This is a genomic window from Nocardia cyriacigeorgica, from assembly GCF_010858045.1.
GTDB classification, from domain to species: domain Bacteria; phylum Actinomycetota; class Actinomycetes; order Mycobacteriales; family Mycobacteriaceae; genus Nocardia; species Nocardia cyriacigeorgica_E.
In genome coordinates, this window is the sequence record NZ_JAAGVC010000015.1 from 1 (window position 1) to 57671 (window position 57671).

Consider the following 57671-nt stretch of genomic DNA (forward strand, 5'->3'; position numbering starts at 1 on the left):
CGCGGCCGACACCACCCGCCGCAGCCCACGCCCCAATTCCCGTAAACCCCGCTGGCACACGACCGCCGAGTGCCACACCGCCGCCGCGCCCGAGCCGGTGGAAGCGATGGTTCGGCGGTTGGAGAAATTCCGCAACGCCTTCTCCGAGCCACAGCCCTGCGGTGGCCTGGTCACATCCCACCCCGCCCGCGCGCCGCTTCAGCTCGGATGCTGAGGGACACTGGTATGGCGAGCAGGTCCTCGGACGAACCCGCGACGGGATGCCTGCGCCGGAATTCCGCGAGTTGTACCAATACACGGTTAATTCTTGGATCAATAATTTCCTGCGGCACCCGAATCCCTGGCAATGGCTGAACGATTTGCACCGAGACCAGCACTACTTCCAGAATCTGTCCGCACTGACCGATCCGAACAATCCACCGTCCAACGACCAGCTCCATGCCCTGGCGAATCGTCATGATTTGCAACCGGAACAGCGGAGGATTATTGAATCCATCCTGGCGTCTCCAAGCCCGAGCCGGCGGGCGAAAGAGATATGGGATAATTCCAAAGCGATCAGGCAGATGACTCACGACTTCGGTCGACCCATCACACCCGACCTTTTGAATGCACATTGTGCGGGACTCGACCGCGCGCTGACTCGGCCGCTACCCGAGCGCGTGGAGGTAGTACGCGGACTACGAGACATCAGTTTCATGACGATCGATAACCTCGGCACCGAACTGGGTAGCGGCGATGCTCGCCTCCTCATCGGGACCAGACAAACGGAGACCGGATTCATGTCGTCCAGTCTCGGAGCTAGACCTCCCGCTCACTTCGATGGCCCTATCCGCATGGAACTCGATGTCCCGGCCGGCACACACGCCGGATGGATGGGCGCGCGAAGTCGGTACCCCGATCAGCGGGAGTTGATTCTGCAACGCGGCATCCAGTATGAGATCACCGAGGTCATCGAGAACCCATCCGGCGATCGATACACGGGAGTGCGCTACTTGATCAGGGCACGGGTGATACCACCAGGGCAGTAGCGTTACCGATCGGACGACGTCGACACTCACTCAGAATCCGGTTAGGAGCATCGAATGGGCGACCACCACCAAGACCCCACACCCTTTCCACCTTCTCCACAATTCTCGAACTCATACGCGGGATGGACCCGGCAGCCAGTCGTCTATGTCCCTATCCTCCGGAGAGGTACATTGATCGGATACCTGTGGGCGGGTAAGGGAGTCGACGCCGCAGGCCATATGCGGAAAATTTCCGCCGATCCCGACAATTTCACTTGCGAGACGTTCTGGGAAGCGCGCCTGAACGAAAACTGCCGGAACAGACTCACCGCTGAACAGGCAATACAGCACTGGGTAGGGCATCCCGAAGATCCGCGATGCGGCGGCGTACCCGCGGGCACAACAGTCCTGCAGGCGAGTTCCATGCAGACCCTCTGGGGTCAGCTTAATCCTGAGGGACCACCCTTGGGAGAAGGCCCATTGATTCAGGACAACCTATTTCCTGACGGTACTTCAACAGGTCCGGACAGAATTTGGAGTGCACCACATGTCGCCAACCCTCCTACCTATGCAGGCGAGACATCGACACCCGTTCACTTTCTCGAGGTAACCAAGAACGGGGAGGTCGTAGGGTTCTTGTGGGCGTCTCCGACTGAGCAGGCAGCGGACTATCTACCCCTCCGGTACGCCGGTCTGGAAGGCATCAATGGGCGCGGTCTGTGGCTCGCCCGACTCAGCGACTGCTTCGCAGCAGGCCGCCACCCCGTCGACGCCATCCGCTACTGCCGCAGATTCCCCTACGACGAATACTCCGGCTGGATCGAACCAGACGCACCCGAAGGCGTCGCACCGTCGCTGGCTGAACTTCGTGAGGCTGCCAATGAATGAGCCATGTGCTCAACATCCACAGGTACAGCTGAAGGTGTGATGCAACCCTGGAACGAAGTCAGCTACGAGAGCTGGACCCGGAAACCAGTACGGTATCTACCCGTCACCTGCGGGGGCCGATTGATCGGCTACCTTTGGGCCGCCATCGGAAGCAATGCTGCCGGTTACGAGTGCTGCCTCGCCGCCGATTCCGACAATCTGACATGCCTCAGCTTCTGGTTCGACCGGTTGTCGAAGAGCTACCGACAAGGGCTCGACCCATTGGTCGCGATACGACAGTGGATCGGTGCGCCTGAGCACCCGCGGTGCGGCGGCATCGCGGCATCGGCCGTCGAGCGGAAGACACCCTCACTACAACACATGTGGGCGGAGCTCAATCCAGACGCGGAACCGATAGGCGACGGACCATTGATACAAGACGGCGAATTGCCCAGCGGCACACCGGTAGACCGTTCAAAGGGGTGGAGCATACCCGCCATGGCGACCCCACCGACCTATGCGAAACGAGCAACGTCGTCTGTCCAATATCTGCCGGTGATCAAGGACGGCGCCCTCATTGCCTACCTCTGGGCGTCGCCGACCGAGAACGCCGCCGACTACCTGCCGGTCGCCGGCGCCGGTCAACAGGCACGAGCTGGTGCAGGCCTCTGGCACCTACGCCTGTCCGACTTCTACGCCGCCGGACCCCCCACTGGACGCACTCCGCCAATGCCGCAACTACCCACCCGACTTCCTCTCCGGCGAAATCCCCAACGACGCCCGCGAACTCATCGCGCCGACGCTCGATGACCTGAAGGCCCTCGCGAACAGATGAATCGGAACGGCAAGAATCGGCAATGAACTCAGGACCCCAAATCACCTACGGGCCCGACGATCGTCAAGACGGCCCGCCGTTTCCACATTCTCCACATTTCGAGAATGCTTACGCGGCATGGACTCGGCGGCCGATCATCTATCTCCCTATTCTCCGGAGAGGGACATTGATGGGCCACCTGTGGGCGGGCATTGGCGTCGAGGCCGCTGGCTACATGCGCAAAATATCCGCCGACCCCGACAATCTCACCTGTGCATCGTTCTGGGAAAAGCGTCTCATCGAGAACTACCGGAACAAGCTCAGGGCCGAGCAGGCAATTCAACATTGGATCGGATGGCCGGAAGATCCGCGATGCGGTGGAATTCCAGCGGATGCCGTTGTAAAGCGATCCAACAGCAAGCAAGAACTATGGGACCAGCTCAATCCGGAAGGCCCGCCCATCGGCGAAGGACCGTGGGTTCAGGACGGCGAATTCCCTAGCGGCACACCAGTCGACCGATCCAAAGGATGGAGCACGCCATACATCGCGAACCCTCCCACATACGCTGGGGAGACATCTACGCCTGTTCACTTCATTCCGGTCACCAAGAATGGCGAAGTCGTCGCCTTCCTCTGGGCATCGACGACTGAACGGGCCGCCGGATACCTGCCGCTTCGATACGCCGGAAATCAGGGCATCGTCGGCCGCGGACGCTGGGTCATCCGGCTCAGCGAGTGCTACGCCGCAGGCCGCCACCCCGTCGACGCCATCCGCTACTGCCGCAGATTCCCCTACGACGAGTACTCCGGCTGGATCGAACCGGACGCGCCGGAAGGGGTGGCTCCCTCACTCGGAGAGCTGCGGAAGGTCGCCGAGGAATACTGACCGGCGTGTTCGGCCGTATCGAATACGCCGGCTCCCGGGCGCGGCACCATCATGCCCGGCCATGAGGGATCAGCACCGGACCAGCCGGCCGAACCAGCGACCTACTGATCGGTGACGGATTCAATCGATCAGTGCTGAGCAGCGACCTCCGGCGCGATCCCCAACCTCCACGCCAGCCCCCGCAGATTTCGCCCGCCGGCGTCACGCCGCGCAGTGCGTAGATGGTCGGCGACAGCTTCGCGGACGAAGACGTCGGCGCGAACCCGCTGCGGCGCAAGCTCTTCGGCCCTGAGCAACGTCGCCAACCCTTGCTCACGAGTCTTCGGTTCCGACAGCAGCGCGCGCCCGATTTCGCCGTAGTACTCGGCGCGGCGGACGGTGCTCGGTATGGCATCGACGTGGACATCTTTCGACTGTTCGGCGACCCGGGCGCCTTCGCCGAACTCCAGGCCGATCGTCGCACGCCAGATACCGACGTTCGCTCGGCCGAACCACATTCGGCCGAAGGTGCCGACCTCGTCGTCCATCCGGGCAGCGACTTCGCTCGCCTCGTCGAGATGGGTGTATGCGGTGTCTCGGTCTGCCTGAACCGCTGCCGCAAGGGCGGCAGACAAATGCAGCATTCCGTAGGCCTGGATCACGTTGTGGTCGTCGAGATCGCCGGTCAACCGGTCGGCCATATTGACTGCCCGGCGGTACTGCTCGGGCCGTGCGAGCGCACCGGTCGCATCGCCGCGCAGCCAGGTCGCGAATCCACACCAGGCCGGGGATTCCAAGAGTTCGGCGCACTGCTGTGCCGCCTTCGCGGCCAGCAGTGGCAGACCACGGCCGCCGGTACGCTTCGTCACCCACATGGCGGAGCTGTAGCTGGTGATCATTCCCCGCAGGACATCTTCGCGCGGAGCCGTGCCACGGCAATAGGTGATGTGCAACTCCGCCAATAGCTTTGGCACCAACGCTGCTTGTTGCGCGTAGTCACCTGCCTGAATCAGATCGTGCAGACGATCCAAGTCGGCAGCCACCAACGGCCAATCACGTGCGACTCCGCCTGGATCGTCACCGATTTCGTAGGCATCGAGCGCGGATTCGACCGCCATCAGCCCGGCATAGGCATCCGAGCCGCGCCCGTCCCCGCTCTCCCACGGCCGCCCCGTGAATTCCGACGGCGCTACCCGCAAAGCCCGCGCCAGCGCCTCCAGCGTCCCCCGATTCGACAGCGCCTGTTCCCCGCGTTCGAGCCGCCCGAGGTACCCGAAGCTGATCCCGGCCAGACCTGCCGTGACCTCGAGGCTCAAACCCCGCCAGGCGCGGATTTCCCGCAACCTGCGGCCGACTTCATTGGGTGGCATCTCGTTCACGACCGTACTCCCTCCGGACGGCGACTACCTGCGACGATACGCGCCGGATCGGCCCGCGTCCGGGGAGTAGGCATTCGATCACGGCTCTGTGTACAGAATTTCGTTGGGCAGGCGCGGCAGGCCTGCGGCGCTGCCGGGGACGATGGTTGCGGTGTCGGGATGGTGGTGGCGCCGCCAGTCGCGCAGGAATTCCGCCGCGGCGGCGGGGCGGGCGGCGAAATCCATGCGGATGCCGTGCAGATGCACGGACAGGTGCACATCGGGTGGCTCGGCATCGGACGGCACGATGAGCATTCCGCTTCCTCCTTGCGCAAATCGGTCGCGGCGCCCGCCGCAGGGGAACTCACGTCACCAGCGGCAGCTCACTGTCGTCCGGTGTGCCGTGGAGGGATCCGGCATCGACCCCGCGGCGGGGCCGAATCGAAGCTAGGAGCAGCCTCGGATGGGGTTTGTCTTGAAAGGACAACGTGGCCGGAAGCAGTCCCCGGGTCCTGAATTCGGCCGATTGCTCGGTAGCGCGATGGATCCCAACAAACCCGACGGAACCAGATGCGGTGCCCAGATTTCCAGGTAGGTAGATTCTGGTCCGGTATCGGGTGGAGGGAACTGGGGTGGATATGCAGAACTGGGACAACGGGCGGGGTGGTCCGGAAGGCGCGCGCGGAGATGGGGCCCGGCCGGAACCGGCGGTCCGATGGCTGCCGGAGGATCGGTTCGAGGAGTTCGCGAACGGGCTCGCCATCGGGGTTTCGCATCGTCCGGTGTGGCGGCTCGAGCAGGTGCTCGGGCGGAAGTTTCAGCGGCGCGATGATTCTCGGCAGGCGTTTCTGCTGCTGCGGTTGCGGTCGGGGGCAGAGGTCGGGTTGGTCGCGTCGTATTGGCCGCAGTCCGAAGGCATTGCCATTCTCGTTCCGAGCGGTGAGCGGGGTGCGGCGCAGGTGCTGGGTGAGCTGATCGAATGCACCGATCTCGAGCAGCGGCAGGTGACGCCCCTGTTGGCGCGGGTGGACGAGCACGGGCGGTACCGCACCACTCCCATCCAACCGGAGTTCGTCGGTGAACATCTGCCGGGGAATCGGCGCTGGAACGGGACTCACGTCAGCTACCTCGACGAGCAGGAGCGTCAGCCGTACCGGCTGCACGTCCGGGACGGCCGCCTCTACGACAGCCGCGGTCAACTCTTCGACACCGCGGCCGCGCGCACCCTGTGGACCCCGCAGGGTGGGCGGGCGATCTTCGTCATGGACGCCGACGGCACCATCTACTCGTCCGCGCACCACATCCTCGGACGCTTCCACCACTCCAGCTTCCTGGCCGGCGCACCATGCGCCGGGGCCGGTGAGCTGGCCGCGTCATTCGGCGTCATCCGGGTGATCTCCGATCACAGCACCCATTACCGGCCGCCGCGCCACATCACCGCGCAGGTGGTCGACAGCCTGCGGCGGCAGGGGGTTGCGGTCGACGATCAGCAGGTGGAATACCACTGGTAGCTGCCGGGGTACGCGTCCTCACCGCACCACATGCTCGCGGAGGAACGCGAGGATGTGCCCGGTCAAGGCTTCCGGCTGGTCCTCGGGAAGGAACGTGTAGGCATCGTCGACGAGCCGCAATGTCGCATTCGGCAGTTCGCGGGCCATGCGTTCGGCGAGCGGCACCGGGAACAGTTTGTCTTCGCGCGCCCAGACCAGCAGAACCGGGAAGCGCACGGACGGGAATCTGCTTGCGGCCTCCAGGGTGTGACGCGAGGTGGCGGACTTCAAGAACCGGCGGACGTCGGCGCGGATGGCCTTCGAGGTGCGGCTCGGAAGCAGGTAGGAGTCGGCGATGTCGGCGGGAACGGGATGTTTGGCGACCCAGCCGAAAGCGATCGGCAGCCGGTGCAGGGCGCGGATCCGCAGGAGTTCGGTGGCGGCGCGGATCGAACCGGGCAGATGGGCAAGGGTGGCGAGCAGGGTGAACGGCTGCGGCAGGAACTTGTCGTAGCAATCGACGGAGGCCAGCACCACGCGGCCGATGCGCTCGGGGTGACGGGTCATCAGGATCTGGGTGATGGCGCCGCCGGTGTCGTTGGCGACGATGGTGACGTCGGTGAGGTCGAGGCGGTCCAGGAACGAGGCGATGACGGCCGCCACGCCCGTCGGCGTGAGGTCGGCGCCGGGCATCGGGATGGTGTGCGAACCGAGCGGCCAATCCGGGGTCAGGCAGCGGTGACCGGCCGCGGCGACCGCGGGCACGACCTTGCGCCACAGATCGGCGTTGACCAGCAGACCGTGCACGAAGACGACGGGCGGCCCGTCGCCCGTCTCGTGGTAGCGAATGCGCCCGGCGGGCAGATCGATGTCGTGGACCGGGCCGAGCGAAGGGCTGATTCCCATGATTTCTCCCCTGGTGTACGGATACCGCCACTGTTACATACATGCCGTATGTATGTCCATGGCTCGAAGCAATTAGCTCCCGCAAGCAATCTGGACGACTGACCAGATCCGCGCTACCGTGCACAACAGAGGAACGAGGAGACGGAGCTCACATGGCGGTGCCGGACGACACGATCAACCGCGCGGGCTCGCCTGTGCGCGACCTCGGCTTGGCCGAGCTGGCCGAGGCCATCGCGAATACGACGATCAGCTCGGTGGCTGCCACCACCGAGGCGCTCGACCGCATCGAAGCCGCCCAGCCCTCGCTCAACGCGTTCCGGATCGTGCGCCGTCAGCGGGCCTTGGCCGAGGCCGCGGCGGCGGACCGGCGGATCGCGGCCGGTGAGCGGTTGCCGCTGCTCGGCGTGCCGATCGCGATCAAGGACGACACCGATATCGCGGGCGAACCGACGGCATTCGGCGTCATGGGTGATTTCGAGCCAAAGGAAGTGGACGCCGAGTCGGTGCGCCGGCTGCGGGCCGCGGGCGCGGTGATCGTCGGCAAGACCAATACCTGCGAATACGGGCAACTGCCCTTCACCAGCGGCGCCGCGTTCGGACACACCCGCAATCCGTGGGGCCGGCCGTATACGCCGGGCGGATCCTCGGGCGGGTCGGCGGCCGCGGTGGCGGCCGGACTGGTTCCGGCCGCGCTGGGCTCCGATGGTGCGGGCTCGGTGCGTATCCCGGCCGCGTGGACGAACCTGGTCGGCATCAAACCGCAGCGCGGCCGGATCTCCACCTGGCCGCTCCCGGAGGCGTTCAACGGGCTCACCGTCAACGGCCCGCTGGCGCGCACGGTCGGAGACGCGGCACTGCTGCTCGACGCGGCGGCAGGCCCGCACCCGGGCGATCTGCACACACCGCGGCCGCTCACCCTCACTGACGCGGTGGGCCGCGATCCGGGGCGGCTGCGCATCGCACTGTCGCTGAACATCCCGTTCACCGCGACCAGAACCGCACTGCATCCCGAGGTCGAGGCGGGCGTGCACCGGATCGCGAAAACCCTGCGCGGACTGGGCCATTCGGTCACGGTGCGCAACCTGCACTACGGACTACTGATGGGTGCGTCGTTCCTTCCGCGCTCGATGGCCGGTATCCGCGCGGTACACGATCGGATGCCCGGCGCCCGGGTCGATCCACGGACCATGGCCAATGTGCGCACTGGGATGCTGCTGAGCGGGCCCGCGTTGTTCGCGGCCAGGCAAGCGGAGGCCTTGCTGCACCGGCGGATCGGCGGATTCTTCGACGAATTCGATGTGGTGCTGGCCCCGACCACGGCCACTCCCCCGCCCCGGGCCGAAGAGATCGACGGCATCGGCGTGATCGCCACCAACAACCTCATCACCGCGGCCTGCCCGTACACCTGGCCGTGGAATGTGCTCGGCTGGCCGAGTGTCAACGTGCCCGCCGGGTTCACCGGCTCGGGGCTGCCGGTCGGAGCACAGTTGATGGGTACCGCCGACACCGAACCGATGCTGGTGTCGCTTGCCGCGCAACTGGAGTCGGAACTGCACTGGGAGCGGCATCGTCCCGAGCCCTGGTGGTGAACGGTTCATCGCGGTTGCCAGGCCTCGACCGGGCTGTGCGTTCCGGCCGGGCACCCATCCGGTCCGCGGCCGGAGATGTCGCCGATCGGGGTGCCGAACATGAGCAGGCACTGCGGCGCCACCTCGTCACTGCTGAGATCCTCGGCCAGCAGCACGCCGATGGTGGCGTCCTCGGCGACCCGGGAATCGGTCAGGCGCAGTACACCGGTGATGCCGGTGTAGTCGGCGCCGCGTAGCTCGAGCGCGATGGCGGTGCGACTCAGGACGATCTTGCCCGAGGATTGCTCCGGCCGGGCCCGGTTGGCCCGCACCGCTTGCAGGAACGCGCCGGCCACGTCGTAGGACAGTCCGGTCCGGTCGCCCGGCCAGGGCGTGCGATACAGGTCCAGATCCTCGATCAGCTCCGCGAGGGAGGCGCAGAGGTCTTGGAATTCGAGCCCGACGCGCTCCTTTCCGAGCACTCCGCGCCCTCGGACGCAGCCTGGGCCGGCGAGCATCACCGGAACGCCCTTGGCCACATAGCGAATGGAGAGCCCGGCCGGGATCGCCTGCCTGCCCACCGGATCGGCGATGAACCGGGTGACCGCGTCGTTGCCGAGAATCGGGGGCGATTCGGTGGCGTGACACTCCCGAGTGACGGCGTTGACGAACGCACCGAAGTCGTTGTTGCGCCCGGCGAAGAACAGTAGTTCGCCCTCGTCGGGTTCGCTGCGCGCGCACGGCGGCGGGAAGCCGTAGAGCTCCTGCTGCCGCGACCAGCTGAAGGTGGCGGCGGGAATGCCGCGGGCGCGCAACTCCTCGAGCGCATCGGCCACCAGGGTGTGGACGTAGATGTCGTCGGGATTGTCCGGGTGGAACACGGTGACCTTGTCGTAGCGGGGCCGACCCGCGCGCGGCGTGCCTTCCGGAAACCTGGCTCCGGCCACGTAGTCGGCGACGAGCCTGGCTTGCACACGGTTGCTCGGCGCCGCTTGGAAATATGTGGGCGATACCTCGTCCAGCCCGTCCGCCGACAGCGTGGTGGCGAATGTGGGCACGCCGAGATCACCCAGCCGCGCGATGGCGCGCCGCGTCTCGGCGTTGCTGCGGTCGAGCCCGATGACGCCCAACACGTCGGAATCCTCGCGGATCAGCGCGCTGAGCAGGTTGTCCACCACCCAGGGTGCCTGCCGCATCCCGGATCCGCCGTTGGCGATGATGATGCGCAGCAGTGGCTCGGCCTCGCTGCTCTGCGCGTTCGCATTGCGTTGGCGTAGCACCAGCCCGGCCAGTTCTTCCACCTGGGCATGCGGATAACGCATGTTGCGGTCCGCGTAGGTGAGGCCGGCGAAGTAGACGAGCGCCACCACCGGGCGCTTCGGGTTGCCGCGCCGGATGCGGTCGGCGATCGCGTTCTGCCGGAACACCTCTCGCTGCATCTCCGATAGTTCGGGGTCGTCGGCGAAGACCTGGCGGGCGTTGTCGCTGTAGCCGACGCATTCGCCGTCGCGCACCGCCACACCGACCCCGGACCAGAACGGCCAGGCAGTACAGCCGACCGCCGCGCGCGGGTGCACGTACACCGCGGCCGCGGCCACCAACGCGACCACGGGGACCAGGGCGAATGCCGCCACCACCGAGCGGCGGGCCGCCCAGGGTGGGGCGGGCGGCCGAGCGAGATGATTCTCGCCCAGTCCAGCGGCGTCGTCATCGACGCCCCGGTCCGGCATCCGCAGCGGGAGATACCAGGCGGTGGCCTCACGGTTGCGGCGCCTGACTTCGATCGTGTCGCGCCAGCGTCGCAGCGGGTCACGAGCCGGACCGGCGGTGCGGCCGAGATCGGCGAGGCTCGCGGGTTCCTCGTCCGACGGCGCCCGGTCGACCGAGGCGACCACCACGAGCGGGTCGAATCTGCCGGTTTCGTTGCGGATATCGTTGATCCAACGCAGCAGGTCCGCGCCTTGACCATGGGCGACACCATCGAGCAGCGCCACCGGATACGCGGTGCGCCGCCAGCTCGACGGCCGCAGCAACCGGCGGCGATAGGCATCACCGAGATCCGACAAGAAGGCGTGCACCAGGAGTTTGGCGATCTGCTCGTGGTTTTCCCGTTCGCGGCCTTGTTCGGTGAGGCGCAGCGCGAAACCCAAGAAGCTGTCGGACAGTTCCGGCGCCAGATAACGCTGACGCATGAACCAACGCGGCTCCCGCGAGACACCGGGAACGATGCCGCTGACCCACAACCACAGCCGAACGATCGGCACGATCGCCCAGATCGCCAGCGCGATCCGTTCGATGGTGGCGCCGAGCGCGCCGAAGGGCGGGGGATCGCTTTCCGGATCGCGACGGCTGATCCGCAGCAGCCGGGGCAGCCTGCCACGCAATTCGGCCGCGTCGATCGGAGCGCCCGCGGAACGCTGGCGGGTGAGCCAGTCCGCGGCGTGGTAGCGCGGAAATTCGATGGGGCCCATGGCCGTGTTGTCGGAGATGAACCGGCGGCTCAGCGCTTCGAGCACGGGCAGGCAGTTCGCGGCCGATTCCTCACCGTCGAAGCGGGTCGCCGACGCGGTGTCCGGGGTGAGCGCGGGGGCGGGCAGAGCCGCCACGTCGACATAGGCGCGCGGCGCGGCCCGGCGTGGGGAGCGGCCCAGCCATTCATAGGTCTGTTCGAGCAGCGCACCGGATTCGGCGGAGACGAGACAGACCATGGGCGGCGGCAGCGGACGACGCCGGCGCAGCAGTGTGCGCAGGATCCGTGGCCGCTCGTCGGGCACCATCAGCCCACGCAGCAACCGGAGAAACGCGACGACCTCGTCCTGGTTCGCCATCGACCCTCCCCTGGTCCGGCAGCGCCACGCACGCTCTGCGCGCGGACCTGAACTGTACCGCGCGGCACCGACATCCGACCCGCCCCGAATTCTCGGGACAGGCAGACGGGGCCGCCGCGCCCCAGCCAAGGACTGCGCTCAGACCGGGACCGACGGCCACCAGGTGTCGTACAGCTCTTGTCCGTTCGACCCACCGAGGACCAATATCTGACAGTGCTCGCGGCCAGGGCCCGCTAGGTCGAACCCGATCAGCAAGGTTCCCGCGGTACGGCCGTCGCTGACGACATCACCCCAGATCACCCGGCCGCTGCCGGAAACGCGACTCCACGGCTGATCGCCGGTGACGGTCATGTCCGAGAACGGCGCCACCGGATTCGGCGAGCGGTTGCCCAGGCAATCCACCGTGAGTCTGCGCACGGGCGCGCCGTTTCCGCTACAGCTCAACCGCGCCAGCCGACCGACCGGCGCGGCCACATCCACCGGCCGCATGTCCTGGTCGACAGCGCTACATCGCAGTCCTTGATATCCCCGCGCGTCAGGGGTGGCCGGCAGCAACTGCGGGAAGCTGCGCACCACGAAATCATGGCTACCCCACGTTGCCCCGCCGGCCGCCGCCGTGGCGGATGCGCGCACCGTGTTCGTGGACGGGGAAACCGCGGCGGCCGAGGACGTTTCATCACCCTGCGAACCGACCGCCCAGATCGTGCCCGCGATGACGGCCAGGGCCAGCGTCGAACCCAGCGCCGCGGCGACCATGCCGGCTCGGCCGATTCGCCGTCGTCGCTGGGCGGGCAGGGTTGCGCCGGGCCGGGCAGGCGGAGCGCCCGATACGTCCACAGCCCCTGCCGTGGACCTCGATCCCGGCTCGAGCAAAGCAGCCGAGACCGCCGCCGCCAGCGCACCGCAGGTCGGGAACCGCTGCCCGGGGTCTTTCGCCAACGCCCGCGCGACCACCGCGTCGATAGCGGCGGGCAGGGCCGGATTCACCACCGTTGCTCGCGGCGGTGGATCCTGGAGGTGGGCGTGCAGCACCGCGGCGGCGGTCGGCCGGGGGAACGGTTTGGCGCCGGTCAGCAGTTCGAACAGGGTGCAGCCCAGCGCGTAGACGTCGGCGCGCTGATCCACCGGCCGCGCGGCGAGTTGCTCCGGCGCGGCATACGCCAAGGTCGCCACCACCACCCCGGACTCGGTGAGCGCCGTCGCCGATCCGGCCGCCCTCGCGATGCCGAAATCGGTGACGTACACCCGCTCGTCGCCACCGGGGCGGGCCTCGATGAGCAGGTTCGCCGGTTTGACGTCGCGGTGCAGCATCCCGGCCCGATGGGCAGCATCCAGTCCGCGTGCCGCCTGCGTCACGATCCGCGCGACGCGCGATGGGGCGAGTCCGGCCGGGTGCCGCCGGATGAGTTCGGCCGCATCGGTCCCGTCGACGTACTGCATCGCGATCCACAGCAGATCCTCGGCCACCCCGCGATCGTGCACGGCGATGACGTTGGGATGGTCGAGGCGGGCAGCGAGCTCGGCCTCCCGCACGAACCTGGCGCGGAACTCGTCGTCGGAGCTGTGGTGCGGTGAGAGCACTTTCACCGCCTCCCGGCGCGGCAGCCGTGGATGCCGGGCCAGGTAGACCGTCCCCATCCCGCCGCTGCCGAGCACACCTTCGATGAGGTATCCCGCGAAAACGACGCCGGGAGTGAGTCGTCCGCTCATTCGGCGCGCACCAGCAGGGCGTACTGTGCGGCCACCCGCTGGTGGGTGCTTTCGACCGTGCGCCCCCGGAGGAAGGCCTGGTAGCGGCCGTGGAGGAGTCGGCAGGAGTAGCGGGGCCACTGCGGTCCGGCCGAAAGGTATTGCACGCAGCGGACATCGGGAATGCCCTCCGGCGTGGCGATCGGGCCGTAACCCGGCATCTCGGCCTCGCCGGCGAAGGCGTCGAAATCCCGTCGGGCCGTGGCCGCGTCGGCGAACCGGCCGAGCGAGTCGTTGCCGCCGTTGAAGCCGAGCAACTCCAGCGGCTCCCCGGCCGGTCCGTGCTCGCTGGCGCGCCCGATCCGAAGGTACGCGGCGCGCGGCCCGAAGACCACGCCCTTCGGGATGACCGCACTGTTCCAGCCCGCGGTCTCGACCGTGCTGACCGAGATCGCCGCCGGATACTGCCACTGCCCGGGCTTTTCGGGCACCATACGCGCCAGCATGCCGTCCCGGTCCAGTGGCAGACGCGCGATCTCGTCGCGCGGTGTCGGCTGAAAATCACGCAGCCGCGCCAGCTGTGCGTCGAAGGTGTCGGCGACCAGCGCGACCATGGCGTCACGGTCGGGCGAGGTGTGCCCGATGAGCAGGCTGATGACGAAGGGCCCGTCTGCCATGGTGGCGGCAAGGGTTGGCACCGCGGGGCGCCAGTGCGCGTGGGCCGACGGGTGCCGGTCGATGTCCACGCCGACGTTGTCGGGGCTCACCGCGGCGTCGATCGCATCGATCTCCTGCGCGGCCTGCCGCGCCGCGTCGGCGTCCGGTAGACGCAGCAGCAGCAGCGTCATCATGCGGCCGGAGCCGACGACCGGAATCGAGCTGACGTCGCGATCGGCCCCGCCGACGACGAAGCCGGCCACCATGCCGTAGCGCTGGAGCACCGCGCGGGCAGGCGCGGCCAGCAGACCGTTGGTCTTCACCGGCGTCGGCAGGGGTGAGGCGCGCACCGTGCCGAGCGCGTAACTCAGGTCGGGATCCACCTCGGCCGGGTCGATCACGGCCTCGCCCATCCGCACCGATTCGATCACCCGGCCGTAACGCTCGCTGCCCTCGGCCGGCTCGGCCAGGATATCGACGCCGTGGGTGCCGACGTCGAGCCCGCTGAGATCGGGCTGTTCCGGCTGTGGATGTCCGGCTACCGCACAACCGGTCGTCGCGGTCGCCACGATGACGGCGAGAGCACCAAGCGTGCGGAAGATCGCGGTGCGCAGCATCATTCGTAATCCCCTGTCACAGCGGCGCATCGAACCACCAGCGAGCCCGCAACTCGGCGGCCGCGACCTCGCCGTTGACCTGGATGGCGCAGAAATTGCGGTCGGGAGCGTCGAAGAACACCTCGAGACGGCCGAACTTCTCGCCGTGCACCGTGGTGTAGCTGCCCCAGCGCAGATAGCCCGACCCGGACTCCCGTTTCCAGTGCTCTTCGCCTTCCATCCCGGGCCAGGGCAGCGGCCCGAGCCGGCCGCGGTCGGCGGTGCAGTGCAGGAACATCATCGCGACCGGGTCCTGATCGCCGGTGCAGCGAATCACGCTCAGCGGCAAGGCGGTATCCATCGGCACCAGATCGCGCTTATCGTCGATGGCCTGGCAGACGGAGAGTTCGCGGTAGCCGTAGCCATCCGGCGAATAGGGCAACAGCTCGGCGAACGGTTCGACCATGAACGAATACGCGGCCCAGTCCGGCGAAACCCGCGGCGCCGCACCGGAGGGAGTCGGCAGCCGCACGGCCGCGGCGGATTCGACCCGATCGGGCCAGGCGACGATGGCGAGCACGACCGCGAGCACGACGACCCCCGCTGCCCCCGCCCACAACAGCGCCCGCGTGCCCGCCGTGCGGGCCGAGCCTGCCCCACCGGGTCCGGTCGCGGCGGCAGTGGGCGCGGTGAGCCGGACGGTTTCGGCCTCCGCGTCGGTCAGTGCGCGGTGCGCCGCCTCGGCCAGCGCACCGCAGCTGGGATACCGGTGCGCCGGATCCTTGGCCAGCGCGGTCGCGATCACCTCGTCGAATGCCGCGGGCAACCGGGTATCGACTCGAGACGGCCGCGGCGGCGGATCGTTGAGATGGGCGAACATGACCGCGCCGGGAGTGTCACGTTGAAACGGCACCCTCCCCGTCAACAGGTGAAAAAGCGTGCAGCCCAGCGCGTATACGTCCGCGCGCTGATCGAGCACCTCGCCACGGATCTGCTCGGGCGCAGCGTACGCCAGGCTCGCGGTGAGCCCACCCGGATCGCCGAGAGTGGTCGAATCGTCGGCGGGGCGAGCGATACCGAAATCGGTGACCAGTACGCGATCCGGCTCCCCCGGCTGCTCGGCGATGAGTATGTTGGCCGGCTTCACATCCCGGTGCAACAAGCCCGCACGGTGGATCTCGTCGAGACCGCGCGCGGCCTCCCCGATGATGTACACCGCGCGCTGCGGCGGCAACGCCGCCGGACCACGCCGGATCAACTGCGCGCCGTCGACGCCGTCGACGTACTGCATCGTCAACCACAGCCGACCGTCGAACTCACCGCGATCGCGGACCGCGACCAGATTGGGATGCTGTAGCCGGGCGGCGATGTCGGCCTCGCGCAGGAAACGCGCGCGGAATTCGGCGTCGTCGTGATGGCTGTCGGAGAGTAGCTTCAGCGCGTCCTTGCGTGGCAGCCTCGGATGCCGGACGAGATAGACGGCCCCCATACCGCCGGCACCGAGGCGGCGCTCGATCCGGTAACCGGCGACATCCATGCCTTCGGCGATCTCCACCCGGCACCGTCCTCCCACACCCGCGTCGACGCCGGGACCCTTCCGGCGCCGCGTGCGTCATCTGGGCGCAGGCCCGCGACCAGCCCCGTCGACGACAACGAACACGCCCGGGAATATAGCAGCCCGCACCGACGGCGACGGCTCAGAAACCGAGCTTGCCCAGCTGCTTCGGATCGCGCTGCCAGTCCTTGGCCACCTTCACGTGCAGGTTCAGGTAGATGCGGGTACCGAGAATGTGTTCGATCTGTTTGCGGGCATTGGTGCCGACCTCCTTGAGCCGGGCACCACCCTTGCCGATGACGATCGCCTTCTGGCTCGGCCGCTCCACGTACAGCAGCGCGTGCACGTCCAGCATGTCCTCACGGCCCTCGTACGGCAGGACCTCCTCGATCACGACGGCCAGCGAATGCGGCAGCTCATCGCGCACACCCTCGAGGGCCGCCTCGCGGATGAGCTCGGCCATCAGGGTTTCCTCGGGCTCGTCGGTCAGCTCGCCGTCCGGATAGAACGCCGGACCCTCCGGCATCTTCGAGGCGATGACGTCCACCAGCACCTCGACCTGCTCGCCCTTGACCGCCGACACCGGCACCACATCGGCATCGGGTCCCAGCAGCTGCGACACCGCGAGCAGCTGCGCGGCGACCTGATCGCGGCTCACCTTGTCGATCTTGGTGACCACGCCGAGCACCGTCGTCTTCGGCGCCATCTGCTTGACCTGCTGCACGATCCAGCGGTCACCGGGGCCGATCTTCTCGTCGGCCGGGATGCACAGCGCGATCACGTCGACCTCGGAGTAGGTGTCGCGCACCAGATCGTTGAGCCGCTGGCCGAGCAGGGTACGCGGACGATGCAGCCCTGGCGTATCGACCAGGATCAGCTGGGTGTGCTCACGGTGCACGATCCCGCGAATAGTGTGGCGGGTGGTCTGCGGGCGCGAGGAGGTGATCGCGATCTTGGCGCCGACCAGCGCATTGGTCAGCGTCGATTTACCGGTGTTCGGCCTGCCGACGAAACAGACGAACCCGGAACGGAATTCGTCCTTGCCGGAACCGGATCGGTCAGCCACCCTGCACCTCGAAACCCTCGGCGATATCGAACACCGCGCCCGCCCGATCGGTGAACACGATCCGCGCCTGCGCCGACACCTCGCGCACCGCGGTCACCCCCGGATCGGAGAACTTGCCGCCGACCACCACGGCCGCTTCAAAACCCTCCGCGCCGCTGGAGAGCGCGGCGGCGACCGCGGCCTGCAATGCGGTGAGCCGCAACGCGTCCAGACCCACCTCGCCCGCGGCGTAGGTGCGCCCCTCGCTGTCGCGGACGGCGGCGCCGCTGGAGCCCTCGGTGCGTGCCATGGCGCCACGCGCCAGCACCAGCAGCTTGTTGTCCTCGGCATCCAGTTCAGTCATTCGGTGTCTCCTGTTCGTCTCGGCCGCCCGGGATCACCCCGGCCGCGCCGTTACCGTTCGATGCCGTCTCGCCGTCGACCGCCCGGCTGACCACCACCGTGTGCACGCGCACCCGGCCGCGGGTATCGGGTCCGCCTTCGCCACGCAATTGCAGACCGTGGGCGGTGATCTCGGAACCGGGCAGCGGGACCCGGCCGAGCTCATGAGCGAGCAGCCCGCCGACGGTGTCGACATCCTCTTCGTCGATCTCGAGACCGTACAGTTCGCCGAGGTCCTCGATCGACAACCGTGCCGATACCCGGTAGCGGTCGTCGTCGAGCTTCTCGATGGGCGGGGTCTCGTCGGTGTCGTACTCGTCGGCGATTTCGCCGACGATCTCCTCGAGTACGTCCTCGATGGTGACCAGCCCGGCGATACCGCCGTACTCGTCGACCAGCAGCGCCATATGGTTGCGGCGGCGCTGCATCTCGTCCAGCAGGGCGTCCAGCGGTTTGGAATCGGGCATGAAGACCGCGGGCCGCATCACCTCGCGCACCTGCACGCTGCGGCCGCGATCGCCGTACTGCACAAGATCTTTCAGGTAGACGACGCCGAGAATGTCGTCGACGTTGGCGCCGATCACCGGGATCCGGGAGTGCCCACTGCGCACCGCGAGAGAGGTGGCCTGCGCCGCGGTCTTGTCCTGCTCGATCCACACCATCTCGGTGCGTGGCACCATCACCGCCCTGGCGGCGGTGTCGCCGAGCTCGAATACCGACTGGATCATCCGGCGCTCGTCATCGGCGACGACACCGCGCTCACGCGCCATATCGACCACCTCGCGCAGTTCGATTTCCGAGGCGAACGGGCCGTTGCGGAAACCTTTACCCGGGGTGATCGCATTACCGATGAGGATCAGCAGCCTGCTGACCGGCCCGAGCAGCGCGCCGATGAACTGCAACGGCAAGGCGGCGGCCAGCGCGATCGAATAGGCGTGCTGGCGGCCGAGGGTGCGCGGCCCGACCCCGATCACCACGTAATCGACCAGCACCATGATGACCGCCGTCAGCAGCAGTGCCATCGCGTCGGACAGCATCGTGGCCAGCGCGGCCGCGAGCAGCACCGTCGCGGTGATCTCGCACAGGATGCGCAGCAGCACCATGAGATTCACATAGCGCGGCCGGTCGTCGACGATGCGGCTCAACCGCGCGGCACCCGCCCGTTCGGCGCGCACCATATCGTCGAGGCGTGCAGGGGAAATCGTGTTCAGCGCGGAATCGACGGCAGCGAACACACCACCGACGGGAACCAGCAGGACCGCCAGGACGATCAGAGTCAGCGCGTTCACGCCTGAGCATCACCCGGCGTCGTGAAGCCCGCTTTCCCCAGCAGGCGGGCATCGCGTTCGGCGAGTTCGGCGCGGCGCGCGGCCTCGCGCAGGCTTTCGTACCACTCCTCGAGCAGCCGGGCCTGCAACGCGAACATCTCCTTCTCCTCCTCCGGCTCGGCGTGGTCGTAGCCGAGCAGATGCAGCACACCGTGCACGGTGAGCAGCGCGAGTTCATGATCGAGGGAATGCCCGGCCTTGCGTGCCTGACCGAGCGCGAACTCGGGGCACAGCACGATATCGCCGAGCATGGAGGGGCCGGGTTCGGGACTGTCGGGCCGCCCACCCGGCTCGAGCTCGTCCATCGGGAACGACATCACGTCGGTCGGACCGGGCAGATCCATCCAGCGCATGTGCAGGTCGGCCATGGTGTCGAGATCGACGAGCACCATGGACAGCTCCGCGGCCGGGTGCACATCCATTCGCGCGATCACGAACCGTGCGACACCGACCAGATCTTCCTCGGGCACGTCCATGCCCGACTCGTTGGCGATCTCGATACTCACCAGGTCAGCCTAATGGGTGCGGCCGGTCACCGTCCGACCGCAACCCCGCGAGGTGCGCGAGACGTTCAGCGGCGTCCGGTGCGGTTGGCGGCCCGGCGCTGGGCCCGGTTGCCCGGCATGTGCGGACCGACCGGGCGGGTTTCGGCTTCGAACCGGTCGTAGGCGTCGACGATGTCGGAGACCAGGCGGTGCCGGACGACGTCGCTGCTGGTGAGCTCGGCGAAGTGGATGTCCTCGATCTCGGTGAGGATCTCACTGGCCGCCCGCAGCCCGGAACGTGAGCCGTTGGGCAGATCGACCTGGGTGACGTCACCGGTGACCACGATCTTCGAACCGAATCCGAGCCTGGTCAGGAACATCTTCATCTGCTCGGCCGTGGTGTTCTGCGCCTCGTCCAAGATGATGAACGAATCGTTCAGCGTGCGACCACGCATGTATGCCAGCGGCGCGACCTCGATGACTCCGGCCGCCATCAGCTTCGGGATGGCTTCGGGGTCCATCATGTCGTGCAGGGCGTCGTAGAGCGGGCGCAGGTACGGGTCGATCTTCTCGTTGAGGGTGCCGGGCAGGAAGCCGAGGCGTTCACCCGCCTCGACCGCCGGGCGGGTGAGGATGATGCGGTTGACCTGCTTGGACTGCAACGCCTGCACGGCCTTGGCCATGGCGAGGTAGGTCTTGCCGGTGCCTGCCGGGCCGATACCGAACACGATGGTGTTGGCGTCGATGGCGTCGACGTAGCGCTTCTGGTTGAGCGTTTTGGGGCGGATGGTCTTGCCGCGCCGGGACAGGATGTCGAGGCTGAGCACCTCGGCGGGCGATTCGGCGGTGCCCTCGGTGAGCATGGACACGGTGTGACGCACGGCCTCGGGGGTGACCACGCGGTTGCGGCCGGTCAGCGCGACGAGCTGTTCGACGACGCGCTCGGCCAGCGCCACATCGGCGGCCTTACCGGTGAGGGTGACGGAATTGCCGCGCACGTGGATGTCGGCGTCGAGCAGGTCTTCGAGTTCGCGCAGGTTCTGGTCGGCCGATCCGAGGAATGGGAAAACGGACTCCGGTGCGAGTTCGATGCTGGAACGTACGGTGCGTGCCGCGGGACCCGTGCTGCTGACGTCTGCACCATTGCCGGCCGCGGGGGTCGCCGGGTCGCCGATCTCACCTTGGGTTCTCACGTAGTGGCCTTAGCCTGCTTTCCGGTCTCGGAGCCGCCGCATCACCCGCCCCACACCCGTGCCGATTACCGCCCGTTCGGCGGCATCGGCGCTGCTCCGGCGCGGTGGAGATGATGCGCTGTGGATGACCAAAGTTTAACGCGCGGCACCGACACCCGCCCACCGATTAAGCGGGGCCCGGCTACCCTCAGGCGGCCTACCAGCAGCTATGGGGATGCTCCCCGCGGTCGGGCAGGGGTCGCACGGGCATCGCCAGGACCGGCGGCGCACCGCGGGACCCGTCCACATCGCGGAACCGCCGGAAGCCGAGATCGCCGGCGCGGGCCGGCTCAGCCGCATAAGCAGCCCAGCGTCGGCAGCGCAGGACGGCCTGCACGAGCGCAGCGCACGATCGGGCGGCGCGGCCTCACCCTGACCGCCCGCACTGATTCCCCACCGGGCCCGATAGGTGGGTAAGTGGCGGTAAACACCCAGGTCCCGTGCGATGGCACGGACCGGGACGGGCACACTGGAGCAGTGAGTTCGCCCGCCGCCACCGCCAAGCACACCGATGCCGCCACCCCGGTGCTGCGCGATTTCGGCGGCGGACCGTTCGGCATCTACGTGCACGTACCGTTCTGCGCGACCCGCTGCGGGTATTGCGACTTCAATACCTATACCGCCGGTGAGCTGGGCAGTTCGTCCTCGCCGCAGTCCTGGATGACGGCGCTGCGCGGCGAGCTGGCCACGGCGGCCCGGCAGTTCGCGGCACTGCCGAGCGCGACGCCGGAAGTATCGACGGTGTTCGTCGGCGGCGGCACGCCCTCGCTGCTCGGCGGCAGCGGCCTCGCCGAGGTGCTCGACGCGATCCGAGCCGAGTTCGCGCTGGCCGCCGACGCGGAGGTCACCACCGAATCGAACCCGGAGTCGACCTCGCCGGCGTTCTTCGAACAGATCCGCTCCGCCGGGTACACCCGGGTATCGCTCGGCATGCAGTCGGCCGCCGAGCACGTGCTGGCCGTCCTGGACCGCACCCACACGCCCGGCCGGGCAGTCGCCGCCGCGAAGGAAGCCCGCGCGGCCGGATTCGAGCACGTCAACCTCGACCTGATCTACGGCACCCCCGGCGAACGCGACAGCGACCTGGACGCCAGCCTGGACGCGGTGCTCGAGGCCGGCGTCGACCACGTCTCGGCGTACTCACTCATCGTCGAGGACGGCACTGCCCTGGCCCGGCGCGTCCGCCGCGGCGAACTACCCGCACCCGACGACGACGTCCTCGCCGCCCGCTACGAACGCATCGACGCCCGCCTGCGCGGCGCCGGGCTCACCTGGTACGAGGTCTCCAACTGGGCGTCCTCGGACGCCGCCCGCTGCCGCCACAACCTCGGCTATTGGGACGGCGGTGACTGGCTTGGCGCTGGCCCCGGTGCGCACAGTCATCTCGGCGGAGTGCGCTGGTGGAACGTCAAACATCCGGCGCGGTACGCCGATCGGGTGGCTGACGGCGGACTGCCCGCGGCGGGCTGGGAATCGCTCACCGACGATGAGCGCTACCTCGAGCGGATCATGCTCGTGACACGGTTGCGCACCGGACTGCCGATGGAGGATCTGAACGAGACCGGAATCGCCGCGGCCGAACGGATTCTCGCCGACGGGCGGGCCGAACGGCACGGCGATCGTCTGGTGCTCACCGATCAGGGCCGGCTCCTGGCCGATGGTGTGGTGCGAGATCTCCTCGGGTGAATCCGGTTGCTCCGCTGGTCGCGAGCCGAATCGGACAGGCGAACCAGAACCCCGGTGCTCGCCGGTGCGCACCAGGTTCCAGCCCGCCACGTAACCTCGCTACGGCCGGAGCCGCGTACGGCCGGAATCGACGCTGATCACAAATCCTCGTCTGATCTCCGACCCATGGTCGACAGCCGTGCGCCTGCCCAACTCGGCTGGTCGGAACCGAGTACCAACGGGGACCGACACCTCATGCCGGGGTGGTCGAGGTGGCAGTACGGAAGGTTCGGCGGTAAGCCAGCGGGGAGACGCCGATGGCGTCGTGCAGGTGTCGGCGCAGGGATGCTCCTGTCGCGAAGCCCACCTCGCCGGCGATGCGATCCACGGAAAGCTGCGTGGTTTCGAGGAGTTCACGGGCGCGGAAAATCCGTTGTTGCGTGAGCCAGCGGCCAGGACTCATCCCCACCTCCTCCTGGAATCGGCGGGCGAAGGTCCGGCCACTCATGTGAGCACGTTCGGCCAAGTCCGACATAGTGATCGGGTGGTGCAGATTTTCCAGCGCCCATTGGCGGGCGGCAACGGTGCCCGCCATCGCGACCGGAGGCACCGGCCTTTCGATGAACTGCGCCTGCCCGCCCTCACGCCATGGCGGGACCACGCAACGGCGCGCGACCATATTGGCGACCTCACTGCCATGGTCATTGCGGATCAGGTGCAGGCACAGGTCGACGCCGGCAGTCGCGCCCGCCGACGTGAGGATGTCCCCGTCGTCGACGTAGAGAACATTCGGATCGAGCTGCACCTTCGGAAACGCCCTGCGAAAGCGGTCGGCATAGTTCCAGTGAGTGGTCGCGGGACGGTTGTCGAGGAGTCCAGCCGCTGCGACCACGAATGCGCCCGTACAGATGGAGACCAGGCGAGCTCTCGGGCGGATCAGTGCCAGCGCGTCCGAGGTAGCGTCCGGCAGCCCGCTGTCGAGGATCGGAGCAACGTCACACGGTGGAATCACCACGGTATCAGCGGTTTTCAACATATCTGCGCCATGTGCGACCGCGATGTCGAAATCGGAGTTGCTGCGAACCGGCTGCCCGTCGAGTGAGCAGGTGATCACGTCGTATCGCCCATCCGCGGTCCCGAAGACCCGGTTCGGGATGCCCAGCTCGAAGGGATAGGCGCCATCGAGCACCAGAACGACAACTCGGTGTCGCTGCTTCGACTCGGACCGCATGGCATGATCGTATCGAATGATGGCAATTCTGCCATTTTGCGGCCGGGCGATCGGCGGCAAGCTGACAGCCATGAGCGATGACATCAGCATCCCCACCACTATGCGGGCCATTCGGCAGGATGTGCTCGGAGGACCCGAAGTACTGCATGAGGTGGAGATGCCCGTGCCGCAGCCGGGTCCGAGCGAGATCCTGGTGCGGGTACGTGCCACGGCACTCAATCCGACGGATTGGAAACACCGCGCGATCAAGGGGCTGTTCCTCCCGGACCCGCCCTTCACACTCGGCTGGGACGTCTCCGGCGAGGTGGTTGCCATCGGATTCGGTGTCACCGTGTTCAAGCCGGGTGACGAGGTCTTCGGCATGCTTCCCTACCCTCACGGCCACGGCGCCGCCGCCGAGTACGTCACCGGGCCGGCCCGGGCCTTCGCCCGCAAACCGACAACCCTCGACCACATCCGATCTGCCGCCGTCCCGCTGGCCGCTCTGACCGCCTACCAAGCCCTGGTCGACACAGCTGATGTACAAGCGGGGCACCGTGTTCTGATTCATGCCGCCTCCGGCGGCGTCGGTCACTTCGCCGTCCAGATCGCCAAGGCCCGCGGCGCACACGTGATCGGCACCGCCAGCGCCGCCAACCACGATTTCCTGCGCGGCATCGGTGCCGACGACGTGCTCGACTACCGCACAACCGATTTCGCCGAAACCGTCCGCGATATCGATATGGTTCTCGACCCGATCGGCGCCGACCACGCCATCCGCTCGCTGCGCACGCTTCGCCCGGGCGGCATCGTGGTCTCGATTCGCGCCGGCAGCAACGAGAAGCTGTACGCGGAGGCCGAAAAACTGGGTGTCCGAGCTGTCTCCATGCTCGTCGAGGCCGATCACGAAGGCATGAACGCCATCCGAGACCTGGCCGAATCCGGAGCGCTTCGCCCTACGATCGCCGGTACCTTCCCGCTGACCGATGCTGCAAAAGCTCACACCCTCGGTGAGACGGGCCGCACGGTCGGCAAACTTGTCCTCACCGTGGACTGATCGCCACGGGCGCTCGTCGGTGCGCGGCGTCTGCGGCCTCGGTGATCGGTGCACCCGATCCACCGATCGAGGCTCCCCGGGCATTCGAACGGGCGCGGAAACGCGCCGGAACCCGTCATCCTCACACCAACCAGGACCGGCCGCGGTAGAACTGATCGTCCGGATCATCGGAGTCCGGGCCACGGAGTTCCCCCGGCGGTCCCGACGGCGCGGGCGGCTCGGGTTCGGTCTCCTCGTCGGCGAACCGCTGCGTGTACTGCTCGATGATGCGTGCCCCGGCTTCATCCTCGCCGACCACTTCCTGCACGGTCGCGGTGACGTCGCGGCGCAGCTTGGCCTGGGCCTGGTGCAGGCAGGACATCAGCTCGGCCGACAGTGCGGCGGGGCCGAGGCCGCGGATGCCGTCGGAGAAACGGATATCGGTCGGCAGGCCGTTACCGTCGACGGTCACGGTGACGCGCCCGCCCGGCGAGGTCTCGGTGACCGACATCGCCGCCATCCGGCCGTGCAGCGCCTGGTACTGCTGCGCCTTGCGCTCGAGATTCTGCGCCCACCGGTCGAGATCGCCGGCAGCCCGGGCAGCGTCGTCGAACATCCGGATCCCCCCTCGTTCCGTGTCGTCATGGATTCGAAGCCGCCCAGGAAGTTACCACCCGGACGGGGCGTCGACGGGCGCGCGGGACGCACTGGCCGCACCGGACGAGCGCCGCGCCGATGTGCAGCAGGGACAACGCGCGGGCGGCCACTAAAATGGATGGGTGAGGTCCGGCGGAAGCCGGCCGGGCCCAGTATGGTGGCGCGCTGAAAGGCCGCGACTGCGTGCCCACGCGAGCGAGGAGGTGGGGCCGATGTCGAGCACCGAGGACAGACGGTTCGAGGTCCTGCGGGCGATCGTTGCCGATTACGTCGCGACCAAGGAGCCGATCGGCTCGAAAACCCTTGTCGAACGGCACAACCTGGGCGTGTCCAGCGCCACCGTGCGCAACGATATGGCCGTGCTGGAGGCCGAGGGCTACATCACCCAGCCGCACACCAGTTCCGGGCGGGTGCCCACCGACAAGGGCTACCGGCAGTTCGTGGACCGGATCGCCGATGTGAAGCCGCTCTCGGCCGCCGAGCGCCGCGCCATCCTGGAGTTCCTGGAGTCCGGCGTCGACCTGGACGATGTGCTGCGCCGCGGCGTGCGTCTGCTGGCCCAGCTGACCCGTCAGGTCGCCGTCGTCCAGTACCCGACGGTGTCGGCGTCGACGGTGCGCCATATCGAGGTCGTCGCGCTCAACCCGGCGCGGCTGCTGCTGGTGGTGATCACCGACACCGGTCGCGTCGATCAGCGCATCGTGGAACTCGGCGCACTCGTCGACGACGAAGATCTGGCCGCCTTGCGCGGCATGCTCGGTGGCGCCATGGACGGCAAGCGGCTCGCCAACGCCTCCGCCGCGGTCGCGCAGCTGCCCGAGCAGGCGCCGCCGCGGCTGCGTGACGTGCTGGTGCGGGTCGCGACGGTGCTGGTCGAGACCTTGGTGGAACACCCGGAGGAACGGCTGGTGCTCGGCGGTACCGCCAACCTCACCCGCAATGCCGCCGACTTCGGATTCCCCGGCTCGCTGCGCGCGGTGCTGGAGGCACTCGAGGAGCAGGTGGTGGTGCTCAAACTGCTCGCGGCCGCGCAGCAGCCCGGCACGGTGACAGTGCGCATCGGCGAGGAGACCCAGGTCGAGCAGATGCGCGGAACCTCGGTGGTATCCACCGGTTACGGTGCGTCCGGCGCGGTCCTGGGCGGTATGGGTGTGCTCGGCCCCACCCAGATGGACTACCCGGGCACGATCGCTTCGGTGGCCGCGGTGGCCAAGTACATCGGTGAGGTCCTGGCCGAACGCTGACGACCGAGCCCGGTCCTCGCCTCCGCTGATACGCTCGAATCTCCGGCCGGATAAAGTTGAGTGAACCCGACTAATGCTGTGCGGTTGGAGCAGTACGGGCCAGGGACGAGCCCAACAGCCTCCGGCGGTACGCAGTCGGAACTGTGGACAGCGATCAAGGACTAGAGAACTCAAGTGGCACGGGACTACTACGGACTGCTCGGCGTCGCGAAGAACGCGACCGACCAGGAGCTCAAACGCGCATACCGCAAGCTGGCTCGCGAACTGCATCCCGACGTCAACCCCGACGAGGCGGCCCAGGCACGCTTCAAAGAGGTCTCGGCGGCCTACGAGGTGCTGACCGATCCGGAGAAGCGGCGCATCGTCGACATGGGCGGCGATCCGCTCGAGTCGGGCGGCGGCGGTGCCGGCTTCACCGGCGCCGGGTTCGGCGGCCTCGGCGATGTGTTCGAGGCCTTCTTCGGCGGCATGAGCGGTACGGGCGGTGCTCGTAAGCCGCGCGGGCGGGTGCAGCCCGGCGCCGATTCGCTGGTGCGCACCCGGCTCAGCCTCGCCGAATGCGCTGTCGGCGTCACCAAGCACCTGACCGTCGACACCGCCATCCTCTGCGACAGCTGCCACGGTGCGGGCACCAACGGCAATTCCAAGCCGGTGCGCTGTGAGACCTGTGGCGGCGCCGGTGAAGTCCAGTCGGTGCAGCGTTCGTTCCTCGGCCAGGTGATGACCTCCCGGCCCTGCCCCACCTGCCGCGGCGCCGGTGAGACCATCCCCGATCCGTGCCACAAATGCGGCGGTGACGGCCGGGTGCGCGCCCGCCGGGAGATCGCCGCGCCGATCCCGGCCGGCGTCGCGAACGGCATGCGGGTGCGGTTGGCGGCCCAGGGTGAGGTCGGTCCCGGTGGTGGTCATGCGGGCGATCTGTACGTCGAGGTCGTCGAGCAACCGCACGATGTGTTCGTCCGCGACGGTGACGATCTGCACTGCACGGTGCGGGTCCCGATGGTCGACGCGGCCCTCGGCACGACGGTCGTCATCGACACCATCCTCGACGGGCCCACCGAGCTCACCATCGCCCCGGGCACCCAGCCCGGCGAGGTGTCGGTACTGCGCGGGCACGGTATGCCGCGGCTGCGGTCGGGCGCGCGCGGTGACCTGCTCGCCCATCTCGACATCGTCATCCCGACCAAGCTGGACAGCAAGCAGACCGATCTGCTGCGCAAGTACAAGGGCATGCGCGACCGGGAGCGGGCCGAGGTGATGTCGGCGCAATCCGAGCACAACAGCGGCCTGTTCGCCCGGCTGCGCGCCTCCTTCAGCGGACGCTGAGTGGCCGCGACCGTCTTCTATCTCGACGAGATCCCCGCACCAGGGGGTATCGCCGTGCTCGACGGACCCGAGGGCAGGCATGCCGCCACGGTGCGCCGCATCCGGGTGGGTGAGCAGATCACCCTGTCCGACGGACGTGGTTTGCTCGCCGAATCCGAAGTCGTTGCCGCACAGCGCGATCGACTCGAGCTCGCGGTCCGGTCCACCACGGTCGCGGCACCGGCGCGGCCGCCGGTCACCGTGGTGCAGGCGCTGCCGAAATCCGACCGGTCCGAATTGGCCGTCGAGCTGATGACCGAGGCCGGCGCGGACGTCATCGTGCCGTGGCAGGCCGCCCGCTGCGTCGCCAACTGGGAGGCCAAGGCGGACAAGGGCATCGGCAAATGGCGGGCCGCCGCCAAATCGGCGGCCCGGCAGTCCCGGCGGCCCTATATTCCCGAGGTCACCGGCCTGCACCGGACCGTCGATCTGCTGACGACGGTGCGCGCGGCCAAGGCGGACGGCGCCGTGGTGGCGGCTCTGCACGAGTCCGGCGAGTCCCGGTTCACCGCGCTACCGCTGAGCGACGCGCCCGCGATCATGTTGATCGTCGGGCCGGAAGGTGGACTCGACGATGCGGAGTTGTCGGCATTGGCCGAGGCCGGCGCCGAGGTGGTGCTGCTGGGGCCGACTGTATTGCGGACCTCCACCGCAGCCGCTGTCGCCCTCGGAGCACTGGGGGCCTTGACGGCGCGGTGGAGTCGGTCATGACCGGCCGCCCACGCGGCTACGTCCCGATCACTCGGCGACGACCGACGTGTTCTGGTTCGCGGTGAGCATCCAGCGCCCGTCCTCCTTGCTCATCACGTACATCGGGCTGCCCTCGCTATCGAGTTCGCCATCGAGGGTGAAGTAGCGCTGCCGGATCTTGACCGCCGCCACATCCGGTCGGATGAACATGATGTGCTCCACCTCGTAGCTCGCGGAGCCGTGCGCGGTGGAGCCGGGCAGCACTTGCGCGGTGAACTCGGCGATCGCCGCGCGCCCGAACAGGCGCTTGCCGTGGCCGGTGGTCCAGATGGCGTCCTCGCGGAACAGGCCGACGAATTCGTCGACGAGTTCGTTCGCCTGTGCGTGGGCGACGGTGTCGACCACGGCGCGGATCGCGGCGAGTTCGGTGTCGGTATCGGCAGGGCGGTAGTGGGTCTGCGTTGTCTCGATGCTCATGCCGATGAGCCTGCGACCTCGAGCAAGGTCGAGGTCAATACCGTTGTGGGCCGAGTCACAGCCGACATCGGACACTTCCCCCATCCGGCCCGGATCGGAACTATGAGAGCGGTCACAATTGACCCCCGGATCCAGGGAATTTCCCCCTTGTGAGCGGAAAATACTGGCAGGACGGTCGGAACGTAGGTTCTGACATGGCACAATGAAGCCCATGCGCGAAATCGGAGTACGACTGGTGGCACGTCGCCACGTCGACTTCAAGCGCGTCTGCAGCGCCTGTTGTCTGCCCGGTTCTTCCCGGTAGCTCAGCTGCGCCCGTTCCCGGACCCCCGGCCATCCCCATTCTCCCGGCCATTCCGATATCGAGGACTTCGGCCCGCTGACACCGCGGGCGTGAGCACAGCCCATCTCACGCCTTCAGCACGGACGTACGACACACCCAGCAGGAGCAGCCCCCATGACGTCGAGCACCGACGCCGGCCCCGCCGATCAGCCCGAAACCGCCACGCCCGCTCGTGAGCGCCGGGTCCGCCCGGATCGCCCGCGCGCCGACGCGGCGGCCGCCCCGCGCGCCCGCACCGGTAAGCCGGTGAAGCGGCGCGCCGAGGGTCAGTGGGCGCTCGGGTACCGCGAGCCGCTGAACCCCAACGAACAGTCCAAGAAGGACGACAACCCGCTCAATGTGCGGGCACGTATCGAGAACATCTACTCCAAGACCGGCTTCGACGGCATCGACAAGGGTGATCTGCGCGGCCGGTTCCGCTGGTGGGGCCTCTACACCCAGCGCGAGCAGGGCTACGACGGCACCTACACCGGTGACGAGAACATCGACCTGCTCGAGGCCAAGTACTTCATGATGCGGGTGCGCTGCGACGGCGGCGCGCTCAATGCCGCGCAGGTGCGCACCATCGGTGAGATCTCCACCGAGTTCGCCCGCGACACCGCCGATCTCTCCGACCGCGAGAACGTCCAGTACCACTGGATCGAGGTGGAGAACGTCCCGGAGATCTGGCGGCGGCTCGAGCAGGTGGGCCTGCACACCACCGAGGCCTGTGGCGACTGCCCGCGCGTGATCCTCGGCTCGCCGTTGGCGGGTGAATCGTTGGACGAGATCATCGACCCGACACCGGCGATCGAGGAGATCGTGCGCCGCTACATCGGGAAGAAGGAGTACTCCAACCTTCCGCGCAAGTTCAAGACTGCGATCTCCGGCCAGCAGGACGTGGTGCACGAGATCAACGACGTCGCCTTCGTCGGCGTCGAACATCCCGAGCACGGGCCCGGCCTGGATCTGTGGGTCGGCGGCGGTCTGTCGACCAACCCGATGCTGGCCCAGCGCGTCGGCGCGTGGGTCCCGCTGGACGAGGTGCCCGAGGTGTGGGAGGCGGTCGTCGCGGTGTTCCGCGATTACGGCTACCGCCGCCTGCGCACCAAGGCCCGGCTGAAGTTCCTGATCAAGGACTGGGGCATCGAGAAATTCCGTCAGGTGCTCGAGGACGAATACCTGAAGCGCAAGCTGATCGACGGACCTGCGCCCGCCCAGCCGGACAAGCCCATCGATCATGTGGGCGTACAGCGGCTGCGTAACGGACTCAATGCCGTCGGCTTCTCCCCCATCGCCGGTCGCGTGTCCGGCACGATCCTCACCAAGGTGGCCGAGGCCGCCGAGCGCATCGGCTCCGACCGTATCCGCTTCACCCCGTACCAGAAGCTGATCATCCTCGACGTCGCCGACGACAAGGTCGAGGAACTGATCGCCGAGCTGGAACCGCTCGGGCTGCAGGCGCGTCCGTCGATCTGGCGCAAGAACCTGCTGGCGTGCAGCGGCATCGAGTTCTGCAAGCTGTCGTTCGTCGAGACCCGTAAGCGCTCCCAGGTGCTCGCTCCCGAGCTGGAGCAGCGGATGGCCGACATCAACGCCGAACTCGACGTGCCGATCACCATCAACATCAACGGCTGCCCCAACTCCTGCGGCCGGTCCCAGATCGCCGATATCGGCTTCAAGGGCCAGCTGGTCGACGACGGCGAGGGGAATCAGGTCGAGGGCTACCAGGTTCATCTGGGTGGCAGCCTCGGGCTCGACAGCGGTTTCGGCCGGAAACTGCGCCAGCACAAGGTGACCAGCGCCGAACTCGGCGACTACATCGAGCGTGTGGTGCGCAATTTCGTCAAGAACCGCGACGCGGGCGAGCGTTTCGCACAGTGGGCCGTGCGCGCCGACGAGGCCGACCTGCGATGAGCACGCCTGATCAGGTGACGGGAGATCAACAGTGACAACACAACTCGCGAACAAGCTGTCCGAGGACGAGCTGCGCGCCATCGCCGAACGCGGTGCCGCCGAGCTCGGCCAGGACGCTTCGGCGCTCGACCTGCTGCGCTGGACCGAGGAGACCTTCGGCACCGGCTACATCGTGGCCTCGAACATGCAGGACGGTGTGCTGGTCCATCTGGCCGCGCAGGTGCGTTCCGGCGTGGACGTGCTGTTCCTCGACACCGGGTACCACTTCGCCGAGACCATCGGCACCCGTGACGCGGTGGAGGCGGTGTACGGGGTGAACGTGATCAACGTGCGCCCCGAGCATTCGGTCACCGAACAGGATCAGCTGCTCGGCAAGGACCTGTTCGCGCGCGACCCGGGCGAATGCTGCCGGTTGCGCAAGGTGGTGCCGCTGAAGAAGTCGCTGGCCGGCTACAACGCCTGGGTGACCGGCATCCGCCGGGTGGAGGCGCCGACCAGGGCCAACGCCCCGCTCATCTCCTTCGACGAGGCGTTCGGCCTGGTGAAGATCAACCCGATCGCGCCGTGGTCCGACGACGAGATGCAGGACTACATCGAAAAGCACTCGATCCTCGTCAATCCTCTGGTGGAAGAGGGATATCCGTCCATCGGCTGCGCTCCGTGCACGCGGAAGCCGGAGCCGGGATCCGATCCGCGAAGCGGCCGTTGGGCCGGCCTCGCCAAGACCGAATGCGGGTTGCACAGCTCATGACCGAAACAATCAGCGAACGTTCCCTCGGCCTCACCGATTTCGACACCCTCGCGGCGCTGGAATCGGAATCCATCCATATCTTCCGCGAGGTGGCGGGCGAATTCGAGCGTCCGGTCATCCTGTTCTCCGGCGGTAAGGACTCCACGGTCCTGCTGCATCTGGCGCTCAAGGCCTTCTGGCCCGCGCCGCTGCCGTTCGCGCTGCTGCACGTGGACACCGGGCACAATCTGCCCGAGGTGCTGGAGTTCCGCGACAAGGTGGTCGAGCGCTACGGCCTGCGCCTGCATGTGGCGAAGGTGGAGGACTACCTGGCCGACGGCAGGCTCACCGAGCGTCCCGACGGCATCCGCAACCCGCTGCAGACCGTTCCGCTGCTGGACGCGATCAGCGAGAACCGTTTCGACGCCGTCTTCGGCGGCGGCCGCCGCGACGAGGAACGCTCGCGCGCCAAGGAGCGGATCTTCTCGCTGCGCAATGCCTTCGGCCAGTGGGACCCGAAGCGGCAGCGCCCGGAACTGTGGAACCTCTACAACGGCCGCCACGCACCGGGTGAGCACGTGCGGGTGTTCCCGCTGAGCAACTGGACCGAGCTCGACATCTGGCGCTACATCGCCCGCGAGAACGTCGACCTGGCCAGCATCTACTACGCCCACGAGCGCCCGGTCTACCAGCGCGACGGCATGTGGATGACGCCGGGCGTGTGGGGCGGCCCGGCCGAGGGTGAGGTGCTCGAGACCCGCTCGGTGCGCTACCGCACCGTCGGCGACGGCTCCACCACCGGCGCCATCCTGTCCGACGCCGCCGACAACGAGGCGATCCTCGCCGAGGTCGCCGCATCACGACTCACCGAACGTGGGGCTACTCGCGGTGACGACCGCGTCTCCGAGGCCGCCATGGAAGACCGCAAGCGAGAGGGATATTTCTGACATGTCCGACCTATTGAGGCTCGCCACCGCCGGTTCTGTCGACGACGGTAAGTCCACCCTGGTCGGACGTCTGCTCTACGACACCAAATCCGTGCTGGCCGACCAGATCGACGCCGTCACTCGCGCGTCGGTGGACAAGGGTCTGTCAACGCCGGACCTCTCGCTGCTGGTGGACGGTCTGCGCGCCGAGCGCGAACAGGGCATCACCATCGACGTCGCCTACCGGTACTTCGCGACGCCGAAGCGTTCGTTCGTGCTGGCCGACACCCCCGGCCACGTGCAGTACACCCGCAACACCGTGTCCGGTGCGTCGACCGCGCAGCTGGTGATCCTGCTGGTGGACGCGCGTAAGGGCGTCATCGAGCAGACCCGCCGCCACGCCGCGGTGCTCGCGCTGCTCGGTGTGCCGAAGCTGGTGCTCGCGGTGAACAAGATCGACCTGGTCGACGACGCGGCAACGGTCTTCGCCGAGATCTCCGCCGAGTTCAACAAGCTCACCAGCACGCTCGGCTGGTCGAGCGAGGACGTGCAGGAGATCCCGGTCTCGGCGTTGCACGGCGACAATATCGCCACTCGGTCGGACAACACCCCGTACTACGACGGGCCCTCGCTGATCGAGCACCTGGAATCGGTGCCGGTCGACGCCGACAGCTCGGGCACGCATTCGCTGGGCCTGCGGTTCCCGGTGCAGTACGTCATCCGGCCGCGCACCGCCGAGTACCCCGATTACCGCGGCTACGCGGGCCAGATCGCGGCCGGTTCGGTCGCGCCCGGCGACGAGGTGGTGGTGCTGCCCTCCGGCATCCGCACCAGCGTCGAACGCATCGACACCCCCGACGGTGAACTGGCCGTCGCGCAGCCCGGTCGCAGCGTCACGCTGATCCTGGCCGACGAGGTGGATATCTCGCGCGGCGATCTCATCGCCTCCCCCGCCGACGCGCCGGAGCCGATCGATACCTTCGACGCCACCGTCTGCTGGCTGGGTGACAAGCCGCTGCGCCCCGGCGCCCGGCTGCTGCTCAAGCACGGCACCAAAACCACCCAGGCGATCGTCGGTGAGCTGATCGAACGCTTCGACGAGCAGCGGCTGTCGGCTGCGCCGAGCCCGGAATCGCTGGAGCTCAACGACATCGGGCGCATTTCCGTGCGGGTCGCCGAGCCGATCGCGGCCGACGACTACCGGGTCAACCGGCACACCGGCAGCTTCCTGCTGATCGATCCGGCCGGCGGCAACACCCTGGCCGCGGGGCTGGTGGGCGACGCGCTCACCGCGGTCGAGGTCGGAACCGGGGCCTGACGATGGCTGCGGCTACCCACGCGAGGATCGGGCACGGTGCGGGCTTCCGAGCGCCCGCACTGATCGCGGTCGCGCACGGTAGCCGCGACCCGCGCTCGGCCGCCACCATGACGGCGGTCACCGAGCAGATCGCGGCAGCCCGCCCGGATCTGGATGTGCGACTTGCCTTTCTGGATCTCAACGCACCGTCGGTGGATCAGGTGATCGATGCCGTGGCGGCGCAGGGACATACGCGCGCGATCATCGTGCCGTTGTTGCTCGGCAACGCCTTTCACGCCCGGGTGGATCTGCCCGGGTTGCTCGCGGTCGCGGCCGCACGGCATCCGCGGCTCGAGCTGATCCAGGCCGACGTCCTCGGAGCCGACGCACGGCTCGTCTCGGCCTTGCGGGACCGGGTCATCGCCGCGGATCACGCGGTTGTCGGCGCAGCTCGGACCAGCGCTGTGGCCATGCGCGGCCCGCGCGGCAGTGGCGAGGGCACCAGTCACGCCGGCGCCCTGCCCGATTCCCGGCTCGGCATCGCCGTCGCCGCCGTGGGTTCGTCCTCGGCCGCGGCGAATGTCCGAACCGCCGAGGTCGCTCGATCGCTGGCGGCGATGACCGGCTGGTCGACCGAGATCTGCTTCGCCACCACCGGGCCCTCGGTCACCGAGGCGGCGGCCCGGTTGCGTGCACGCGGCGCGGAACGCCTACTTGTGGCTCCGTGGTTCCTCGCACCGGGCCTGCTCACCGATCGACTGATGAAGCAGGCGCCCGACCTTGTGCACGCGCAGGTCCTCGGACCACATTCGGCGCTGATCGACATCGTGCTCGACCGCTACCACGCGGCGGCCGATGCGTCCGTTCTGCGCACAGCCTGAACCGCCCGGCAGTTCGTGCGGCAGAACGGCTCTTCGGTGGTGGCACGGATAGCCGCCTCGAGTAGCTCTCACGGCAGGGCGCCGGCACCGCCCCCGGCGTAGCGGCCGACCAGTTGCGCGCCGATCCGGGCCAGCTCGGCACGGACGTCCGCAGGCCCGATCACCTCGATCGAATCGCCCCATCCGGCCAGCTGCTGAGCGACCATCCACGCCGTCGGGGCGGTGACCCTGGCCCGAACGCGCCCGTCCTCGATCGGGCCGTCGACCACGCAGTGCCGCCCCTGCTGGTCCTGCAGGATCGGGAGCAGCCGCTCGCTGATGAGCACGGTCGCGGCGACGGTCGAACGCTGCCGCTCCACCTCCTCGACCACCTCTTCCCAGGCCTCGGCCAGGTCGAAGTCCGCCGGCCGCTCGGCCGGCTCCGCGGTCACCACCATCGCGCCGATCCGGTCGACCCGGAAGGTGCGCCTGCCGCGTTCGGTGCCCGCGACGAGGTACCAGATGCCGTCCTTGTCGACGAGACCCAGCGGATCGACCGAGCGCTCGAACTGTTCACCGGTGCGGGTGCGGTAAGCCAGGCGGACCTTGCTGCGCTGCACCACCGCCCGCTGCAACGTGCGGACCTCGGCGGGCAACGTCCGTTCGGTGGCGCCCCAGCGCGAGGGGTCGATGACGACGGCGTCGGCGGCGGCTTCGGCCTCGCCACGGAAGGTCTGCGGCAGGGCACGCACGAGCTTGCGCAGCGCGGCCTTCGCCTCGGGCTGCGCCCCCGCCGACGGTCCCGCGAGCAGGAACAAGGCTCGGGCCTCCCCTGCGGTCAGCCCGCTCAGGTCGGTACGCGCCCCTCCGATCAATTGCCATCCGCCACCACGCCCCGGTTGCGGATACACCGGGATACCGGCCGCGGACAGAGCTTCGAGATCCCGGCGGGCGGTGGCCACCGATACCTCGAGTTCGGTGGCGATCTCGGCGGCGGTGACCCGCCCCCGGCTCTGCATCAGCAGCAGGGTCGCCACCAGTCGATCGGCTCGCATGAATCTCATTCTGCGGCTAAAAGTGCTCATTTGGTGCGCACTTTGACCGCGAGGATGGATTCATCGACACCGAACCGAAGGAGAAGACGATGTTGCGAGGCATGGCGACGGTGAATTTCTACGCCGACGATCTGGAGGCCGCGAAGGACTGGTACACCGAGGTGTTCGGCATCCCACCGTATTTCCACGTTCCCGGCGGCTACTACGAGTTCCGGATCGGCGATTACCAGCAGGAGTTCGGCCTCATCGCCGGGGCCTACGCGCCCGGCGGCAAGCAGGCCCCCGGCGGCGCGATCTTGCACTGGCACGTCGACGACCTACAGGCCGCTTTCGACCGGCTGCTCGACCTCGGCGCCACCGTCTACGACCCGATCACCGAGCACGGCGACGGCAGCGGGTTCATCACCGCGTCGGTGGTCGACCCCTTCGGCAATGTGCTCGGCATCATGTCCAACCCGCACTACCTCGAGGTGCTGGCCGAGACCGGGCCGGCGACGGCGCCGGCCTGACGCCGGGGGTCTCCCTACGCGGCGCCGGCTCGCGCTCCTGATGGGTGCGGGCCGGGCCGCAGCGGTCTAGGGACGGAACCAGCGTTCGAGAATCTTCGCCACACCGTGGGCGGTGACGTCGGCGGTGACTTCATCGGCCATATCCCGGATTTCGGCGGGTCCGTTGGCCATGGCCACCGAATGCGCTGCCCAGCTCAGCATTTCCCGATCGTTGTAGCCATCGCCGATGGCCAGCGTGGCGCAGGCGGGCACGCCGAGTGCGGTGCGCAGCCGTTCCAGCGCCCAGCCTTTGGACACCCCGAGCCGCGAGACCGTCAGCCAGGGGCCGTATTCGCCGTACACCCAGCCGGCGTCGGGCACGCGCAGGAAGGTCAACAGCCGGCGCAGCTCCTCGGTGGAGCCTTCCGGCCACCAGCCGTTGAGCCGCGGGGTCGGTTCGCTGCACAGGGTGTGCTCGTCGACGACCAGGTATTCGCCGCCGACGTCGTATTCGCCGGGGCTGAATCCGGTGGCCCAGGTGCCGATTCCGACCCGTTCCACGGCCAGGATCATCTCGGGGAACAGATCGCGCAGCGCCCGGACCGCGGGCCGGGGATCGAAGGCGTGCACGGCCACCGGATCGCCGGCAGCGACGTCGACATGCACGGCGCCGTTGGAGCACAGGGCGTGGCCCTCGGTCAGGCCGAGTTCGGCCAGTACCGGCCGGGTCTTGAGCACGGTGCGGCCGGTGCTGATGACGACGTGCGCGCCCGCGTCGACGGCCGCCCGAACCGCGGCGACGACCCGTTCGCTGATCGGCTCGCCGGTGGGCATGAGCGTGCCGTCCACATCCAGCGCGATCAGTTCCGGCGCTCCCCCATTGGCTTCCACCTACCTATTGTGCCGTCCGAGTACGCATTTGACATCCGAATCGCACGGCAGTACCGAATCTCGTGACCCGGCAGCACAATCGGCCCCTTCAGTCGGCAGACCCTTCGCCGGGCAGACGTTCGTACCCGAGGAGCAGGGCGACGATGTCGAGAGCGGTGTCGATCTGCGGCACGTCCCCACCCAGCAACGGCGCGTAGAGGTGCACATCGCAGATGCGGACGATGGCATCGGCCAGCACCCGGCTCGACATGCGCAACCGCAGATGCCCCAGCTGCTGCTGTTCGTCGAGCATCTCCGCGATCAACCGGGCCGAGGTGGATTCGATGACGCCGGGCAGCAGCGCCAGCCGGATGAACACCTGCGGTTCCCGGCGGGTCAGCGCGAGCAGTGGTTCCGACCCGGACACTGCCCGCATCAGCCGTTCCAGCACATCGAGGATGAGTTCGGCCCCGGTGCCGGAGCCGGCCGCAATCGCCTTGCGGTAGGTGCGCTCGGTGGCCTCGGCCAGCACCGTCGCGATCAGCTCGTCGCGATTGCCGACATGCCGGTACAGCGTCGCCCGGCCGATCCCGAGGGTGCGGGCCAGCACCGACATGTCCAGCGGTTCGCCCGCCAGATACAGCTTCGTGGCGGCATCGATCGCACGACGCCCTTCGGAAGTAGCGATCACCCGTCCATCTCCTCATATCCGGGGACAGACCGCGAACCAACGCCCCGAGTGGGGGTTGACGGATCCCCGCCAGGTGAGACACACTCCTTCAGTGTCTCACGAAGCGTGGTGCGCATCACACCAGCACCCCTTCGACCGGCGATAGCGCAGAGGAATCCCGATGCCCACAGTTGAAACCGTCCGCGGCCCCGTCGACACCGAAGCCCTCGGTCAGGTGTTGATGCACGAGCACGTCTTCGTTCTCGGCAGCGAAATCCAGCAGAACTATCCGGACTACCCGAACCACTGGGATGAGGACGCGCGAGTCGCGGATGCCGTGGAGAAGTTGCGGCAGTGCAAGGCGCGCGGCATCGATACGATCGTCGACCCGACCGTGATCGGCCTCGGCCGCTACCTGCCCCGAATCCAGCGCATCAACGAGCAGGTCGACATCAATATCGTCGCGGCGACCGGCATCTACACCTACAACGAGGTGCCGTTCCAGTTCCACTACACCGGTCCGGGGCTGCTCTTCGATGTGCCCGAACCGATGGTGGAGCTGTTCGTCAAGGACATCCGCGAAGGCATCGCGGACACCGGCGTGAAGGCGGCTTTCCTCAAATGCGCGATCGAGGAGCAGGGTTTGACGCCGGGCGTGGAGCGCGTCATGCGCGCGGTGGCCCGCGCCCATGTCGAAACCGGTGCGCCGATCACCGTGCACACCAATCCGCACACCCGCTCCGGGCTGGTTGCGCAGAAGGTCCTCGCCGACGAAGGCGCCGATCTGACCAAGGTCGTCATCGGGCATTCCGGTGACAGCACCGACCTGGACTACCTGTGCGAAATCGCCGACGCGGGCTCCTATCTCGGAATGGACCGTTTCGGACTCGATGTGCTGCTGCCGTTCGAGGAACGGGTCGCCACGGTGGCCGCGCTGGCCGAACGGGGTTACGCCGAGAAGATGGTGCTCGCCCACGACGCGGCCTGCTTCATCGACTGGTTCAGCGAGGAAGGCAAGGCCGCCGCGGTGCCGAACTGGAATTTCACCCACATCAGCGATGACGTGCTGCCCGCTCTGCGGGCACGCGGCGTCACCGAGGAGCAGATCACCACCATGCTGGTCGACAACCCGCGCCGCTACTTCACCGCGTGAGGCCGCCGACCAGTCACCGACGAATTCCGGCAGACACCATGACCACTGAGACCACCGTGATCGAGATCGCGCGCGCCCACAACCCGTTCGACACCACAGGCGTCACCCTCGACGCAGACGGCGTGCCGCACTACACCGACCTACCCGCGACCCTGCTCGACCTGTTGCGCCATCGAGCCGAGACCAGCCCTGACACCGAGGCGGTCGTGGAAACGGGCGCGCAACGTTTGACCTACCGCCAGTTGTGGGACCGGGCCACCCGCATCGCCGGCGGCTTACACGCGGGCGGGCTCACCCGCGGCGACCGGGTGGCCATCCGCTACCCGGCCGGCGCGGACTGGGTGCTCGCCTTCTGGGGCGTGGTGCTGGCCGGCGGGATCGCCGTCGCGGTGAACACCCGCTCGGCCGAGCCCGAAATCGAATTCGTCCTCGCCGACGCGGGCGTGCGGGTGGACCTGTCACCCGGCACCCCGCTACCCGATGGCGAGCCCTATGTCGCCGAAGGACTTCGCCACGACGATCTCGCCGCGCTGTTCTACACCTCCGGCACCACCGGAAAGCCGAAGGGCGTGCCGACCACCCATGAGGCGTTCCTGACCAATGCCGAGAACATGGTTCGCTGCCTGGGCCTGCCCCGCGATATCGGCGCACAGTTGCGGACACTGATCTCGGTGCCGCTGTTCCACGTCACCGGCTGCAATTCCCAACTGCTGGTCGCCGCGTATCTCGGCGGCACCTCGGTGATCATGCCCGCACGGGACGTGCCAGGGATGATCGCCGCCGTACCCGCCGAACGTATCTCGTTCATCGTGACGGTGCCCGCCATGTACGCACTCATGCTGCGGCACGCGGATTTCGCCACCACCGATATGTCCGCGGTGCGCTGGGTGGGTTACGGCGGTGCGCCGATCGCACCGGCATTGGTCCGGGACGTGCAGGCGGCGTTCCCGGCCGCGACCGTCTTCAACGGTTACGGCATGACCGAGACCGCCTCACTGATGACGCTACTGCCCGATGACGACGCCGTCGCCCACGCCGATTCGGTCGGCTACGCGGTGCCGTCGGTGCGGCTCGCGGTGGCACCGATCGATGGTGATCCCGCGGTCGGTGAGCTGCTGGCGCGCGGCGCGAATGTCACCGGCGGGTACTGGAATCGACCGGAAGCCACCGACGCGGCTCTGCTGCGGGGCTGGCTACGCACCGGTGACGTCGTGCGGGTCGACGATGCCGGGCGCGTGCACATCGTCGACCGGATCAAGGACATCATCAATCGCGGCGGAGAAAACGTCTCCAGCGTCGAGGTCGAGGCCGCCCTGCTGGCGGCACCGCGGGTCGCGGACGCGGCCGTACTCGCCGTACCCGATGACGTCATGGGTGAGAAGGTGGGCGCGGTGCTCTTCGCCGACGGCGCGGCGATCGATATCGACACCGTGATCGCGCATTGCCGGAAGCAGCTGGCCGACTTCAAAGTCCCGCAATACGTCACCGTGGTCGACCAGCCCCTCCCCCGCAACGCGGGCGGCAAATTACTCAAGGCGCGACTGCGCGAACAGGTTCGGTGGGGCGCGCCCCTGCGCTGAGACCTCACCGGCAGCGCAGGCGCGCCGAACAGGGCTACATCACCGTCGACGGGGTCGATGCCGCGCGGCGGGTACCTACCGGGACCTGAGAAGGGTCCTGCTTCCCCGTTGTGGCGACAACCCGGCTGCCACAACCAGAACCCCTCGACGCTGGAGCCGGAGCCAGCGGCCGACGGTGCGCTACCGGGAACCGGTGCGGCACCGTCGGCGCCTGCTGCGGGTGTTCAGGACTCAGCGGCCGCCCGAACCACCGCCCGAGCCGCCGGAACCACCCGACCCACCGGAGCCACCGGAGCCGCCCGAACCACCCGAGCCGCCGCGTGATCCGCCGGAGCCGCCCTTGGACCCACCGCCGCGCGAACCGCCCGATGAGCTGCCGCCGTCCGAATCGCCGCCCGAGCTCCGCGACCCTCCGCTGCGCGATCCACCCGACGAGCTGCCGCCGTCCGAATCACTCGAGCCACCCCGCGCGCCGCCGCTGCTCGACCGGCCGGAACCGCCGCCGGAAGAGCTGCCGCCAGTCGAACTTCCGCCGGTCGAGCCGCCTCCCGAGGCACCGCCGCCCGAGCCCGAGCCACCCGCTGCGCCGCCGGAAGCCGCACCCCCGGAAGCAGATCCGCCGGAGGCCGAACCACCCGACGCGGACCCGCCGGAAGCAGAACCACCCGAGGTCGAACCGCCGGAGCCGGAACTGCCGGAGCTCGAACCGTCCGAACCCGATCCCCCGGACGTCGAGCCACCGGCGCCCGCACCCGACGGTGCGCCGGTCGAACCACCCGACGCCGCGCCGCCCGCGGCCGAATCACCGTCGGCCGCACCACCTGACGTGCCCGAACCGCTATCGGTGGACGCACCGCCGCCCGATCCGATGCCGCCGGAAGCATCGCCCGCTCCGCTCCCGGTGCCGGCCGAGCCACCCGGAACACCCGCCCCGCCGGGCGCGGGATCGCTCGCCGGAGTACCGGTCGAACCGCCGGGCGCGGTGCCGCCGGGCACCGTCGAATCGTCCGGCGCACCTGGTGTGGTGCCCGCGGGCGTTCCCGGCGCTGTAGCGCCGGGATCGGTGACCCCGCCGGGTGTCGTACCGGGCGTTCCGGGTACAGGACTCGACCCGTCGCCGACGCCGGGCACTCCCGGAATCGTTGGGGTGCCGTCGGCCGGATCGCTCGGCGGCCGCACCGTGCGGTCGGGCTGGGCGAACGGCAGTGGATTGCGGAACCGTGCGGGGTCGGCGTAGGTGCCGGGCGACTCGTCGGTCCGATGACGCCATTCTCGGGTGTCGGAGTGGGAATCGCCGCGGCTGCCACCGTGGCTCTCGGCCCTGGTCGGGCCGTGCGGACGGGAGTACGCCGAGGGCGAGACCATTGCGGCGTAGCCGGTCGACCGGGCGGGCGAACCCGAGACGGCCCTGGCGAGGCCGGACGCCGCGTAGCCGACGGCATGCAGATGCCGGGCGAGGCCGTGGTCGGTGAGGGCGCTGCCGTCGAGTTCCACGAGCAGTGCGTCGCGCGGAATGTCCAGGCGGGGGAACCGGTCGAGCACCGGGGAGAGCTGAGTGTCGACGGTGCCGCTGCCGAACATGGTGGCCGCCGACATGGCGATCGCCGAAACGATTGCGGCGCCGGAGAACACCGGCGGATGGAAGCTCGCGCCCGGCGCTGCCGGCGTCGCGGTGCGTGCGGCGAGATAGGCGGCGCCCGCCGCCACGGTCTGCCCAGGGTCGGCCGACATGATCACCGGCTTGCCGAGTTCGGCGAGCGTGCGCGCCACTTCCGGTGGCCGCGCCGCACCGCCGACGACCAGGATGCGACCGATGTCGGACATGCCGATTCCCGCGGCGCTCACCGCGGCCCGTACCACTTCCAGCGAATCACGGATCTGCTCGACCCGCAGGCCGTCGGTGTCGACGATGGAGGTCATCGCGACCGTGCCCGCCGCCTTGGTTCTACCTCCGGCGTAGCGGGCGATCATCGCGCCGAGCGGGCGGCCGCCGAAGTCGTAGCAGCGCACCGGTTTCCCGACCATCGGATGATCCGGCCAGTCGGGGCCCACGCGCACGACGGTGATATCGAGGCTGTTGCCGCCGAGGTCGTAGACCAGTACGAATTCCGATGGCAGCGGGCCGTGTTCGCGTTCGAGCCATTCGGCGGCAGCCACCGGTTCGGGCACCAGCTCGACGTGGCCGATGCCGGACAGCTCCAGCGCCTGCCGCAGCAGGGCGACCTGCTTGTTCGAATACGCCGCCGGATAGGTGGCGACCACACCGGCCGAGGGCTCCGCGGCGGCGAGCAGGCTGTGCACCACGGCCGCGATCATGTTCGCCGGCGACCAGATCCGGCCGCCGATGGTCACCGAGTCTGGGTCGCGGGCCAGGTCGGCGAAATCGGTGACCGCTCCGGCGAATTCGGGGATCGCGCCGAGCCGGACACCGGTGCCGTCGAAGGCGGCGGTGGTGCGCCTGGTACGCACCGATGGTCGTGGTTGCTCGGCGGTCGCCACCGCCGATACGGAGTTCACTGTGCCGATGCTGAAGCCCAGCCCTGTAGTCATTCGCTATCCCGTCAACGCACCGAGACCACGTCCCTCATGTGAAGAACCATGGGCCGCGGTCGTCTTCCAAACAGCTCCCACAGGTTAGCTGTTTCGACTCCATTCGGATGCCTGTTTGATATGAAAGATTCAACCGATCGCGACCTTTCGACAAAATTGCTGGTCACAGCATCGCGCTCGAGGAGTTCAGACCCCTGGATCGATGCGATTCGGAGATCTCGTGTCGCATTCCGCAATCATTCGGCGATCTCGACACCTGAACGCGCACAAGGGGACCGGGTGCACGGGTCAGTCGTTCAGTACACACCTACCAGTCGGTAACCAATGCGTTGCCCGGGCATCGAAATTCGACCGAGCGGTCGCTTCTGCCGTGTTGGGTGACGCGTCAACGCAACGGCCGATTCCCGCCAGCAGAGGCCGCGGGCAGCGGGTTGACTGGTCATCACGACGTCGTAGCGCACATCAAAAGGCAAGTACCAGAAGGGAAACCGAATTCCATGGCACAACGATTCGCCGACCGGGTCGTCCTGATCACCGGAGCGACCTCGGGCGTGGGCGAGGCAGTGGCCCGGCGGGTGGCCGCGGAGGGTGCCGCGGTGGTCCTCGGAGCGCGCGGAAAAGAAGCGGGCATGCGGGTGGCCGAGCAGATCCGCGCCGACGGTGGGCGCGCGGTCTTCGTACCCACCGATGTCCGGAATGAGGAGGAAGTCGCCGCGCTGACGCGGGCGGCCGCCGACGAGTTCGGCCGGCTCGACGCCGCATTCAACAATGTCGGAGCCGTCACGGCGTACGGGCCGGTCGCCGACATCGATGGCGCGGCCTGGCGCGATGAGCTCGAACTCAACCTGACCAGCGTCTTCTACGGTCTGCGCCATCAAGTTCCGGCCATGGCGGCCTCGGGCGGCGGCGCGATCCTGAACAACGCGTCCAACCTGGGCGTGGTGGGGATGGCGTCGGTGGCGCCGTACGTCGCCGCCAAGCACGGCGTCGTCGGATTGTCCCGCGCGGTCGCGCTGGAGGCGGCCGATCAGGGTGTACGGGTGAACGCGCTGGTTTCCGGGGCCGTGGATACCCCGGCTTTCCGCAACTCGATGGGCGCCACCCCGGAAGGGGAGGCGGCGATCGCGGCGCTGCATCCACTGGGCCGGATCAGCCGGCCGGAGGAGATCGCGTCGCTGTGCGCGTACCTGCTGAGCCCGGAATCGAGCTTCGTCACCGGCGCCGCCCTCACCATCGACGGGGGATTCACGGCGCGGTGATCAGCGACCGCATCGCACGCACCGGCCCCTCATCGGCCGATGCGTGCGATGCGGCCTCGGACCTCAGGAACGCGAAAGGTACGGCACCGCACCACGGGCCGCGTGTTCCGGCACTCCCGAGACCGACAACGAGCGCGCCGGAGCACATGGCTCCGGCACGCTCGTCGGTATCGGTTCGGATCGCGTCAGATCCGGTTGAGCAGGCGCCGCACCGGTCCGGTCGGGCGCAAAACCGCGCCCCCGGGCCGGAGATCGGGCTGCCTGCTGCGGACCAAGTGGTCGAATCCGTCCGCACCGCCCGATGGCGCGCGCAGCCGCCCGGCGTTGAAGTCGTCGGCCAGCTGCTGCACCGTCTGCTGGGCGCAGGACTTGTTGGTGCCGATGAATCCGGTGGGCCCACGCTTGATCCAGCCGGTGACGTAGGTGCCCGGCAGCACCGAACCACCCGGCTGATCGAGCACCCGGCCGTCCAGGTTCGGGATCACACCCGCCCGCTCGTCGAACGGCAGACCAGGCAGCGGCACGCCCCGGTAACCCACCGAGGTGAGCACCAGCCCGGCATCGAGCCGCTCGGTCTGCTCGGTGGCCACCGCGCGGACGTTGCCCTCGGCGTCGGTGACCAGCTCATTGCGGACCACCTCGATACCGCTGACCTGGTCCGGGCCGAGTATCTCGGTCGGCGAGGACAGGTAGCGGAAGACGATCCGGCGTCGCTGCCCGACCGGTCGGTTGCGCACCGAATGCAGCAGGCGCAGCTTCTGCTCGACCTGGTACGGCAGATCGTCGGTGATCTCCGGCAGCTCGCCCTCGATGACGATGTCGACATCGGATCCGAGCAGGCCGACGAACTCCGGCACCGTGAACGCCGACTCCGCCGGACCACGCCGGCCGAGGATGACGACCTCGTCGATCCGGCTGTCGCGCAAGGCGTCCAGCGCGATATCCGAGATGTCGGTGCCGACCAGCGATTCCGGGTCGATGGTGAGGATGCGCGCCACGTCCAGCGCCACATTGCCGTTGCCGACGATCACCGCACGCGTACTGGACAGATCGAAGCCGCGGTTGACGTGATCGGGATGGCCGTTGTACCAGGCGACGAAATCGGTGGCCGACACATTGCCGGCCAGGCCCTCGCCCGGAATGCCGAGCTTACGGTCCGAGGAGGCACCGACGGCGTAGATCACCGCATGGTGGTAGGCCAGCAGCTCCTCGTGCGAGATGTGCTTGCCCACCTCGACATTCAGGTACGAACCGAAGCCGGGCTGGGCGGACATGACGTCGAAGAGCTTGCTGACCTGGCGGGTCTTGCCGTGGTCGGGGGCGACGCCGTGGCGGGCCAGACCGTAGGGCACCGGCAGCCGGTCGAACATCGTCACCGTGACGTCGGGCTGGGTGAGCAGCTCGTCGGCGGCGTACATGGCCGAGGGACCGGAGCCGACGATGGCGACCCGCAGCGGTTCACGTTCGGTGCGGATCTCGGGAGCCGGTACCGGCTTGGCCAGGATGGGCCGCGGCCGCGACTGCCGATAGAACTGCGCGTTGATCTCGATGAAGGGCTTCTGCTCTTCGGTCAGTTTCTTCGACGAGGTGATCGCGTCCACCGGGCAGGCCGAGGCGCAGGCACCGCAGTCCACGCACGCCTGCGGGTCGACGTAGAGCATTTCCGCGCTCAGGAAGTCGGGCTCGTCGGGCGTGGGGTGGATGCAGTTGACCGGGCAGGCGTAGACGCAGGACGCGTCGCTACAGCAGGACTGCGTGACAACGTAGGGCATGGGTACCTCAGGCCGCCTTGCCGACCACGCGCAGCGGCTCGGAACGGTAACGGGTCGAGTGACCGTCGATACCGAGCAGCTTCCACACGCGCTTGGAGATCGGGTTCATCAGGCCGATCTCCTTGGCCAGCGAACGGACGTCGGCGAAGTAGTCGCTGAAGACCTGCTTGGCCTCCTTGGAACCGTAGAACAGCTCCTTGCGCACCGATTCCGGGATGTCGAACTCGTCGAAGAAGCTGCGCGGCGGGGTCGCGATGGCGCGGCCGAGGATCCACATGATGATCGGCATCGCGATCGAGAGAACGAAGCGGTTGGCCGCGTTGCCCTCGGGCACGTGCTGCTTGAGGAATTCGTGCGCGAAGGAGATGTGGCGCGCTTCCTCGGCGACGTGGATGGCCATGACGCCACGCATGATGGGGTGCACGTCCTCACCCGAGCGCAGGATGTCCTTCTGGATGTGGTCGATCGGCTCCTCGCCGGCGAGCACGGCCATGAAGAACAGGTTCGGGGCCAGCACGGCGACCGGGACGGCCAGGTGGCGCAGCTGGCGAACCAGCGGGCCCATGCCGGGCACGTCGATGCCGATGCGGTTGACCATCTCCTGGAACATCAGGGTGTGGTTGTGCTCCTCGATCATCTCGTGGGAGCAGTAGCGGAACTCCGGCGAGCCGTTGGGCAGACCGAAGACGTGCTGCATCATGCCGCTGATGAGGATGGCCTCGAACTGGAGGCCGACCTTGGCCACGTTCGACTGGCGGTACTTGCCGACCGCGATCTTCTGCTCATCCGAGAGCGCCAGGTACCACGGATGGCGGCCGAGCGGATCGGCGGACTGGGGCAGGATCCAGCGCTCGGGCTTGGTATCCGCATCGAAGTCCGGGTTCTCCCAGTCGATGTCTTCGAAGGGATCGAAGTGCCGGTTCACCGAGCCCTCCGACAGCAGCAGCAGCTTCTGGGCGTACTCCTGGGCCTGCGCGACCACCGGGTCGGTGTCGGGTGTCGTGGTGGCTGCGGACATCGTCGTCACTGCCTCTCGGTCGGGAATACCTATTACTGTTCCCAATAGTTACATCAACCGAGAGTCACGTCAACATGGGCTGGTCCGGGCGGCGGGTCGGATCCGGTGACGCATTCTTCGGACCCGACCGGCCGCCCAGAGGTCCCGCTTACCGCCCTAGCCCACGCCGAGCTGCGACAACGCCGCGAACACCGCGTCACCCGGCACGGCCAAGGTCAGCCCGATGGCCCCGGCGGATACCGCGGCCGCGGCCGCGACGCGCGCACCCCTGCGGGCACCGCGCCGGGAGAAAACCCACGGTCGAGCGGCGGAAACCGGCTCGGCCGGCGCCGCCGACGCGGCCGCCCGCCTGGCCATGAGCGCGGCACCGGTGGCGATGGTGCGCTCCGGATCCGCAGCGATGACGATCGGGCGGGCCAGCTCATCCCCCAGCACCCGCGCCACCTCGGCCGGGCGGGCCGCGCCGCCGACCACCAGCACCCGGTCGACGTCGGCCATCGTCACATCGGCCAGCCGCAGGCACCGGTAGACCAACTCGAGCGAATCGCGGACATGCTCGCCGCGCAGCTCGCCCGCCAGATCCGGCGCCGGCGAACCGCCCGGTTCCCCACCCGACCGGCCATGGACCGCTCGCGCGGTCATCAACGCCCCGAACGCGCGCCCACCGAAATCCCGGGACCGCAGCGTGCCCATCACCGGGTTGTCCGGGCATCCGGCCCCGACCCGCACCAGCGTCACATCCAGGCTCGCGCCACCCAGGTCGTAGACCAGGGCCAGTCCGGGCATGAGCGGACCGTGTTCGGCCTCCAGCCATGCGGCGGCGGCGACCGGTTCGGCCACCAGCGTCACCCGTTGCAGGCCTGCGGCGTCGAGCGCGGCGCGTAGCTCGCCCACCTGTTGGTCGCTGTACCCCACCGGGTGGGTCAGCGTGATACCCGCGGGGTCGTCGTGCAGGTCGTCGCGGGCGTCCGCGATCAGGCAGTCGGCGACGACCGCCACCAGATCGGCGGGGGTCAAGGTGCGATTGCCGATCCGGGCCGCGCTCGCGCCGCGCTGGGTCAGATCCGCGAATTCGGTGACCACGCGGCCGTGCCGGGGAATGATGCCGAGCCGGGCCGTGCCCGTGCTGTCGAAGGCGAGGGTGGTGCGGTGGGTGCGGGCCGGTGGCCGGGCGGCCCGGCGACGGCGGCCGGGCGGCGCCTTCACCGAATCCTGCTGTGCTACTGCCGAAACCGTGTTCACCGTGCCGATGCTCAATCCGAGACCAAACGCCATCGAAATCCACCTGATCGCCGAGCGGACATGCTTCGAACGCCCATCAGGCAATCATTCCGCGATCGGCCTGCCAACCACCGGACACCAGGTTGTCCTCTATCGCCTCTCCCCCGCACCGGCCGTTCCGCGCACCGCCGGCGCTCTCACCAGCGCCGTCGCTGACACCACGCGGGCACGCCGGCGCGCGCACGGAAGCGGACCGGACACGCCGGATGACCTGATCCGGTTTGCCGAGCGGACACTGCCGCCACCGCACCGGAGGCCGAGATGCGCTCAGCTGGTGGGCAATTCCGGGATCCGGGTGGCCCGCGCGTAGACGGTCTCGCCCTCGGACAGTCGCAGCGCCTCGGCGTCGCCGCGGGTCACCTGCGCCGCGAACAGATCGCCGGTGGCGGCGTTGCGCATCTCCACTCGCACCTCGAAACCGAGGTGCACCACCCGCTCGACGGTGGCGCGGGTGACCCCGGCCGATTCCGCGGTGCCCTCGTGCTCGGCCAGCGCCATGCTGGGATCGCGGCCCACGCGAATGTCGTGCGGGCGCACCAGATGGCCGTTGAGCCGGGCCACCGCGCCGAGGAAGGACATGACGAATTCGTTGGCGGGCCGGTCGTAGACGTCTTCGGGGGTACCGACCTGTTCGATGCGCCCGGCGTTCATCACCGCGATCCGGTCGGCCACGTCCAGGGCCTCTTCCTGATCGTGGGTGACCAGCACGGTGGTCACGTGTACCTCGTCGTGCAGCCGGCGCAGCCAGGTGCGCAGATCGGCGCGCACCTTGGCGTCGAGCGCACCGAACGGTTCGTCCAGCAGCAGCACCTGCGGGTCGACGGCCAGTGCCCGCGCCAGCGCCATGCGCTGACGCTGACCGCCCGACAGCTGCGCCGGATACCGGTGCTGGAAACCGTCCAGCCCGACGATGCCGAGCAACTCGTCGACCCGCTTGGCGATCTCGGCCTTCGGCCGCTTACGGATCTTGAGCCCGAACGCGACGTTGTCGCGCACGGTCATGTGCTTGAACGCGGCGTAGTGCTGGAAAACGAAGCCGATATCGCGCTTCTGCGGGGGCACCCGGGTGACGTCGCGATCGGAGATCACCACCACGCCCGAATCCAGCGTCTCCAGACCGGCGATCGAGCGCAGCAGCGTCGACTTGCCGGAACCGGACGGGCCGAGCAGCGCGGTGAGCTCCCCGGAGGGGATGTCGATGCTGACGTCGTCCAGCGCGGCGAACGATCCGTAATTCTTGCGCGCGTTGGTCACGGTGATCATTGGTTGCCTCCGGCAGTCGACATCGGTGCCCTGCGCGCGGCAGTGCCGATCATTTGTTGCCCCGCTTGCGTTCGAGCAGGGTCATCAGCAGCAGGGTGACCAGGGCAATGCCCATGAGCAGGGTGGCGGCGCTGTAGGCGCCGAAGGTGTTGTGGTCGTCCATGTACCTGGCGTGCACCAGCAGCGTCAGGGTCTGGGAGACGCCCGCGAAACCGGAGGACACCATGATCACCGCGCCGAACTCGCCGAGCGAGCGCGCCACGGTGAGCACGATGCCGTAGGTCAGGCCCCAGCGGATCGCGGGCAGCGTGATCCGCCAGAACGTCTGCCAGCGGGAGGCGCCGAGGGTCGCCGCGGCCTGCTCCTGATCGTCGCCGATCTCGTGCAGCACCGGCTCGACCTCGCGCACCACGAACGGCAGCGTCACGAAGATCGTCGCGATGATCATGCCGGGCAGTCCGAAGATCACCCGGAAGCCGGCCGAGTCGAGGCCGCCGAACCAGCCGCCCGCGCCCCACAGCATGATCAGCGCGACACCGACCACCACCGGCGATACCGCGAACGGCAGGTCGACGATGCCCTGTACCAGACTGCGGCCGGGGAACCGGCCGCGCACCAGCGCGATCGCGGTGATCACGCCGAAGACGACGTTCACCGGGACCACGATCGCCACGATGATCATCGACAGGTTGAACGCCGAGATCGCGGCAGGCGTGCTGATGGAATCGAGGAACGGACCGATCCCGTCGCCGAAGGTGCGGTAGAGGATCACCCCGAGCGGCAGCACCAGCAAGACGAACAGGTACCCGAGCGCGACGACGCGCAGCGAGAGCCGCACCGGTGTCGAGAGCTTCATCGCGCCTCCTGCTCCTTCCTGGCCGTCCGCTCGGCGAACAACCGCAGCACCAGCAGCGAGACGAAAGCGATGGCAAGCAGCGCCACCGAGACCGCGGCGGCCGCGACCGGCCGGTCGATCTCGATCTGCTGCTGGATGTACTGCGAGGCCATCTGGGTCTCGCGCGGGATATTGCCGCCGATCAGCACCACCGAGCCGTATTCGCCGATAGCGCGGGCGAAGGCCAGGCCGCCACCGCTGATGATCGCGGGCGTCAGGGTGGGCAGCACGATCCGCCGGAAGGTGGTCCAGTTGTCCGCACCCAGCGACAGCGCGGCTTGCTCCACTTCCTTGTCCACCTCGATCAGCACCGGCTGCACCGAGCGCACCACGAACGGCAGCGTGACGAACGCCAGCGCCACCACCAGACCCGGCTGGGTGGCGTTGAGGTGGATGTTGATCGGGCTCTCCGGCCCGTACAGCGACAGCAGCACGATGCTGGCCACGATGGTCGGCAGCGCGAACGGCAGATCGATCAGCGCGTTGACGATGCCCTTACCCGGGAAATCGTCGCGCACCAGCACCCAGGCGATCAGGGTGCCCATCACCACGTTGATCAGCGCGACGATCACCGAGACGAACACGGTGACCCGCAGCGAGGCCAGCGCGACCGGCGAGGTGACCGCCTCCCAGAAGCCGGACCAGCCCTCGTCGAAGGCGCTGACGGTGAGCGCGGCCAGTGGCAGCAGCACGATGATGCTGAGCCACAGCACCGCCGTGGCGATGCCGAGCGGGCCCACCGAGCCCGTCACCCGCAGCCACGACCAGTTCGGTCCCCGCGAGCCCGCGGCGGCGGGTTTGCTCAGCTCTGTGGTGGCGCCGGAACCGGGCGCGGGTTCGGTTCCGGCGCTGTTACTACTGTCTGTCACGGTGTCGAGTATCGCGTGTGTGCCGGCTCACCCGTCTACTTGGTGGCGTTGTCGTAGATGATGGCGATCTTGCCGGTACCCTGCGCGAACAGTTCGGCGTCGACCGTTTTCCAGCCACCGAGGTCGGCGATCGTGTACAGCTTCTCCGGTTGCGGGAAGTCGGCGGCGAATTCGGCGGCGACACCGGGATCGACCGGCCGGAACCCGGCCTCGGCCCAGGCGCGCTGGCCCTCGGTGGTGAACAGGAAGTCGCGGAAGGCTGTGGCCTTCTCCTTGTTCTTGCTGTTGTTGAGCACCGCGACCGGGTTCTCGATCTTGAAGGTGTCGGCCGGGACGATGTGCTCGACCGGGTCGCCGTTGCGTTCGATGAAGATCGCCTCGTTCTCATAGCTCAGCAGCACGTCGCCGGTGCCCTGCAGGAACGTCTCGGTGGCGTCGCGGCCGGACTTGGGCTGTACCCGCATGTGCTCGGGCGAGATCAGCTTCGACAGATAGTCCAGGCCGGCCTGCGGGTTCTTACCGCCCTCGCTCTTGGCCGCGTACGGCGCCAGCAGGTTCCACTTGGCCGAGCCGGAGCTGAACGGATTCGGGGTCACCACCTCGACGCCGGGCTTCAGCAGATCGTCCCAGGTCTTGATGCCCTTCGGATTGCCCTCGCGGACGACGATGGTGACCACCGAGCCGAACGGAATGCCCTTGGTGGCATCGGCATTCCAGCTCTCGTCGACCAGTCCGGCGTCCACCAGCCTGGTGACGTCGGGCTCCACGGAGAAGTTCACCACATCGGCCTGAGCGCCGTCCTTGACCTTGCGGGACTGGTCTCCGGAGGCACCGTAGGACTGCTGGACCGCCACGCCCTTGCCCGCCTCGGTCGCGTTGAACGCCGGGATCACCTTGTCGAAACCGGGCTTGGGCACCGCGTAGGCGTACAGGTTGATGGTGCCGCCACTGCCGTCGGCGACCTGGCCGTCGACCGAATCGCTGGCGCCGCCGCTGCACGCACTGAGCGCGAACGCCGCGATCGCGGTGAAAGCGATGGCGGCGCGGCGTCGGCGTGCGGTGAGCCGGCTGGTGCGTGACATGGGTTGGACCTTTCTCGGGGCCGCCATGAACTCGGGGGGTCTGGCGGAGAACATCGGGATCGACAACAGACCTGCCCTGACGGCAGTGGCGCGACTTACCGGCCGGAAGGGCCGCTGGGTTCGGGCAACGCTGCGAAAAAGGTGCGCACCAGTCTAGGAGGAGACGCGCAGAACTGCCCGGATCCGATCACCGACAGTGAATATCCGCGACAACGAGGCAGCCCACCGCGATCAACGCCAATTCATGGCGGACCTGCGGCACAACACTCGTCGACACCCGGCAGACTGTAGCAGAGCACTCGAGCCGATTCGAATCGACGAATCCCAGATCCACGGGGGAACCACCATGACCACCAGCCCGGACCGGCTGCGCACCCGGCTGCCCGAAATCAGCACGCGCGCCTGGGAACATCCGGCCGATCGCACCGCTCTGGTGGCGTTGCGCTCGCTCGGCGGCTTCGACCTGGTCCTGCGCACCCTGTCGGGGCTGCTACGCGAACGCCAGTACCGGCTGATGTATCTGGCGACGGCGGTACGCGTCGATGAACGCCAGTTCCGTTCCCTGCACCAGCTGCGGCAGGACTGCGTCGAGATTCTCGACGCGCCCACCACACCCGAACTGTTCGTCGTGCAGAGCCCGGAGGTGAACGCTTTCACCATCGGCATGGACAAGCCGTTCATCGTGCTGACCACCGGGCTGGTCGATCTGCTCGACCACGAGGAGATGCGCTTCACCATCGGCCATGAGCTCGGCCACGCGTTGTCCGGGCACGCGGTCTACCGCACGATGCTGATGCATCTGCTGCGGATGGCCGACGGCATGGGCTGGATGCCGATCGGCGGCTGGGCCCTGCGCGCCATTGTCGCCGCGCTGATGGAATGGAGCCGTAAATCCGAACTCTCCGGCGACCGGGCCGGCCTGCTGTGCGGGCAGGATGTGGAGGCCTCGGTGCGCGTGCATATGAAGCTGGCGGGCGGTGCGCGGGTCGGTGAGATGAATCTCGGCGCGTTCCTGGCCCAGGCCGAGGACTACGAGCGTTCCGGTGACCTGCGCGACGGCGTGCTCAAGCTGCTGAACCTGGAGCTGCAGAGCCACCCGTTCTCGGTGCTGCGGGCCGCCGAGCTGCGCCGCTGGATCCAGAGCGGTGACTACGAGCGCATCCTCGGCGGTGATTTTCCGCGGCGGGCGCACGATAAGAACGCCAAGATCAGCGATGAGATCAAAGAGGCGGCGCGCAGCTATCGCGACACCTTCGATCAGTCCGAGGATCCGTTGATCCGGACGGTGCGCACGCTGGGGCGCGATGTGGGCGCCGCGGTGAACACCGTCGGCCAGGAGGTCGGCGGCGCGGTGGCCGATCTCGGCAAACGGTTCACCGAATGGCGACGGGGTTCGGACTCGGTCAGCGAGTGAAGAACCAGGCCACCAGCACCAGCACCAGCAGGGCGACCAGGGCCAGCTGAACCCGCGAGCGTGGCATCAGCGGGCTCCGCTCTGCGCGTGCTCGCGGGGCTCGACCAGCGGTTCCACCGGAGCCGCCTGCGCCAGCCGAGCCGAACGATAGCGGCCCGCCCGGACCCGATGCTGAGCCAGCGCGACCCGATGCTGGACGACCTTCAACGAGCGGTCGAGCACGTAGGCGATGGCGAAGCTGATCGGCACCATGCCCACCAGCACCACCAGGAACTGCGGGATGAACGGAAGTCCCGCCACCCACAGTTCGAAGCCGTCCCACCAACCCGCTATGCGATCCACGATCACCAGCCTAATCGACGCCGGGCAGCGGCCTCCGTCCTCGGCACGGCCCGAGCGTTGACCTCAACCGTGGTTGAGAGTGCAACCTGGAAGGCATGACACGAGCAGCGGAATTCTGGAACACCGTCTACGACAACGACACCGCCCCCTGGGTGATCGGCGAACCGCAGCCCGCGATCGTCGAGCTCGAACGCACCGGGGCGATCCGGGGCCGGGTGCTCGATCCCGGCAGCGGCGCCGGTGAGCACACGATTCTGCTCACCACACTCGGGTACGACGTGCTCGGCATCGACCTGTCGCCGAGTGCGGTCGACTACGCCCGCCGCAATGCCGCCGCCAAGGGCGCGCCGAACGCGCGGTTCGAGGTGGTCGATGTACTGGCCATCGCCGAACACCGGCCGGATGATTTCGGCCCCTTCGACACCATCGTCGACAGCGCACTGTTCCACGTCTTCGGCGAGGACCCCGAGGCCAGGGCCACCTACGTGCGTGGTTTGCACGCGATCTGCGCGCCGGGCGGGACGGTACACATCCTGGCGCTCTCCGATGCCGAACCCGGATTCGGTCCGCGGATCAGCGATGCGATCATCCGGGACGCCTTCACCGACGGCTGGGAGGTCGAGGAGCTGCGTCCGGCCAGGTACCGCGGCCGCAATACCGAGGTCGTGGCCGATGAGGTCGCCCGGCTCGGGCTGCCGCAGGACGGCCCGATCGATACCGCGGCCTGGCTGGCCCGCATCCGCCGAGTGTGAGAGCCGACCGCGCCGGTGGCGGGTTCGGTCACCGGCGCGGTGCGGTGGACGCACCCCGGCTCGGACGCGATCATGAGGTTATGGCGATCTCCGAGGAGCAGGTCCAGCAGACGGCGCATTCGCTCATCGAATCCCGGCACCGCTCGAATTTCCCGCCGATCGACGACTATGCCTTCCTGTCGGACTGCGAAACCACCTGCCTGATCGCCAGCAACGGCTCGGTCGAGTGGATGTGTGTGCCACGCCCGGATTCGCCGAGTGTGTTCGGTGCGATGCTCGATCGCAACGCAGGCCATTTCCGGATCGGCCCGTACGGACGCAATGTGCCGGCAGCGCGGCGCTATCTGCCGGGCGGCATCATCCTGGAAACCACCTGGCAGACCGCGACCGGCTGGCTGATCGTGCGCGACGCGCTGATACTCGGGCCGTGGCACAACAACTTTCAGCGCAGCAAGACCCACCGGCGCACGCCGATGGACTGGGACGCCGAGCACATGCTGCTGCGCACCGTGAAATGCGTCAGCGGCATCGTCGAACTGGAGATGAGCTGCGAGCCCTCCTTCGACTACCACCGGGAGACGGCGCACTGGGAGTACACCGGCAAGGTGTACGAGGAGGCCACCGCGCAATGCGCCGCCGACCCGAGCGCGGGCCCGACGCTGGTGCTCACCACGGATCTGCGCCTGGGCATCGAGGGCCGGGAGGCGCGCGCCCGCACCCGGATGGAAGAGGGCGATCAGGTGTATGTGGCCTTGACCTGGTCGGAACTACCGGCGCCGCAGACCTTCGACGAAGCGGCGCAGAAGATGTGGACCACCACCGAATGCTGGCGGCAATGGATCACGCTCGGCAAATTCCCCGACCATCCCTGGCGTAGCTACTTGCAGCGCAGCGCGCTCACGCTCAAAGGCCTGACCTACGCGCCCACCGGTGCGCTGATGGCGGCGCCGACCACGTCGCTGCCGGAAACACCGGGCGGGGAACGCAATTGGGACTACCGCTACAGCTGGGTGCGGGATTCGACCTTCGCCCTGTGGGGCCTGTACACCCTCGGCCTCGACCGCGAGGCCGACGACTTCTTCGCCTTCCTCAACGACGCGACCACCGGCCCGGACGGTGAACCCGTTCCGCTGCAGGTGCTCTACGGGATCGGCGGCGAACGCACACTCACCGAGACCACCCTCGACCACCTGTCCGGGTACGACTCGGCGCGACCGGTGCGCATCGGCAACGGCGCCTATGCCCAGGATCAGCACGATATCTGGGGCACCATGCTCGATTCGGTGTATTTGCACGTCAAATCGCGCCAGCATGTGCCGGAGACATTGTGGCCGCTGCTGGAACGTCAAGTGGGAGCGGCGATCCGGCACTGGCGCGAACCCGATCGCGGCATCTGGGAGGTGCGCGGCGAGCCGCAGCATTTCACCTCCTCGAAGATCATGTGCTGGGTGGCGCTGGACCGCGGTGCGAAACTGGCCGAGCTGCACGGCGAGCTGGAGATCTCGGCCCGCTGGTACGCCATCGCCGAGGAGATCAAAGACGATGTGCTCACCCACGGCGTCGACGCCGACGGCGTGCTCACCCAGACCTACGGCGGCAGCACTCTCGACGCTTCCCTGCTGCTGGCGGTGCTGACCCGTTTCCTGCCACCCGACGATCACCGCATCCGCGCCACCGTCCTCGCCATCGCCGACCGGCTCACCGAGAACGGCCTGGTGCTGCGCTACCGCACCGAAACCACCGACGACGGACTCTCCGGCACCGAGGGCACCTTCACCATCTGCTCGTTCTGGCTGGTGTCTGCGCTGGTGGAGATCGGTGAACTACCGCGGGCCAGGCAGCTGTGCGAACGGCTGCTCGGCTACGCCAGCCCGCTGCGGCTCTACGCCGAGGAGATCGAACCGCACAGCGGCCGCCATCTCGGCAATTTCCCGCAGGCCTTCACCCATCTGGCGTTGATCAACGCGGTCACCCACATCATCCGCGCCGAGGAGGCGGGTGAGGCCGGACGGTTCCGGCCCGCGCATACCCCGGCCACCCAGCACGGGTAGCGGCTTGGTCGTCGCACCGGCCGGGATGCCAGGTGGGATGCTTCTCCGGGCCCGGCCGGCTCAGGCGGTGACCAAGGCGTCGGCGCGTTCGCGCACCGCGCGCAATGTCGCCATATCGGCGTCGATCCGGTCCAGCCGGTCACGCCCGCCCTCGCCGTATTTGGCGCCCGCCTCCTCGGCGACCCGCAACGCTTCGTCGGCGCTGCGCAGCACGTCGGT

Annotated in this window: 52 protein-coding genes (1 of these 52 running past the window's edge); 23 read left to right on the plus strand and 29 right to left on the minus strand. The window is 68.2% G+C overall.

Annotated features, from left to right (window positions below; genetic code table 11):
- Nucleotides 1–161: 161 nt before the first annotated feature.
- The 3 genes from GV790_RS31745 (at nucleotide 162) to GV790_RS15435 (ending at nucleotide 3574) form a co-directional block, all read left to right on the plus strand.
- On the plus strand, nucleotides 162–1028 hold the full coding sequence (locus GV790_RS31745; protein WP_163814056.1) for an ADP-ribosyltransferase: 867 nt from the start codon (nucleotides 162–164) through the stop codon (nucleotides 1026–1028).
- A gap of 171 nt (nucleotides 1029–1199) precedes the next feature.
- A complete protein-coding gene (locus tag GV790_RS15430) occupies nucleotides 1200–1895 on the plus strand; it encodes a hypothetical protein (RefSeq protein ID WP_163814057.1) in 696 nt (231 codons plus the stop codon).
- Nucleotides 1896–2731: 836 nt separating this feature from the next.
- Entirely contained in the window at nucleotides 2732–3574 is an 843-nt protein-coding gene (locus GV790_RS15435; RefSeq protein WP_163814058.1) for a hypothetical protein, read from the plus strand.
- A 128-nt stretch (nucleotides 3575–3702) separates the two neighbouring features.
- On the opposite strand, the gene GV790_RS15440 is transcribed toward GV790_RS15435, so the two are convergent.
- Both GV790_RS15440 and GV790_RS15445 read right to left on the minus strand, forming a co-directional pair.
- On the minus strand, nucleotides 3703–4923 hold the full coding sequence (locus tag GV790_RS15440) for a helix-turn-helix domain-containing protein (RefSeq protein ID WP_256673329.1): 1221 nt from the start codon (nucleotides 4921–4923) through the stop codon (nucleotides 3703–3705).
- Between the two features lie 87 nt (nucleotides 4924–5010).
- Complete coding sequence (locus GV790_RS15445) at nucleotides 5011–5226, minus strand: hypothetical protein (RefSeq protein ID WP_163814060.1); 216 nt, start codon at nucleotides 5224–5226, stop codon at nucleotides 5011–5013.
- 317 nt (nucleotides 5227–5543) lie between these two features.
- Between GV790_RS15445 and GV790_RS15450 the strand changes: the two genes are divergently transcribed.
- A complete protein-coding gene (locus GV790_RS15450) occupies nucleotides 5544–6422 on the plus strand; it encodes a hypothetical protein (RefSeq protein WP_163814061.1) in 879 nt (292 codons plus the stop codon).
- Between the two features lie 18 nt (nucleotides 6423–6440).
- Here the strand turns inward: GV790_RS15450 and GV790_RS15455 are convergent, their stop codons facing one another.
- A complete protein-coding gene (locus GV790_RS15455) occupies nucleotides 6441–7307 on the minus strand; it encodes an alpha/beta fold hydrolase (RefSeq protein ID WP_163814062.1) in 867 nt (288 codons plus the stop codon).
- 152 nt (nucleotides 7308–7459) lie between these two features.
- On the opposite strand from GV790_RS15455, the gene GV790_RS15460 reads away from it, so the two are divergent.
- Nucleotides 7460–8896, plus strand: a complete 1437-nt coding sequence (locus GV790_RS15460) for an amidase (RefSeq protein WP_163814063.1) — start codon at nucleotides 7460–7462, stop codon at nucleotides 8894–8896.
- A 5-nt stretch (nucleotides 8897–8901) separates the two neighbouring features.
- Here GV790_RS15460 and GV790_RS15465 read toward each other — a convergent pair whose 3' ends face one another.
- From GV790_RS15465 to GV790_RS15505, 9 genes are all read right to left on the minus strand, one after another.
- Nucleotides 8902–11703: a hypothetical protein gene (locus tag GV790_RS15465; RefSeq protein WP_163814064.1), complete on the minus strand. Its 2802-nt coding sequence runs from the start codon at nucleotides 11701–11703 to the stop codon at nucleotides 8902–8904.
- Nucleotides 11704–11841: 138 nt separating this feature from the next.
- Entirely contained in the window at nucleotides 11842–13413 is a 1572-nt protein-coding gene (locus tag GV790_RS15470; RefSeq protein ID WP_163814065.1) for a serine/threonine-protein kinase, read from the minus strand.
- Nucleotides 13410–14669, minus strand: coding sequence for a DUF7373 family lipoprotein (locus tag GV790_RS15475; protein WP_163814066.1), 1260 nt, complete (start codon nucleotides 14667–14669; stop codon nucleotides 13410–13412). The genes GV790_RS15470 and GV790_RS15475 overlap by 4 nt, the downstream gene beginning before the upstream one ends.
- Before the next feature lie 13 nt (nucleotides 14670–14682).
- Nucleotides 14683–16200: a serine/threonine-protein kinase gene (locus GV790_RS15480; protein ID WP_280210888.1), complete on the minus strand. Its 1518-nt coding sequence runs from the start codon at nucleotides 16198–16200 to the stop codon at nucleotides 14683–14685.
- A gap of 142 nt (nucleotides 16201–16342) precedes the next feature.
- A complete protein-coding gene (era, locus tag GV790_RS15485; protein WP_138451435.1) occupies nucleotides 16343–17266 on the minus strand; it encodes a GTPase Era in 924 nt (307 codons plus the stop codon).
- Nucleotides 17259–17609 carry a cytidine deaminase gene (locus GV790_RS15490; protein WP_163814067.1) on the minus strand — a complete coding sequence of 117 codons (351 nt, stop codon included), beginning with the start codon at nucleotides 17607–17609 and terminating at the stop codon, nucleotides 17259–17261. The genes era and GV790_RS15490 overlap by 8 nt, the downstream gene beginning before the upstream one ends.
- A complete protein-coding gene (locus GV790_RS15495) occupies nucleotides 17602–18936 on the minus strand; it encodes a hemolysin family protein (protein ID WP_163814068.1) in 1335 nt (444 codons plus the stop codon). Before GV790_RS15495 ends, GV790_RS15490 begins: the two co-directional genes overlap by 8 nt.
- The gene (ybeY, locus tag GV790_RS15500) at nucleotides 18933–19481 is read right to left on the minus strand and encodes an rRNA maturation RNase YbeY (RefSeq protein ID WP_163814069.1); all 549 of its coding nucleotides are present in this window, start codon (nucleotides 19479–19481) and stop codon (nucleotides 18933–18935) included. The genes GV790_RS15495 and ybeY overlap by 4 nt, the downstream gene beginning before the upstream one ends.
- 65 nt (nucleotides 19482–19546) lie before the next feature.
- On the minus strand, nucleotides 19547–20635 hold the full coding sequence (locus GV790_RS15505) for a PhoH family protein (RefSeq protein ID WP_163814131.1): 1089 nt from the start codon (nucleotides 20633–20635) through the stop codon (nucleotides 19547–19549).
- Nucleotides 20636–21217: 582 nt separating this feature from the next.
- Here GV790_RS15505 and hemW point away from each other — a divergent pair.
- Complete coding sequence (gene hemW, locus GV790_RS15510; RefSeq protein WP_309139004.1) at nucleotides 21218–22378, plus strand: radical SAM family heme chaperone HemW; 1161 nt, start codon at nucleotides 21218–21220, stop codon at nucleotides 22376–22378.
- Between the two features lie 232 nt (nucleotides 22379–22610).
- Here the strand turns inward: hemW and GV790_RS15515 are convergent, their stop codons facing one another.
- The gene (locus GV790_RS15515) at nucleotides 22611–23588 is read right to left on the minus strand and encodes a GlxA family transcriptional regulator (protein ID WP_163814132.1); all 978 of its coding nucleotides are present in this window, start codon (nucleotides 23586–23588) and stop codon (nucleotides 22611–22613) included.
- A 70-nt stretch (nucleotides 23589–23658) separates the two neighbouring features.
- On the opposite strand from GV790_RS15515, the gene GV790_RS15520 reads away from it, so the two are divergent.
- Entirely contained in the window at nucleotides 23659–24624 is a 966-nt protein-coding gene (locus GV790_RS15520) for an NADP-dependent oxidoreductase (RefSeq protein WP_163814071.1), read from the plus strand.
- 121 nt (nucleotides 24625–24745) lie between these two features.
- Here GV790_RS15520 and GV790_RS15525 read toward each other — a convergent pair whose 3' ends face one another.
- Nucleotides 24746–25219 (minus strand): YbaB/EbfC family nucleoid-associated protein, encoded by a 474-nt coding sequence (locus tag GV790_RS15525; RefSeq protein WP_163814072.1) that lies wholly within the window; start codon nucleotides 25217–25219, stop codon nucleotides 24746–24748.
- A gap of 253 nt (nucleotides 25220–25472) precedes the next feature.
- Between GV790_RS15525 and hrcA the strand changes: the two genes are divergently transcribed.
- From hrcA to GV790_RS15540, 3 genes are all read left to right on the plus strand, one after another.
- A complete protein-coding gene (gene hrcA / locus GV790_RS15530; protein WP_163814073.1) occupies nucleotides 25473–26504 on the plus strand; it encodes a heat-inducible transcriptional repressor HrcA in 1032 nt (343 codons plus the stop codon).
- Nucleotides 26505–26678: 174 nt separating this feature from the next.
- Nucleotides 26679–27830, plus strand: coding sequence for a molecular chaperone DnaJ (gene dnaJ / locus GV790_RS15535; protein ID WP_036534748.1), 1152 nt, complete (start codon nucleotides 26679–26681; stop codon nucleotides 27828–27830).
- Nucleotides 27831–28580, plus strand: a complete 750-nt coding sequence (locus GV790_RS15540; protein WP_163814074.1) for a 16S rRNA (uracil(1498)-N(3))-methyltransferase — start codon at nucleotides 27831–27833, stop codon at nucleotides 28578–28580.
- A gap of 27 nt (nucleotides 28581–28607) precedes the next feature.
- Here the strand turns inward: GV790_RS15540 and GV790_RS15545 are convergent, their stop codons facing one another.
- Nucleotides 28608–29036, minus strand: coding sequence for an SgcJ/EcaC family oxidoreductase (locus GV790_RS15545; protein WP_163814075.1), 429 nt, complete (start codon nucleotides 29034–29036; stop codon nucleotides 28608–28610).
- A 211-nt stretch (nucleotides 29037–29247) separates the two neighbouring features.
- Here GV790_RS15545 and GV790_RS31880 point away from each other — a divergent pair, with 211 nt between their 5' ends.
- The 6 genes from GV790_RS31880 to GV790_RS15570 all read left to right on the plus strand — a co-directional run bounded on the left by GV790_RS31880 (nucleotide 29248) and on the right by GV790_RS15570 (nucleotide 35109).
- Nucleotides 29248–29340, plus strand: a complete 93-nt coding sequence (locus GV790_RS31880) for an Ms4527A family Cys-rich leader peptide (protein WP_369008998.1) — start codon at nucleotides 29248–29250, stop codon at nucleotides 29338–29340.
- 153 nt (nucleotides 29341–29493) lie between these two features.
- Nucleotides 29494–31275 (plus strand): nitrite/sulfite reductase, encoded by a 1782-nt coding sequence (locus GV790_RS15550; RefSeq protein ID WP_163814076.1) that lies wholly within the window; start codon nucleotides 29494–29496, stop codon nucleotides 31273–31275.
- 31 nt (nucleotides 31276–31306) lie between these two features.
- On the plus strand, nucleotides 31307–32026 hold the full coding sequence (locus GV790_RS15555) for a phosphoadenylyl-sulfate reductase (RefSeq protein ID WP_163814077.1): 720 nt from the start codon (nucleotides 31307–31309) through the stop codon (nucleotides 32024–32026).
- Nucleotides 32005–32952 carry a sulfate adenylyltransferase subunit CysD gene (cysD, locus tag GV790_RS15560; protein ID WP_171048372.1) on the plus strand — a complete coding sequence of 316 codons (948 nt, stop codon included), beginning with the start codon at nucleotides 32005–32007 and terminating at the stop codon, nucleotides 32950–32952. The genes GV790_RS15555 and cysD overlap by 22 nt, the downstream gene beginning before the upstream one ends.
- Before the next feature lies 1 nt (nucleotide 32953).
- The gene (locus tag GV790_RS15565; protein WP_163814078.1) at nucleotides 32954–34249 is read left to right on the plus strand and encodes a sulfate adenylyltransferase subunit 1; all 1296 of its coding nucleotides are present in this window, start codon (nucleotides 32954–32956) and stop codon (nucleotides 34247–34249) included.
- A gap of 2 nt (nucleotides 34250–34251) precedes the next feature.
- On the plus strand, nucleotides 34252–35109 hold the full coding sequence (locus GV790_RS15570) for a sirohydrochlorin chelatase (RefSeq protein WP_163814079.1): 858 nt from the start codon (nucleotides 34252–34254) through the stop codon (nucleotides 35107–35109).
- 68 nt (nucleotides 35110–35177) lie between these two features.
- Here the strand turns inward: GV790_RS15570 and GV790_RS15575 are convergent, their stop codons facing one another.
- On the minus strand, nucleotides 35178–36143 hold the full coding sequence (locus GV790_RS15575; RefSeq protein ID WP_163814080.1) for a helix-turn-helix transcriptional regulator: 966 nt from the start codon (nucleotides 36141–36143) through the stop codon (nucleotides 35178–35180).
- Nucleotides 36144–36232: 89 nt separating this feature from the next.
- On the opposite strand from GV790_RS15575, the gene GV790_RS15580 reads away from it, so the two are divergent.
- Nucleotides 36233–36652 carry a VOC family protein gene (locus GV790_RS15580; RefSeq protein ID WP_163814081.1) on the plus strand — a complete coding sequence of 140 codons (420 nt, stop codon included), beginning with the start codon at nucleotides 36233–36235 and terminating at the stop codon, nucleotides 36650–36652.
- 66 nt (nucleotides 36653–36718) lie between these two features.
- Here GV790_RS15580 and GV790_RS15585 read toward each other — a convergent pair whose 3' ends face one another.
- Together GV790_RS15585 and GV790_RS15590 are read right to left on the minus strand one after the other, a co-directional pair.
- A complete protein-coding gene (locus GV790_RS15585; protein WP_163814082.1) occupies nucleotides 36719–37522 on the minus strand; it encodes an HAD family hydrolase in 804 nt (267 codons plus the stop codon).
- 88 nt (nucleotides 37523–37610) lie between these two features.
- The gene (locus tag GV790_RS15590; RefSeq protein ID WP_163814083.1) at nucleotides 37611–38192 is read right to left on the minus strand and encodes a QsdR family transcriptional regulator; all 582 of its coding nucleotides are present in this window, start codon (nucleotides 38190–38192) and stop codon (nucleotides 37611–37613) included.
- A gap of 160 nt (nucleotides 38193–38352) precedes the next feature.
- On the opposite strand from GV790_RS15590, the gene GV790_RS15595 reads away from it, so the two are divergent.
- Together GV790_RS15595 and GV790_RS15600 are read left to right on the plus strand one after the other, a co-directional pair.
- Nucleotides 38353–39324 (plus strand): phosphotriesterase family protein, encoded by a 972-nt coding sequence (locus GV790_RS15595; RefSeq protein ID WP_163814084.1) that lies wholly within the window; start codon nucleotides 38353–38355, stop codon nucleotides 39322–39324.
- Nucleotides 39325–39362: 38 nt separating this feature from the next.
- A complete protein-coding gene (locus tag GV790_RS15600) occupies nucleotides 39363–40904 on the plus strand; it encodes a class I adenylate-forming enzyme family protein (RefSeq protein WP_178127964.1) in 1542 nt (513 codons plus the stop codon).
- Nucleotides 40905–41135: 231 nt separating this feature from the next.
- Here the strand turns inward: GV790_RS15600 and GV790_RS15605 are convergent, their stop codons facing one another.
- Nucleotides 41136–43454 carry an Hsp70 family protein gene (locus GV790_RS15605; RefSeq protein WP_163814085.1) on the minus strand — a complete coding sequence of 773 codons (2319 nt, stop codon included), beginning with the start codon at nucleotides 43452–43454 and terminating at the stop codon, nucleotides 41136–41138.
- A gap of 497 nt (nucleotides 43455–43951) precedes the next feature.
- Between GV790_RS15605 and GV790_RS15610 the strand changes: the two genes are divergently transcribed.
- Nucleotides 43952–44713, plus strand: a complete 762-nt coding sequence (locus tag GV790_RS15610; protein WP_163814086.1) for an SDR family NAD(P)-dependent oxidoreductase — start codon at nucleotides 43952–43954, stop codon at nucleotides 44711–44713.
- A gap of 185 nt (nucleotides 44714–44898) precedes the next feature.
- Here the strand turns inward: GV790_RS15610 and GV790_RS15615 are convergent, their stop codons facing one another.
- The 8 genes from GV790_RS15615 to GV790_RS31885 form a co-directional block, all read right to left on the minus strand.
- On the minus strand, nucleotides 44899–46485 hold the full coding sequence (locus GV790_RS15615; protein WP_163814087.1) for an FAD-dependent oxidoreductase: 1587 nt from the start codon (nucleotides 46483–46485) through the stop codon (nucleotides 44899–44901).
- Between the two features lie 7 nt (nucleotides 46486–46492).
- Complete coding sequence (locus GV790_RS15620; RefSeq protein WP_163814088.1) at nucleotides 46493–47503, minus strand: AurF N-oxygenase family protein; 1011 nt, start codon at nucleotides 47501–47503, stop codon at nucleotides 46493–46495.
- Between the two features lie 156 nt (nucleotides 47504–47659).
- Nucleotides 47660–48778 (minus strand): Hsp70 family protein, encoded by a 1119-nt coding sequence (locus GV790_RS15625; protein ID WP_178127965.1) that lies wholly within the window; start codon nucleotides 48776–48778, stop codon nucleotides 47660–47662.
- 273 nt (nucleotides 48779–49051) lie between these two features.
- On the minus strand, nucleotides 49052–50047 hold the full coding sequence (locus GV790_RS15630; protein ID WP_036534722.1) for a sulfate/molybdate ABC transporter ATP-binding protein: 996 nt from the start codon (nucleotides 50045–50047) through the stop codon (nucleotides 49052–49054).
- Between the two features lie 49 nt (nucleotides 50048–50096).
- Entirely contained in the window at nucleotides 50097–50903 is an 807-nt protein-coding gene (gene cysW, locus GV790_RS15635; protein ID WP_163814089.1) for a sulfate ABC transporter permease subunit CysW, read from the minus strand.
- Nucleotides 50900–51748, minus strand: coding sequence for a sulfate ABC transporter permease subunit CysT (gene cysT / locus GV790_RS15640; protein ID WP_178127973.1), 849 nt, complete (start codon nucleotides 51746–51748; stop codon nucleotides 50900–50902). Before cysT ends, cysW begins: the two co-directional genes overlap by 4 nt.
- 98 nt (nucleotides 51749–51846) lie before the next feature.
- The gene (locus GV790_RS15645; RefSeq protein ID WP_163814091.1) at nucleotides 51847–52893 is read right to left on the minus strand and encodes a sulfate ABC transporter substrate-binding protein; all 1047 of its coding nucleotides are present in this window, start codon (nucleotides 52891–52893) and stop codon (nucleotides 51847–51849) included.
- Nucleotides 52894–53080: 187 nt separating this feature from the next.
- Nucleotides 53081–53305 (minus strand): Ms4533A family Cys-rich leader peptide, encoded by a 225-nt coding sequence (locus GV790_RS31885; RefSeq protein WP_375139397.1) that lies wholly within the window; start codon nucleotides 53303–53305, stop codon nucleotides 53081–53083.
- On the opposite strand from GV790_RS31885, the gene GV790_RS15650 reads away from it, so the two are divergent.
- Nucleotides 53240–54307, plus strand: coding sequence for a M48 family metallopeptidase (locus GV790_RS15650; protein WP_163814092.1), 1068 nt, complete (start codon nucleotides 53240–53242; stop codon nucleotides 54305–54307). The genes GV790_RS31885 and GV790_RS15650 overlap by 66 nt on opposite strands.
- Nucleotides 54308–54373: 66 nt before the next feature.
- Here GV790_RS15650 and GV790_RS15655 read toward each other — a convergent pair whose 3' ends face one another.
- The gene (locus tag GV790_RS15655) at nucleotides 54374–54649 is read right to left on the minus strand and encodes a hypothetical protein (protein WP_163814093.1); all 276 of its coding nucleotides are present in this window, start codon (nucleotides 54647–54649) and stop codon (nucleotides 54374–54376) included.
- Nucleotides 54650–54744: 95 nt separating this feature from the next.
- On the opposite strand from GV790_RS15655, the gene GV790_RS15660 reads away from it, so the two are divergent.
- Complete coding sequence (locus GV790_RS15660; protein WP_163814094.1) at nucleotides 54745–55401, plus strand: class I SAM-dependent methyltransferase; 657 nt, start codon at nucleotides 54745–54747, stop codon at nucleotides 55399–55401.
- 80 nt (nucleotides 55402–55481) lie between these two features.
- A complete protein-coding gene (locus GV790_RS15665; protein ID WP_163814095.1) occupies nucleotides 55482–57452 on the plus strand; it encodes a glycoside hydrolase family 15 protein in 1971 nt (656 codons plus the stop codon).
- A gap of 60 nt (nucleotides 57453–57512) precedes the next feature.
- Here the strand turns inward: GV790_RS15665 and GV790_RS15670 are convergent, their stop codons facing one another.
- Nucleotides 57513–57671, minus strand: partial view of a dynamin family protein gene (locus GV790_RS15670; protein ID WP_163814096.1) — the 3' portion only. Its footprint extends 1647 nt past the window's final position; the window shows 159 of its 1806 coding nt (coding positions 1648–1806); its start codon lies off the right edge, out of view; the stop codon is at nucleotides 57513–57515.

What these genes read in the sequence shown, in the direction of transcription:
- GV790_RS15440 (WP_256673329.1), bottom strand. Translation starts at nt 4,923, where the DNA reads ATGCCACCCAATGAAGTCGGCCGCAGGTTGCGGGAAATCCGCGCCTGG.
- GV790_RS15545 (WP_163814075.1), bottom strand. Translation starts at nt 29,036, where the DNA reads ATGAGCATCGAGACAACGCAGACCCACTACCGCCCTGCCGATACCGAC.
- GV790_RS15580 (WP_163814081.1), top strand. Translation starts at nt 36,233, where the DNA reads ATGTTGCGAGGCATGGCGACGGTGAATTTCTACGCCGACGATCTGGAG.
- GV790_RS15490 (WP_163814067.1), bottom strand. Translation starts at nt 17,609, where the DNA reads ATGACTGAACTGGATGCCGAGGACAACAAGCTGCTGGTGCTGGCGCGT.
- GV790_RS15460 (WP_163814063.1), top strand. Translation starts at nt 7,460, where the DNA reads ATGGCGGTGCCGGACGACACGATCAACCGCGCGGGCTCGCCTGTGCGC.
- GV790_RS15610 (WP_163814086.1), top strand. Translation starts at nt 43,952, where the DNA reads ATGGCACAACGATTCGCCGACCGGGTCGTCCTGATCACCGGAGCGACC.
- GV790_RS15660 (WP_163814094.1), top strand. Translation starts at nt 54,745, where the DNA reads ATGACACGAGCAGCGGAATTCTGGAACACCGTCTACGACAACGACACC.
- GV790_RS15515 (WP_163814132.1), bottom strand. Translation starts at nt 23,588, where the DNA reads ATGCGGTCCGAGTCGAAGCAGCGACACCGAGTTGTCGTTCTGGTGCTC.
- GV790_RS15630 (WP_036534722.1), bottom strand. Translation starts at nt 50,047, where the DNA reads ATGATCACCGTGACCAACGCGCGCAAGAATTACGGATCGTTCGCCGCG.
- GV790_RS15645 (WP_163814091.1), bottom strand. Translation starts at nt 52,893, where the DNA reads ATGTCACGCACCAGCCGGCTCACCGCACGCCGACGCCGCGCCGCCATC.
- GV790_RS15550 (WP_163814076.1), top strand. Translation starts at nt 29,494, where the DNA reads ATGACGTCGAGCACCGACGCCGGCCCCGCCGATCAGCCCGAAACCGCC.
- GV790_RS15595 (WP_163814084.1), top strand. Translation starts at nt 38,353, where the DNA reads ATGCCCACAGTTGAAACCGTCCGCGGCCCCGTCGACACCGAAGCCCTC.
- GV790_RS15600 (WP_178127964.1), top strand. Translation starts at nt 39,363, where the DNA reads ATGACCACTGAGACCACCGTGATCGAGATCGCGCGCGCCCACAACCCG.
- GV790_RS15605 (WP_163814085.1), bottom strand. Translation starts at nt 43,454, where the DNA reads ATGACTACAGGGCTGGGCTTCAGCATCGGCACAGTGAACTCCGTATCG.
- GV790_RS15475 (WP_163814066.1), bottom strand. Translation starts at nt 14,669, where the DNA reads ATGATGCTGCGCACCGCGATCTTCCGCACGCTTGGTGCTCTCGCCGTC.
- GV790_RS15465 (WP_163814064.1), bottom strand. Translation starts at nt 11,703, where the DNA reads ATGGCGAACCAGGACGAGGTCGTCGCGTTTCTCCGGTTGCTGCGTGGG.
- GV790_RS31885 (WP_375139397.1), bottom strand. Translation starts at nt 53,305, where the DNA reads ATGTTCCCAGGCGCGCGTGCTGATTTCGGGCAGCCGGGTGCGCAGCCG.
- GV790_RS15525 (WP_163814072.1), bottom strand. Translation starts at nt 25,219, where the DNA reads ATGTTCGACGACGCTGCCCGGGCTGCCGGCGATCTCGACCGGTGGGCG.
- GV790_RS15665 (WP_163814095.1), top strand. Translation starts at nt 55,482, where the DNA reads ATGGCGATCTCCGAGGAGCAGGTCCAGCAGACGGCGCATTCGCTCATC.
- GV790_RS15435 (WP_163814058.1), top strand. Translation starts at nt 2,732, where the DNA reads ATGAACTCAGGACCCCAAATCACCTACGGGCCCGACGATCGTCAAGAC.
- GV790_RS15575 (WP_163814080.1), bottom strand. Translation starts at nt 36,143, where the DNA reads ATGCGAGCCGATCGACTGGTGGCGACCCTGCTGCTGATGCAGAGCCGG.
- GV790_RS15625 (WP_178127965.1), bottom strand. Translation starts at nt 48,778, where the DNA reads ATGGCGTTTGGTCTCGGATTGAGCATCGGCACGGTGAACACGGTTTCG.
- GV790_RS15615 (WP_163814087.1), bottom strand. Translation starts at nt 46,485, where the DNA reads ATGCCCTACGTTGTCACGCAGTCCTGCTGTAGCGACGCGTCCTGCGTC.
- GV790_RS31880 (WP_369008998.1), top strand. Translation starts at nt 29,248, where the DNA reads ATGCGCGAAATCGGAGTACGACTGGTGGCACGTCGCCACGTCGACTTC.
- hrcA (WP_163814073.1), top strand. Translation starts at nt 25,473, where the DNA reads ATGTCGAGCACCGAGGACAGACGGTTCGAGGTCCTGCGGGCGATCGTT.
- GV790_RS15470 (WP_163814065.1), bottom strand. Translation starts at nt 13,413, where the DNA reads ATGAGCGGACGACTCACTCCCGGCGTCGTTTTCGCGGGATACCTCATC.
- GV790_RS15565 (WP_163814078.1), top strand. Translation starts at nt 32,954, where the DNA reads ATGTCCGACCTATTGAGGCTCGCCACCGCCGGTTCTGTCGACGACGGT.
- GV790_RS15650 (WP_163814092.1), top strand. Translation starts at nt 53,240, where the DNA reads ATGACCACCAGCCCGGACCGGCTGCGCACCCGGCTGCCCGAAATCAGC.
- GV790_RS15445 (WP_163814060.1), bottom strand. Translation starts at nt 5,226, where the DNA reads ATGCTCATCGTGCCGTCCGATGCCGAGCCACCCGATGTGCACCTGTCC.
- GV790_RS15620 (WP_163814088.1), bottom strand. Translation starts at nt 47,503, where the DNA reads ATGTCCGCAGCCACCACGACACCCGACACCGACCCGGTGGTCGCGCAG.
- GV790_RS15455 (WP_163814062.1), bottom strand. Translation starts at nt 7,307, where the DNA reads ATGGGAATCAGCCCTTCGCTCGGCCCGGTCCACGACATCGATCTGCCC.
- cysD (WP_171048372.1), top strand. Translation starts at nt 32,005, where the DNA reads ATGCGGGTTGCACAGCTCATGACCGAAACAATCAGCGAACGTTCCCTC.
- GV790_RS15520 (WP_163814071.1), top strand. Translation starts at nt 23,659, where the DNA reads ATGAGCGATGACATCAGCATCCCCACCACTATGCGGGCCATTCGGCAG.
- cysW (WP_163814089.1), bottom strand. Translation starts at nt 50,903, where the DNA reads ATGAAGCTCTCGACACCGGTGCGGCTCTCGCTGCGCGTCGTCGCGCTC.
- GV790_RS15570 (WP_163814079.1), top strand. Translation starts at nt 34,252, where the DNA reads ATGGCTGCGGCTACCCACGCGAGGATCGGGCACGGTGCGGGCTTCCGA.